The sequence below is a fragment of the Streptomyces sp. BV286 genome (assembly GCF_019090165.1).
Lineage (GTDB): Bacteria > Actinomycetota > Actinomycetes > Streptomycetales > Streptomycetaceae > Streptomyces.
The window spans coordinates 57,011-113,923 of record NZ_JAHRIB010000212.1; the positions used below are offsets into that span (position 1 = coordinate 57,011).

Annotated in this window: 52 protein-coding genes and 1 tRNA gene (2 of these 53 only partly in view); 28 read left to right on the forward strand and 25 right to left on the reverse strand. The window is 70.7% G+C overall.

What is annotated here, in order from left to right; translation table 11 throughout:
* The 4 genes in view from KUF83_RS40830 to KUF83_RS40845 are tightly spaced (each overlapping or abutting the next) and all read right to left on the reverse strand, a layout consistent with a single transcriptional unit that may run on beyond the window.
* Nucleotides 1-418, reverse strand: partial view of a nitronate monooxygenase family protein gene (locus tag KUF83_RS40830; RefSeq protein ID WP_217460182.1) — the beginning only. Its footprint begins 638 nt before the window's first position; the window shows 418 of its 1,056 coding nt (coding positions 1-418); it begins with the start codon at nt 416-418; its stop codon lies off the left edge, out of view.
* The gene (locus tag KUF83_RS40835) at nt 418-1,176 is read right to left on the reverse strand and encodes a CoA-transferase subunit beta (protein ID WP_217460183.1); all 759 of its coding nucleotides are present in this window, start codon (nt 1,174-1,176) and stop codon (nt 418-420) included. Before KUF83_RS40835 ends, KUF83_RS40830 begins: the two co-directional genes overlap by 1 nt.
* Nucleotides 1,173-2,036 carry a CoA transferase subunit A gene (locus tag KUF83_RS40840; RefSeq protein ID WP_217460184.1) on the reverse strand — a complete coding sequence of 288 codons (864 nt, stop codon included), beginning with the start codon at nt 2,034-2,036 and terminating at the stop codon, nt 1,173-1,175. Before KUF83_RS40840 ends, KUF83_RS40835 begins: the two co-directional genes overlap by 4 nt.
* Complete coding sequence (locus KUF83_RS40845) at nt 2,037-2,780, reverse strand: enoyl-CoA hydratase family protein (protein WP_217460185.1); 744 nt, start codon at nt 2,778-2,780, stop codon at nt 2,037-2,039.
* 87 nt (nt 2,781-2,867) lie between these two features.
* Between KUF83_RS40845 and KUF83_RS40850 the strand changes: the two genes are divergently transcribed.
* Nucleotides 2,868-3,602, forward strand: a complete 735-nt coding sequence (locus tag KUF83_RS40850) for an SDR family oxidoreductase (RefSeq protein WP_217460186.1) — start codon at nt 2,868-2,870, stop codon at nt 3,600-3,602.
* A gap of 1 nt (nt 3,603) precedes the next feature.
* The gene (locus KUF83_RS40855; RefSeq protein WP_217460187.1) at nt 3,604-4,551 is read left to right on the forward strand and encodes an SDR family oxidoreductase; all 948 of its coding nucleotides are present in this window, start codon (nt 3,604-3,606) and stop codon (nt 4,549-4,551) included.
* Between the two features lie 213 nt (nt 4,552-4,764).
* On the opposite strand, the gene KUF83_RS40860 is transcribed toward KUF83_RS40855, so the two are convergent.
* Entirely contained in the window at nt 4,765-5,661 is an 897-nt protein-coding gene (locus KUF83_RS40860; protein ID WP_217460188.1) for a hypothetical protein, read from the reverse strand.
* 175 nt (nt 5,662-5,836) lie between these two features.
* Between KUF83_RS40860 and KUF83_RS40865 the strand changes: the two genes are divergently transcribed.
* Nucleotides 5,837-6,652, forward strand: coding sequence for a trypsin-like serine protease (locus tag KUF83_RS40865; RefSeq protein ID WP_254645118.1), 816 nt, complete (start codon nt 5,837-5,839; stop codon nt 6,650-6,652).
* A gap of 183 nt (nt 6,653-6,835) precedes the next feature.
* Here KUF83_RS40865 and KUF83_RS40870 read toward each other — a convergent pair whose 3' ends face one another.
* Entirely contained in the window at nt 6,836-8,593 is a 1,758-nt protein-coding gene (locus tag KUF83_RS40870) for a beta-galactosidase family protein (RefSeq protein WP_217460190.1), read from the reverse strand.
* Between the two features lie 161 nt (nt 8,594-8,754).
* On the opposite strand from KUF83_RS40870, the gene KUF83_RS40875 reads away from it, so the two are divergent.
* The 6 genes from KUF83_RS40875 to KUF83_RS40900 all read left to right on the forward strand — a co-directional run bounded on the left by KUF83_RS40875 (nt 8,755) and on the right by KUF83_RS40900 (nt 16,511).
* Entirely contained in the window at nt 8,755-9,645 is an 891-nt protein-coding gene (locus tag KUF83_RS40875; RefSeq protein WP_217460191.1) for an AraC family transcriptional regulator, read from the forward strand.
* A 25-nt stretch (nt 9,646-9,670) separates the two neighbouring features.
* Nucleotides 9,671-10,009, forward strand: a complete 339-nt coding sequence (locus tag KUF83_RS40880) for a chorismate mutase (RefSeq protein WP_217460192.1) — start codon at nt 9,671-9,673, stop codon at nt 10,007-10,009.
* A gap of 172 nt (nt 10,010-10,181) precedes the next feature.
* A complete protein-coding gene (locus KUF83_RS40885; protein WP_217460193.1) occupies nt 10,182-10,700 on the forward strand; it encodes a two-component system response regulator in 519 nt (172 codons plus the stop codon).
* A 107-nt stretch (nt 10,701-10,807) separates the two neighbouring features.
* Nucleotides 10,808-13,309: an aminopeptidase N gene (gene pepN, locus KUF83_RS40890; RefSeq protein WP_217460194.1), complete on the forward strand. Its 2,502-nt coding sequence runs from the start codon at nt 10,808-10,810 to the stop codon at nt 13,307-13,309.
* A gap of 410 nt (nt 13,310-13,719) precedes the next feature.
* A complete protein-coding gene (locus KUF83_RS40895) occupies nt 13,720-15,093 on the forward strand; it encodes an aminotransferase class V-fold PLP-dependent enzyme (protein WP_217460195.1) in 1,374 nt (457 codons plus the stop codon).
* Nucleotides 15,090-16,511 (forward strand): lysine N(6)-hydroxylase/L-ornithine N(5)-oxygenase family protein, encoded by a 1,422-nt coding sequence (locus KUF83_RS40900; protein ID WP_217460196.1) that lies wholly within the window; start codon nt 15,090-15,092, stop codon nt 16,509-16,511. The genes KUF83_RS40895 and KUF83_RS40900 overlap by 4 nt, the downstream gene beginning before the upstream one ends.
* A 72-nt stretch (nt 16,512-16,583) precedes the next feature.
* Here KUF83_RS40900 and KUF83_RS40905 read toward each other — a convergent pair whose 3' ends face one another.
* Nucleotides 16,584-18,392, reverse strand: a complete 1,809-nt coding sequence (locus KUF83_RS40905; RefSeq protein WP_217460197.1) for a bifunctional UDP-sugar hydrolase/5'-nucleotidase — start codon at nt 18,390-18,392, stop codon at nt 16,584-16,586.
* Between the two features lie 137 nt (nt 18,393-18,529).
* On the opposite strand from KUF83_RS40905, the gene KUF83_RS40910 reads away from it, so the two are divergent.
* Nucleotides 18,530-19,246: an SIMPL domain-containing protein gene (locus KUF83_RS40910; RefSeq protein WP_217460198.1), complete on the forward strand. Its 717-nt coding sequence runs from the start codon at nt 18,530-18,532 to the stop codon at nt 19,244-19,246.
* Between the two features lie 36 nt (nt 19,247-19,282).
* Here the strand turns inward: KUF83_RS40910 and KUF83_RS40915 are convergent, their stop codons facing one another.
* Nucleotides 19,283-20,062, reverse strand: a complete 780-nt coding sequence (locus KUF83_RS40915) for a helix-turn-helix domain-containing protein (RefSeq protein WP_217460199.1) — start codon at nt 20,060-20,062, stop codon at nt 19,283-19,285.
* 106 nt (nt 20,063-20,168) lie between these two features.
* A tRNA-Leu gene (locus KUF83_RS40920) sits at nt 20,169-20,241 on the reverse strand.
* A 101-nt stretch (nt 20,242-20,342) separates the two neighbouring features.
* On the opposite strand from KUF83_RS40920, the gene KUF83_RS40925 reads away from it, so the two are divergent.
* Nucleotides 20,343-20,999 (forward strand): ANTAR domain-containing response regulator, encoded by a 657-nt coding sequence (locus tag KUF83_RS40925; RefSeq protein ID WP_217460200.1) that lies wholly within the window; start codon nt 20,343-20,345, stop codon nt 20,997-20,999.
* Between the two features lie 98 nt (nt 21,000-21,097).
* Here the strand turns inward: KUF83_RS40925 and KUF83_RS40930 are convergent, their stop codons facing one another.
* The 9 genes from KUF83_RS40930 to KUF83_RS40970 form a co-directional block, all read right to left on the reverse strand.
* The gene (locus tag KUF83_RS40930) at nt 21,098-21,814 is read right to left on the reverse strand and encodes an ABC transporter ATP-binding protein (RefSeq protein WP_217460201.1); all 717 of its coding nucleotides are present in this window, start codon (nt 21,812-21,814) and stop codon (nt 21,098-21,100) included.
* Nucleotides 21,811-22,710, reverse strand: coding sequence for an ABC transporter ATP-binding protein (locus KUF83_RS40935; protein ID WP_217460202.1), 900 nt, complete (start codon nt 22,708-22,710; stop codon nt 21,811-21,813). Before KUF83_RS40935 ends, KUF83_RS40930 begins: the two co-directional genes overlap by 4 nt.
* A 5-nt stretch (nt 22,711-22,715) precedes the next feature.
* The gene (locus tag KUF83_RS40940; RefSeq protein ID WP_217460203.1) at nt 22,716-24,542 is read right to left on the reverse strand and encodes a branched-chain amino acid ABC transporter permease; all 1,827 of its coding nucleotides are present in this window, start codon (nt 24,540-24,542) and stop codon (nt 22,716-22,718) included.
* A 5-nt stretch (nt 24,543-24,547) separates the two neighbouring features.
* Nucleotides 24,548-25,480 carry a branched-chain amino acid ABC transporter permease gene (locus KUF83_RS40945; protein WP_217460204.1) on the reverse strand — a complete coding sequence of 311 codons (933 nt, stop codon included), beginning with the start codon at nt 25,478-25,480 and terminating at the stop codon, nt 24,548-24,550.
* 109 nt (nt 25,481-25,589) lie between these two features.
* A complete protein-coding gene (locus KUF83_RS40950) occupies nt 25,590-26,822 on the reverse strand; it encodes a branched-chain amino acid ABC transporter substrate-binding protein (RefSeq protein WP_217460205.1) in 1,233 nt (410 codons plus the stop codon).
* A 301-nt stretch (nt 26,823-27,123) separates the two neighbouring features.
* Nucleotides 27,124-27,735 carry a Tat pathway signal sequence domain protein gene (locus tag KUF83_RS40955; protein WP_217460345.1) on the reverse strand — a complete coding sequence of 204 codons (612 nt, stop codon included), beginning with the start codon at nt 27,733-27,735 and terminating at the stop codon, nt 27,124-27,126.
* Entirely contained in the window at nt 27,732-28,166 is a 435-nt protein-coding gene (locus tag KUF83_RS40960; protein WP_254645119.1) for a hypothetical protein, read from the reverse strand. The genes KUF83_RS40955 and KUF83_RS40960 overlap by 4 nt, the downstream gene beginning before the upstream one ends.
* 79 nt (nt 28,167-28,245) lie before the next feature.
* The gene (locus tag KUF83_RS40965; protein WP_217460206.1) at nt 28,246-28,734 is read right to left on the reverse strand and encodes a PaaI family thioesterase; all 489 of its coding nucleotides are present in this window, start codon (nt 28,732-28,734) and stop codon (nt 28,246-28,248) included.
* 45 nt (nt 28,735-28,779) lie between these two features.
* Entirely contained in the window at nt 28,780-31,059 is a 2,280-nt protein-coding gene (locus KUF83_RS40970) for an FdhF/YdeP family oxidoreductase (protein ID WP_217460347.1), read from the reverse strand.
* 191 nt (nt 31,060-31,250) lie between these two features.
* On the opposite strand from KUF83_RS40970, the gene polA reads away from it, so the two are divergent.
* Nucleotides 31,251-33,977: a DNA polymerase I gene (gene polA / locus KUF83_RS40975; protein ID WP_217460207.1), complete on the forward strand. Its 2,727-nt coding sequence runs from the start codon at nt 31,251-31,253 to the stop codon at nt 33,975-33,977.
* 215 nt (nt 33,978-34,192) lie between these two features.
* Nucleotides 34,193-35,290, forward strand: a complete 1,098-nt coding sequence (locus KUF83_RS40980; RefSeq protein WP_217460208.1) for a serine hydrolase — start codon at nt 34,193-34,195, stop codon at nt 35,288-35,290.
* Here the strand turns inward: KUF83_RS40980 and KUF83_RS40985 are convergent.
* Nucleotides 35,211-36,065 carry a DUF4184 family protein gene (locus KUF83_RS40985; RefSeq protein ID WP_217460209.1) on the reverse strand — a complete coding sequence of 285 codons (855 nt, stop codon included), beginning with the start codon at nt 36,063-36,065 and terminating at the stop codon, nt 35,211-35,213. The genes KUF83_RS40980 and KUF83_RS40985 overlap by 80 nt on opposite strands.
* A gap of 303 nt (nt 36,066-36,368) precedes the next feature.
* Here KUF83_RS40985 and KUF83_RS40990 point away from each other — a divergent pair, with 303 nt between their 5' ends.
* The 3 genes from KUF83_RS40990 (at nt 36,369) to KUF83_RS41000 (ending at nt 39,380) form a co-directional block, all read left to right on the forward strand.
* Nucleotides 36,369-38,087, forward strand: a complete 1,719-nt coding sequence (locus tag KUF83_RS40990) for a lytic transglycosylase domain-containing protein (protein ID WP_217460210.1) — start codon at nt 36,369-36,371, stop codon at nt 38,085-38,087.
* Nucleotides 38,088-38,231: 144 nt separating this feature from the next.
* Nucleotides 38,232-38,366: an SPW_0924 family protein gene (locus KUF83_RS40995; RefSeq protein ID WP_217460211.1), complete on the forward strand. Its 135-nt coding sequence runs from the start codon at nt 38,232-38,234 to the stop codon at nt 38,364-38,366.
* 21 nt (nt 38,367-38,387) lie between these two features.
* Nucleotides 38,388-39,380 (forward strand): DUF3068 domain-containing protein, encoded by a 993-nt coding sequence (locus KUF83_RS41000; RefSeq protein WP_217460212.1) that lies wholly within the window; start codon nt 38,388-38,390, stop codon nt 39,378-39,380.
* Here KUF83_RS41000 and hrpB read toward each other — a convergent pair.
* Nucleotides 39,370-41,943, reverse strand: coding sequence for an ATP-dependent helicase HrpB (gene hrpB, locus KUF83_RS41005; RefSeq protein ID WP_217460213.1), 2,574 nt, complete (start codon nt 41,941-41,943; stop codon nt 39,370-39,372). The two genes, KUF83_RS41000 and hrpB, sit on opposite strands and share 11 nt — an antisense overlap.
* Nucleotides 41,944-41,986: 43 nt before the next feature.
* Entirely contained in the window at nt 41,987-42,835 is an 849-nt protein-coding gene (locus KUF83_RS42755) for a class I SAM-dependent methyltransferase (protein ID WP_217460348.1), read from the reverse strand.
* A gap of 402 nt (nt 42,836-43,237) precedes the next feature.
* Here KUF83_RS42755 and rpsA point away from each other — a divergent pair, with 402 nt between their 5' ends.
* The 4 genes from rpsA (at nt 43,238) to KUF83_RS41030 (ending at nt 47,243) form a co-directional block, all read left to right on the forward strand.
* Nucleotides 43,238-44,752, forward strand: a complete 1,515-nt coding sequence (gene rpsA / locus KUF83_RS41015) for a 30S ribosomal protein S1 (protein ID WP_217460214.1) — start codon at nt 43,238-43,240, stop codon at nt 44,750-44,752.
* Between the two features lie 417 nt (nt 44,753-45,169).
* Nucleotides 45,170-46,108 (forward strand): PAC2 family protein, encoded by a 939-nt coding sequence (locus KUF83_RS41020; protein ID WP_217460215.1) that lies wholly within the window; start codon nt 45,170-45,172, stop codon nt 46,106-46,108.
* 99 nt (nt 46,109-46,207) lie between these two features.
* Complete coding sequence (gene coaE / locus KUF83_RS41025) at nt 46,208-46,813, forward strand: dephospho-CoA kinase (RefSeq protein ID WP_217460216.1); 606 nt, start codon at nt 46,208-46,210, stop codon at nt 46,811-46,813.
* Between the two features lie 49 nt (nt 46,814-46,862).
* A complete protein-coding gene (locus tag KUF83_RS41030) occupies nt 46,863-47,243 on the forward strand; it encodes a tetratricopeptide repeat protein (RefSeq protein ID WP_217460217.1) in 381 nt (126 codons plus the stop codon).
* Nucleotides 47,244-47,313: 70 nt separating this feature from the next.
* Here KUF83_RS41030 and KUF83_RS41035 read toward each other — a convergent pair whose 3' ends face one another.
* Nucleotides 47,314-47,577 (reverse strand): DUF6343 family protein, encoded by a 264-nt coding sequence (locus tag KUF83_RS41035; RefSeq protein WP_217460218.1) that lies wholly within the window; start codon nt 47,575-47,577, stop codon nt 47,314-47,316.
* 79 nt (nt 47,578-47,656) lie between these two features.
* Between KUF83_RS41035 and KUF83_RS41040 the strand changes: the two genes are divergently transcribed.
* From KUF83_RS41040 to KUF83_RS41050, 3 genes are all read left to right on the forward strand, one after another.
* Nucleotides 47,657-48,643, forward strand: coding sequence for an acyltransferase domain-containing protein (locus tag KUF83_RS41040; protein WP_254645146.1), 987 nt, complete (start codon nt 47,657-47,659; stop codon nt 48,641-48,643).
* 103 nt (nt 48,644-48,746) lie between these two features.
* Nucleotides 48,747-49,430, forward strand: a complete 684-nt coding sequence (locus tag KUF83_RS41045) for a bifunctional 2-polyprenyl-6-hydroxyphenol methylase/3-demethylubiquinol 3-O-methyltransferase UbiG (protein ID WP_217460220.1) — start codon at nt 48,747-48,749, stop codon at nt 49,428-49,430.
* 72 nt (nt 49,431-49,502) lie between these two features.
* Nucleotides 49,503-49,958 (forward strand): DoxX family protein, encoded by a 456-nt coding sequence (locus KUF83_RS41050; RefSeq protein WP_217460221.1) that lies wholly within the window; start codon nt 49,503-49,505, stop codon nt 49,956-49,958.
* A 153-nt stretch (nt 49,959-50,111) separates the two neighbouring features.
* On the opposite strand, the gene KUF83_RS41055 is transcribed toward KUF83_RS41050, so the two are convergent.
* On the reverse strand, nt 50,112-50,666 hold the full coding sequence (locus KUF83_RS41055) for an RNA-binding S4 domain-containing protein (RefSeq protein WP_254645120.1): 555 nt from the start codon (nt 50,664-50,666) through the stop codon (nt 50,112-50,114).
* Between the two features lie 86 nt (nt 50,667-50,752).
* On the opposite strand from KUF83_RS41055, the gene KUF83_RS41060 reads away from it, so the two are divergent.
* Together KUF83_RS41060 and pip are read left to right on the forward strand one after the other, a co-directional pair.
* Complete coding sequence (locus KUF83_RS41060) at nt 50,753-51,469, forward strand: uracil-DNA glycosylase (protein ID WP_217460222.1); 717 nt, start codon at nt 50,753-50,755, stop codon at nt 51,467-51,469.
* 34 nt (nt 51,470-51,503) lie between these two features.
* On the forward strand, nt 51,504-52,490 hold the full coding sequence (gene pip, locus KUF83_RS41065; protein WP_217460223.1) for a prolyl aminopeptidase: 987 nt from the start codon (nt 51,504-51,506) through the stop codon (nt 52,488-52,490).
* A gap of 4 nt (nt 52,491-52,494) precedes the next feature.
* Here pip and KUF83_RS41070 read toward each other — a convergent pair whose 3' ends face one another.
* The gene (locus KUF83_RS41070; protein ID WP_217460224.1) at nt 52,495-52,902 is read right to left on the reverse strand and encodes a (2Fe-2S) ferredoxin domain-containing protein; all 408 of its coding nucleotides are present in this window, start codon (nt 52,900-52,902) and stop codon (nt 52,495-52,497) included.
* Nucleotides 52,899-53,696: a GntR family transcriptional regulator gene (locus KUF83_RS41075; RefSeq protein WP_217460225.1), complete on the reverse strand. Its 798-nt coding sequence runs from the start codon at nt 53,694-53,696 to the stop codon at nt 52,899-52,901. The genes KUF83_RS41070 and KUF83_RS41075 overlap by 4 nt, the downstream gene beginning before the upstream one ends.
* Before the next feature lie 287 nt (nt 53,697-53,983).
* On the opposite strand from KUF83_RS41075, the gene KUF83_RS41080 reads away from it, so the two are divergent.
* From KUF83_RS41080 to KUF83_RS41090, 3 genes are all read left to right on the forward strand, one after another.
* Nucleotides 53,984-55,468, forward strand: coding sequence for an NCS1 family nucleobase:cation symporter-1 (locus KUF83_RS41080; RefSeq protein WP_217460226.1), 1,485 nt, complete (start codon nt 53,984-53,986; stop codon nt 55,466-55,468).
* A 2-nt stretch (nt 55,469-55,470) separates the two neighbouring features.
* Nucleotides 55,471-56,187, forward strand: coding sequence for an aspartate/glutamate racemase family protein (locus tag KUF83_RS41085; protein ID WP_217460227.1), 717 nt, complete (start codon nt 55,471-55,473; stop codon nt 56,185-56,187).
* A gap of 488 nt (nt 56,188-56,675) precedes the next feature.
* Nucleotides 56,676-56,913, forward strand: partial view of a glycoside hydrolase family 6 protein gene (locus tag KUF83_RS41090; RefSeq protein ID WP_254645148.1) — the start only. The gene runs 707 nt beyond the window's last position; only the first 238 of its 945 coding nucleotides appear in the window; the start codon lies at nt 56,676-56,678; its stop codon lies off the right edge, out of view.

The following is a 56,913-nucleotide window of genomic DNA, read 5'->3' on the forward strand; positions in this document are numbered from 1 at the left end:
CACCGCCCTGCACGATCACCGCGTCCGCGCCCCACGCCGCGACCTTCTCGGCATGACGGCGGGCCCCGATGGACGGGACGACGACAACGCCCGCGTCCTTGAGCTCGGCGATCAGCTCACGGGAGGGCGCCAGCGCGAACGAGGCGACCTTCACGCCCTCCTCCACGATGATCCGCACGCGGTCGCCGGCGTCCCCCGCGTCCGCGCGCAGGTTCACCCCGAACGGCGCGTCCGTACGGGACCTGACCTCGCGGATCGCCGCCCGCAGCCGGTCGGGTGTCATCGTCGCGGAGGCGAGGATGCCCAGCGCACCCGCGTTCGCCGTGGCGGAGACCAGACGCGGGCCCGCCACCCAGCCCATCCCGGTCTGCACGATCGGATACCGCACGCCGACGAGCCTGGTCAGTGCGGTCTCCATCAGCCCCTGACCTCACGGTCGCGCAGACCCCGCGGATCGATGACCTCGCGGATCGACGCCAGCTCCGCCGCGGACGGATCCCGGGTGTACGGCACCTCGTCCGCGACGGCCAACTCGAAGCCCGTCGCCGCGAAAACCTCCTCGACCGTCACCCCCGGATGCAGCGAGGCCAGTCGCATCGAGTGGTCCGGGGTCGTGAAGTCGAACACCCCCAGATTCGACACCACCCGCGGAATGCGGTGGAAACGGGTCGCCGTCGGGCCGGCCGCCGCCGCGCTGTCGTACCCCACCCCGCCGATCATGTCGACCTTCTCGACGAAGACCCGCTTCGAGTGCTTGGGCACCCAGTAACTGACCGGGTTGTTCAGCGTGTTGACCGGTGCGCCCCGCACTCCGAGCAACTGCCGGGTGGGCCGCTCCCAGTCGCCCACGCACGAGATGTTCTGGTTGCCGAAGCGGTCGATCTGGCTCGCGCCCATCATCACGTGCCGCCGCCCGCCGGTCACCAGGGCCAGATGCTGCCGGTAGGGCAACCAGCCCTCCGGGGTGCCGTCGGGGCCGACCAGCATCGCCTCGCCGTCGGTCAGCAGCAGGTCCGGCGAGAAGGTGTGCCGGGCGAGGCGGGCCCCGACCGACGGGATCAGGCCCATCGGGCTGGCCAGCACCTCGCCGTTGTCCCGCCAGGCCTCCGCGCAGGCGATCACGCAGTACTCGGCCCGGGTGACACCGCTCAGGGCCGTGCTCGTCGACACACTCATCGCTGCTCCTCGTGCCAGGCCTCCACGGCCGTCCGGTAGGCCTGCTCGTCGCCCGAGAGGAACCTCGCGGCGAACTCGGGCCAGGGCATGGACGCGTAGAGCCGCTGGAAGGCCTCGTCCCGGTCGTGGTCGGGCGCGCACGACGTGAAGTGGGCGCCGCTCGGCGCCTCCACCACGCCGGTCACGCTCAGCCGCTTGATCAGCAGGGTCTGCGGGGGCGCCGCCTTCGTCAGCTCCGCCGTGTCGACGATCCGCTCACAGGACACGTACGCCGTCGCGGCCGCCTCGCAGAACAGGTCGTCGAAGTACGGGTCGGGTCCCAGATACTGGCCGTTGCCCGCGCGGTCCGCGCGGTTCACATGGACCAGCGCAGCGTCCAGACGCAGGGCCGGCATCGCGACGAACGTCTCAGGCAGGCCCGTCGACTCGTCCTCGTACGGTGAAGTGACCGTGCGCAGCCCCGGATTGACCCGCATCACGTCCGAGCCGATACCGGCCCGCACCGGCAGGAACGGGAGCCGGTTGGCGGCCGCCCGCAGCCCCCACATGAACATCGCCTCGTCGATCTCCATCAGCTCCAGGGAGCCGCTCTCACGGGCCGCCCGGAAGTGCGGTTCGAGCGGGATCGAGTCGAGCGTCGCGAACGGGGCGACCAGTTTCCGTATCCGCCCGGCGGCCGCGAGCATGCCGACGTCCGGGCCGCCGTACGAGACGACCGTGAGATCGGTGACCGTGGAGCGGAGCAGCGCGCGCACGAGCGCCATCGGCTTGCGGCGGGAGCCCCAGCCCCCGATGCCGAGGGTCATCCCGCTCTCCAGCCGGGAGACGGCCTCGTCGGCGGTCATCGTCTTGTCACCCATCTACCCGCCCGCCTTTCCGAACGTGTCCCGGACCCTGTCGCCCACGCCGCCGAGGCCCGCCTCGAACGTGAACCCCTGCTCGAAGCGGTAGCTGCGCCGCACGTCGACAGGATCGATGCCGTTGATGGCCGCCTTGGCGAGCCGGATCAGCTGCCCGTCCTTGCCCGCGATCTCCCGGGCCAGCTCCAGCGCGGCCGAGCGCAGCCCCTCACGCGGCACGACCCGCCACACCGACCCGTGGCCGTGCAGCTCCGCCGCGGTCGCCGTGCGCGACGTGTAGTACAGCGCCCGCATCAGGTGCTGGGGCACCAGGCGGGCCAGGTGCGTGGCCGCACCCAGCGCGCCCCGGTCCAGCTCGGGCAGACCGAAGGTGGCCTCCTCGCTCGCCACGATCGCGTCGGCGTTGCCCACCAGGCCGATGCCGCCGCCCAGACAGAAACCGTGCACCTCCGCCACCACCGGCACCTCGCACTCGTACACCGCGGCGAAGGCCTCGGCGCAGCCGCGGTTGGCGCCCAGCAGGGCGCTGTCGCCCCCGGCCTGTATCTCCTTGATGTCCACGCCCGCGTTGAACCCCCGCCCCTCGGCGGCCAGCACCACACAGCGGATCCCGGGGTCGCGGCCCGCCGCGCGCACGGTGTCGGCCAGCTCGAACCAGCCGTGCACCGGCAGCGCGTTCACCGGCGGGAAGTCGACCGTGACGAGCGAAATCCCTTTTTCCGGGGACGAGGTGGAGACACCCATGGACGCATCAGCTACCTTTCCACCAAACGTTTGTTAGGTGCGGTCAGCTCTGAAAGTAACAGCGAACACCGGCGAGCGGGAGGCCCTGTGGACAAGCGGCTCGTTGTGGTCACCGGCGGGACCAGAGGAGTCGGCGCCGGGATTGCCCGGGCCTTCGCCGACGCGGGTGACGAGGTCCTGGTCTGTGCGCGCAGACCACCTCAAGTACCCCTGGAAGGCATCGGGTTCGCCCCTCTCGACCTGCGCGACCCGCCGGCCGTACGAGCCTTCTTCGAGCGGCTGCCCCGACTCGACGTCCTGGTCAACAACGCGGGAGGCGCCCCCTACCGGCTGCTCACGGAGACGGAGGCCGAGCGGCACGCACGCGTGATCGACCTCAACCTCACCGCCCCCCTGACGGCCTCCCTCGCGGCGTACGACCGGCTGAAGCACGCCCGGGGCTCCATCGTGATGATCGGCAGTGTCAGCGGGACCCGGCCCTCGCCCGGCACGGCGGCCTACGGGGCGGCCAAGGCCGGACTGGAGAACCTGGCGCGCTCGATGGCCGTCGAGTGGGCACCGGACGTGCGCGTCAACACGCTCGTCGTGGGGATGGTCCGCACCGGGCTGTCCCACCTCCACTACGGGGGCGAGGACGGCATCGAGGCCGTCTCCCGCACCGTCCCGCTGGGGCGGCTCGCCGCGCCCTCGGACATCGGCGGAGCGGCCGTCTTCCTCGCGTCGGACGCCGCCGCGTACATCACCGGCGCCGGCCTCCTCGTCCACGGGGGCGGCGAGCGGCCCGCCTTCCTGGACGCGGCGACCGTCAACAAGGAGAAGTGACATGACCTCAGGCACGTATCCGGACGCGGGCGCCGGCGGCCGCACGGGCATCTGCGACGGCCGGGTGGTGATCGTCACGGGCGCCGGGCGCGGGCTCGGACGGGCCCACGCGCTCGCCTTCGCGGCGGAGGGCGCACGGGTCGTCGTCAACGACCTGGGGGTCGGGCTCGACGGTTCCCCCGGGGCCGACAGCCCGGCCCGGCAGGTCGTCGAGGAGATCTCGGCGGCGGGCGGAGAGGCCGTCGCGCACGCCGGGGACATCGCGACGACCGAGGGCGCCGCATCCCTCGTCCACACGGCCGTGGACGCCTTCGGGCGACTCGACACACTCGTGAACAACGCCGGGTTCCTGCGCGACCGGATGCTGGTGAACCTCGACGAGGACGACTGGGACGCCGTCATGCGGGTCCACCTGAAGGGCCACTTCCTGCCGCTCAAGCACGCCGCCGCGCACTGGCGGGCGCAGGCGAAGGCGGGGCGGATGCCGCAGGCCCGGGTCGTCAACACCAGCTCCGGAGCGGGCCTGTCGGGATCCGTCGGACAGGGCAACTACAGCGCGGCCAAGGCCGGCATCGTCGGACTCACCCTCGTCGCCGCCGCCGAGATGGGGCGCTACGGAGTGCAGGTCAACGCCATCGCGCCCGCCGCGCGGACCCGGATGACCGAGGCGGCCTTCGCGCAGGCCATGGCGGCACCGGACAGCGGCTTCGACGCGATGGCACCCGGGAACGTGTCACCGCTCGTCGTCTGGCTGGGCTCCGCCGCGAGCGCCGGGGTCACCGGCCGGGTCTTCGAGACCGAGGGCGGCCGCATCACCGTCATGGACGGCTGGCGGCCCGGCCCGAGCGCCGACAAGGGGGCGCGGTGGACTCCCTCCGAGGCCGGGGACACGACACTGAAACTCCTCGCGGAGGCACAGGCGCCGCACCCGGTGCACGGGGCGCAGTGACCGGGGGCGGTCCGCGGAGAACGGGAGGAGGAGGAAGGCCGCGCACCGCCGCCGGGTCCTTCCGGGCGGAGGGCGGAGAGCGGAGGGCGGAGAGCGGCGGCGCGCGGCTGCCGCCGGTTGCTCCCGGGCGGAGGGCGCCGGTGGTCCGCCGAAGGGCGCGGGAACGCACGCCACCGGCCGCCGTGCATCCGCGACCCGCCCACGGCCCGCCGTCTACGTGTCGCACTCCAGCACGGTGCGACACAGCCCGCACCGCGCCCGCACCCGGCCGCGTACCGGCACCCGGATCCGCTGGTGGCAGGTCGGGCACGGGAACGAGACCCGCAGCGGACCCCCGCCGTCCGGCGTGAAGACGTACCCGGTGTCCACGGCCGGACGCGGCACGGGACGGTCCTGGGCGTGGCGGCGGTCCTGCGCGTAGCGTCGCCGCCCCGCCCAGCCCGCCGCGGTCAGCGGAGGCTGCCGCTCGTCGTGACGGGCCCGGGCCATGCCCTTCGTGTACGCGGTGTACGCCTGCGCACTGGTGAACCACGTCGAAGGGTCCTCCCCGAACACCAGCGACCGCTTCGCCAGCACGTACCCGAACTCCTCCGGCGTCAGATAGCCGAGCTTCTGCGAGGACGCCGCGTCCTCCCGGTACGCGTCGAGCAGCAGCCAGCCCGCGCCGAGATACGTCGTCGCCGTGTCCGTGAGGATCTCGTTGTCCCGTGTGCCGGGGAAGGACAGGCCGAGGCGGTGCAGCCAGACGTGCATCACCTCGTGCGCCAGCGCGGCGCCGATGTCCCGGCGGTGGGTGCGGAAGCGGTCGTTGAGCTCGATGAAGTACTCCGGGCCCGCGGTGAGCTCGACGCTCGCCGCGTGACCCATCTCCCGGAAGCTGATGATCATCCGGGCGTCCGGCAGCCGGAAGTGGCGCACCAGCTCCCGGGACACCCGTTGCGCGCCCAGATACAGGTCGTCCGTGTCGCAGAACGCCACGTCGGCGGGGGCCACGCTGGTGGCGAACATGTGCACGCTGTCGTACGAGAGCCGCTTGTAGAGCGCGGTGACAGCCGCCCGCACCGTCTCCAGGTGTGGATAGCCGTGCTCGACCGGACCGCCGTTCGCCACGCCCGTACCCCCAGGGAGGCCCCGAACCTCATTCCACTCTAAGGGGACGCGAGCGGATTCTCGCGGGTTGGGTTCCCCGACAGGGGAGTGACATCCGCCCTTGCCACCCATGCCGCATGATCTTCATACTTCTATGCACTCACTGTGCGCTCAACCCCCCGCGAAAGGGAACAAGTTGACCAATAGGACGCTCGGTCTTCTCAGGAGACCGGCTTACAGGCGGGCCGCGGCCATCGGTGCCGTCACTCTCGCGGCCGCCAGCCTCCAGCCCCTGGCCGCGCACGCCGCTCCCGCGCAGGACGACAGGCCCGGGACGAGGATCGTCGGGGGCACGCCCGCCGCACAGAACGAGTTCCCGTTCATGGTCAGCCTGTCCATGGGCTGCGGCGGGTCGCTCTACAAGAAGGACGTCGTCCTGACCGCCGCGCACTGCGTGGGCGGTTCGGGCAACACCACCGGCATCACCGCGACCGCCGGGAAGACCGACCTCGACGCCGCGGGCGGGATCAAGGTCAAGTCCACCAAGGTCATCCAGGCCCCTGGCTACGACGGCAACGGCAAGGACTGGGCGCTCATCAAGCTCGCCCGGCCCATCGACCTGCCGACGCTGAAGATCGCCACGAACACCCGCTACAACAAGGGCACGTTCACCATCGCCGGGTGGGGCGACACCGCGGAGGGCGCGAACGCCGGCTCCTCGAAGCTGCTCAAGGCCAAGGTGCCCTTCGTCGCCGACCGCCAGTGCAAGCGGCACTACGGCGGCAGGCTGATCGCCGGGCAGGAGATCTGCGCCGGCGTTCCGCGGGGCGGGGTCGACACCTGCCAGGGCGACTCCGGCGGACCCATGTTCCGCAAGGACGACGCCGGGAAGTGGCTCCAGGTCGGGATCGTCAGCTGGGGCGACGGATGCGCGCGCCCGATGGTGCCCGGTGTCTACACCGAGGTCTCCACGTTCGCGAGCGCGATAGCCCGAGCCGCGGCGACGCTCTAGCCGTCCGGCCCGGTGGGCGGGTGTTCGCGGCGCCAGTGCCGTGGGCGCCCGCCTTCTTGTGCCCCGGGGCGGGCGGCCTTCGCGCGGTTTCCCGCGCCCCCGATCGTGTCCGCGGGTCCGTCGCGCCGTGGCTGGGCGCGCAGTTCCCCGCGCCCCTGACGGGCGACGGCCAACCGCCGTCCTTCAGGCCTCGCCCCCGACGCCGGACAGCGTCGGAGGCGCCGCCGAGCCCTCCAACTCCAGTACCCAGACGTCGTTCGGGCCCTCCCGCAACAGCGGCCCGGGGACGTACAACGACGACTGCGGGCCGACGGACCAGTAGCGGCCCAGGGCGAAGCCGTTCACCCACACGAACCCCCGGGTCCAGCCCGGCAGTCGGAGACGGGCGTCGCCGGCGCCGCGCACCGACACCGTGCCGCGGTACAGACCGGGGGCGCCCACCCCGGGCAACACCCCGAACGGCACCCCCTCCACACCCGCGTCGAACGCGTCAAGACGCAGCGCACGCGCCCGCACGCCGTGCAGATACTGCCGTTCGTGCAGCACACCCCCCGTGAGCCCCTTCGGCTCCCCGGTCCGCGGCCCGTAGTTGACCCGCCCCAGCGACTCCACCCACAGCTCCACGCGAGCGGGCCCCGCGACCGCCTCCTCAAGCTCCGGCTCGTCCTCGGTGACCACCCCGGCCGGCACCCCGTCGACGTACACGACCGCCAGATCCCGCAGCCCGCGCACGGCCAGCGGATACGGCCGCCGCGGCCCCGGCACGTCCACCGTGTAGCGCACGAGCCCCCGGTCGACGTCCAGTTCCTCGAACGTGGGCGGCATGGGCGTGAGCGTCTCGGGCCCGCCCAGCGCGTCGAGCACCGCGGGCAGGGACGCCCAGCCCGTCAGGTCCACGGCGGCGGGCGAGCCCAACGAGGCGGGCTCGGGAGGCAGCGCCGGCAGCGGCCCCTGCGCGTGCGCGGCCAGCAGCGACCGGAACCGCCAGAACTTCTCGGTGGGGCGACCGTGTTCGTCGATCGGCGCGTCGTAGTCGTACGACGTCACATCCGGCTGGAGGACCTCGTCGTGCAGCGCGCCGCCCCGGTTGGCGCCCGCCCAGCCGCCGAAGCTCGTGCCGCCGTGCGCCATGTACAGGTTGACCGAAGCCCCGCACTCCAGGATCTCCCGCAGCGCCTCCGCCGCGTCCGACGGGTCACGCACCGCGTGCTCGCCGCCCCAGTGGTCGAACCAGCCGCACCAGAACTCCATGCACATCAACGGCCCCGACGGCCGGTGCCGGCGCAGCACCTCGAAGGCCCGGCGGGCGTGCGAACCGAAGTTCACCGTCGCCGGCACACCCTCCAGGCAACCGCCGGTGAGCATGTGGTCCTCAGCGCCGTCCGAGGTGAACAGCGGCACGCTCACGCCCCCGGCGCGCAACATCTCGGCGAGACGCCGCAGATACACCCGATCCGAACCGTAACTGCCGTACTCGTTCTCGACCTGCACCATCACCACCGGACCACCACGGTCGAACTGCCGCGGCACGATCTGCGGCAACAGACGGGAGAACCAGCGCTCCACCGGCCCCAAGAACCCGTCGTCGCGGGTACGCACCCGGACACCGGGCCGGCCGGTCAGCCAGTGCGGCAGCCCGCCGTTCTCCCACTCGGCACAGATGTACGGACCCGGCCGCACGATCGCCCACAGCCCGGCCTCCTGCGCCGCGTCCAAGAACCGGCCCACGGCCCCCACGTCCCGCGGCACGCCCGGACGCGGCTCGTGCAGATTCCACGGAACGTACGTCTCCACGCAGTTGAGCCCCATCGCCCGCAACATCGCCAGCCGGTGCCCCCACTGCCCCTCGTGCACCCGGAAGTAGTGCAACGCCCCCGACAGCACCCGCACCGGCCGACCGTCCACCAGAAAATCGGTGTCCCCCACCACGAACTCGCTCATGCCGCCACCCTCACCCCTGGCGGGCGACCCGGTCCATGGACAAAGATCGGCACCGGTTGGACGCAACTGACCGGACGCGGGACCCACCGGCGCGCCCGGCGGACACCGCTCGCCCCGGCGGGAGGAAAGCGGAGGAAGGCGGAGGAAGGCGGAGGAAGCCGATGTACCACACCTGGATGCGGTTCTTCACCCCCGGCCCCGCCCACCACAGACTCGGCCTCGTCTGCCTCGGCGTCGGCCTCCAGCACGGGGCACTGCCCACGGTCGGACCCCGCACCCTCGACCACCACGTCGCCGTCGTCGTCAGCACCGGCCGCGGCTGGCTCCGCACCCCCGACGGACACCGCACGACGGTCACCGCCCCGGCCCTGCTCTGGCTCACCCCCGGCGTACCCCACCACTACGCACCCGACCCCGACACCGGCTGGGACGAGGCCTTCGTCGACTTCACAGGCCCCACCACCGCCACCTACACCGAACTCGGCTACATCGAACCGGACCGACCCGTCGTACCCCTCTCCGACCCCGGCCCGGCCCGCGCCACCATCGGCCGCATCGCCCGCGCCGCCCGCCGCGGCAACCCCCTCCTGGAGGTCGAGACCAGCGCCGCCGTCCACGAACTCCTCGTCACCCTGCGCCGCACCCGCGCCGACACCACCCCCGACGGCGAACAGGTCCTCCAGGCCCTCGCCCGCGACGCCTGCCGGCCCCTCACCGTCGCCGACCACGCCGCCCGGCACGGCATGACCCCCGCCGAACTGCGCACCGCCGTCCGCCGCGGCGCCGGCTGCAGCCCCAAGGACTACCTCCTCGGCATCCGCCTCGGCCGCGCCAAGGAACTCCTCGCCGCCACCGGGCTCCCCGTCGCCGCCATCGCCCGCCGCGTCGGCTACGACGACCCGGCGTACTTCTCCCGCCTGTTCACCCGCCGCGTCGGCATGGCACCCGTGCGCTTCCGGGAACAACAGGGCCGTACCGTCCCCGGCGGCTGGAGCCACCAGGTCCCCGACCCCGACGATCCGCCGACGATCGAGCGGCCGCACACCACCTGAGGCACGCCACGTAGGGTTGGCCCCCATGACCACCAGCAACACCGGCAACACGGGCGACACCGCCCCGGCCGTCCGCGCCGAACTCGCCCGACTGCGCGAGAGCATCGACAACATCGACGCCGCCGTCGTCCACATGCTCGCCGAGCGCTTCAAATGCACCCAACAGGTCGGCCACCTCAAAGCCGCCCACCAACTGCCGCCCGCAGACCCGTCCCGCGAGGCCCAGCAGATCGCCCGGCTGCGCCGACTGGCCGAAAACGCCAACCTCGACCCGGCGTTCGCGGAGAAACTCCTCAACTTCATCATCGCCGAGGTCATCCGCCATCACGAACGCATCGCGGACGACGCCAACACCCGGGAATGAGCACACACCACCCCCCGTACGCCCCGCATCTCAGGCCGTAGTGCGCCCCGCCCCCTCGGCGCGCGCACCGAAATGAGGCATCCTGCGCTGAGCACTCCTTGTCAGTCCACGAGTACTCCCAGTCAGTCGGTTCGGACATAAGCTGATGGTCCTAGCGAGGGGACGTCGCTCCATGCCGCCGGATGCCAAGATCCTCATAGTCGACGACCATGAGGAAACGCTCTACGCACTGGAAAGCGCCCTGGCCCCGCTCGGCTACCAGCTGACACGGGCGACCAGCGGCGACGGCGCGCTCAAGGAAGTCCTGCGCGGCCAAATCGGCCTGCTCCTCCTCGACGTCCGCATGCCCGGCGTCAGCGGCCTCGACGTCGTCCGCTACATGCGGGGCGTGGAACAGACCCAGCTCATCCCGATCATCCTCGTCACCGGCTTCGGACAGGACGCCGAACTCACCTCCGCGGCCTTCCGGCTCGGCGTCGCCGACCTCGTCATGAAACCCGTCGACCCCTGGACCCTGCGCACCAAAGTCCGCTACCTGTACGACTCCCACCAGCGCTACCGCTCCCTGGAACGAGAAGTCCGCGACCTGCGCGCCCTCGTGAAAGGCCAGGAACCCGCCACCCCCTACGACCCCCGCATCACCGCCCAACGGCCCACCCCCCGCCAACAGGAACAGGGCCGCACCGCCTAGACACCACGGACAGGCGCGCGACCGCACCACGACGGGCGCGCGGCACCACCGGACGTGACGCCGACAGACCGGGCCGCCCCTGTGCCGGACCCCACCCATCAGGCAGCATGGCACCCATGTCCGTACTGACGCGCGACGAAGCGCAGACCCGTGCCAAGCTCCTCGACGTCCACCGCTACCGGATCGAACTCGACCTGACGCGCGGCGACGAGACCTTCGACTCCCGCACCGCCATCACCTTCACGGCCCGCGCGGACGGGGACACCTTCGTCGAGCTCAAGCCCGCCGAACTGCGTTCCGCCACCCTCGACGGACACCACCTCGACCTGGACACCCTGGACGAGAACCGGCTGCCGCTCAAGAACCTCACCGCCGGCGAACACGAACTGCGCATCGACACCGTCATGCGCTACTCCCGCACCGGCGAAGGCATGCACCGCTTCACCGACCCCACCGACGGCGAGACATACCTCTACACCCAGCTGTTCATGGACGACGTCCAGCGCGTCTTCGCCGCCTTCGACCAGCCCGACCTGAAGTCCGTCTTCGAACTCTCCGTGACGGCCCCCGACAAATGGACCGTCCTCGCCAACAGCATCACCACCCGCACCCCCGACGGAACGTGGCAGGCCGCACCCACCCCGCCGATCTCCACCTACCTCGTCGCGGTCGCCGCCGGACCCTGGCACTCCGTACGCACCGAACACCGCGGCCTGCCCTTCGGCATCCACTGCCGCCGCTCCATGGCCCCCCACCTCGACACCGACGCCGACGAGATCCTCGACATCACCCGCGCCTGCTTCGACCGCTACCACGAGAAGTTCGAGGAGCCCTACCCCTTCGACTCCTACGACCAGGCGTTCGTACCCGAGTTCAACGCCGGCGCCATGGAGAACCCCGGACTCGTCACCTTCCGCGACGAATTCGTCTACCGCTCCGCCGTCACCGACACCGAACGCCAGACCCGCGCCATGGTCATCGCCCACGAGATGGCCCACATGTGGTTCGGCGACCTCGTCACCCTGCGCTGGTGGGACGACATCTGGCTGAACGAGTCCTTCGCCGAGTACATGGGCTACCAGACCCTCACCGAAGCGACCCGCTTCACCGACACCTGGACCGACTTCGGCATCGTCCGCAAGGCCTGGGGCTACGACGCCGACCAGCGGCCCTCCACCCACCCCGTCGCACCCGACCCCGACGCCGTCCCCGACACCGCCTCCGCACTCCTCAACTTCGACGGCATCTCCTACGCCAAGGGCGCCTCCGCACTGCGCCAACTCGTCGCCTGGCTCGGCGAGAAGGACTTCCTCACCGGCATCAACACCCACTTCGCCCGCCACCGGTTCGGCAACGCCACCCTCGCCGACTTCATCGAATCCCTCGCCGCCGCCACCGAACGCGACGTCCACGCCTGGGCCGCCTCCTGGCTCCGCACCACCGGAGTCGACACCCTCACCGCGTCCGTCACCGCCGAACCGGGGGAGTGGACCCTCACCGTCGACCGCGAAGGCAGCCGCCCCCACCGCGTCAACGTCGGCGTCTACGACCGGGACCTCAACGACGACCGCGCGCTCGTCCTGCGCGAGCGGTACGAGACGGACATCCCGCAGACCCCGTCCGCCGACTCCCGCCCCGGCACCCGCCCCGCCCTCGTCGTCCCCAACGACCTCGACCTCAGCTACGCGAAGATCCGCCTCGACGACGTGTCCGAGGAGACCGCCCTGCGCGGCATCTCCGGCGTCCCCGACGCCCTCACCCGCGCCGTCCTGTGGAACACCCTGCGCGACATGGTCCGCGACGGCGACCTCGACCCCGCCTCCTACCTGGAGACCGCCCGCGCCCACCTCCCCGAGGAGACCGACCTCGCCGTCGTCCAGGGCGTCCTCACCTTCGCCACCACCCAGGTCGCCGACCGGTTCCTCCCGGCCCACGACCGGCCCACCGCCCTCGCCACCCTCGCCTCCCTGTGCCGCGACCTGATCCGCCGCACCGAGGACGGCGACCACCCCGGACTCCGCCTCATCGCCGTACGCCACCTCATCGACGTCGCCGCCCAGCCCGACACCATCAGCGCCTGGATCTCCGAAGGCACCGTCCCCGGCGGACCCGAGCTCGATCCCGAACTGCGCTGGCGCATCCTCGGCCGGCTCTCCGTCCTCGGCGCCATCGACGACGCCGTCATCGAGGCCGAACTCGTCCAGGACCCGAGCGCCTCCGGCCAGGAAGGCGCCGCCCGCTGCCGCGCCGCCCTCCCCGACCCGCAGGCCAAGCGCGCCGCCTGGGAGGCCATGTTCACCACGGACGACCTCTCCAACTACCTCTTCACCGCCACCGCACGAGGCTTCTGGCAGCCCGAACAGGCAGACCTCGTACGAGAGTTCGTCCCACGGTACTTCGAGGACGCCGTCGCCCTCGCCGCCCGCCGCGGCCCCGCCATCGCCGAGGCCGCGGGCCGCTGGGCGTTCCCGGCGTACGCCGTCACCCCCGAGACACTCCGCCTGGGCGAACAGTGCCTCAAGAAGGCCGACCCGACCCCCGCCCTCCGCCGCAAACTGACCGACCAACTGGACGACCTGGCAAGGGCCCTACGCGTACGAGAGTCATAACCCACACCACCCGCGCCCCTCCACACGGAGGGGCGCGGCCGAAGCCCCGCCAGGGGCGCGGGGAACGGCGCGAGCCACCAAAACGAACCCGCACCCGCCCACAGTCACAAGCCCCGCAGGGCGAACGCGGCAAAGCCCCCCGCACGGCTCGACCGGCCGAGGCCTCCGCCCCGCCAGGGGCGCGGGGAACGGCGCGAGCAACCAAAAGGAACCCGCACCCGCCCCACAGCCACAAGCCCCGCACCCGCCCCACAGTCACAAGCCCCGCAGCCACACCACTGGCACAAGCCCCGCAGGGCCGTACCCACTTTCGGGTGCCGATCGTTGAACTCCCCGGGCACGTCGGCCCAAACGCGACAAGCTGAAAGCTTCCCGCAGGAAGCCCCCGCCGCGCGCCCCGGAGGACGACCATGAGCCCGCTCGCATCAGGCCCCCAAGGCCCGGACACCCTGCGACCGTTGCTCACCACCGTGCTCGACGCGCTACGGACCGGCGCAGCCGCCCGCGGCGGCCCACTCCCCGCCGGCGGCCCCGCCGAAGTCGCCGCACGCCTGCGCGAAGCCGTCGGCGACGTCCTGCCCGACCACGGCGACGAGAACGCCCTGCACACCCTCGTCCACGCCTTCACCGCCGGCGCCGCAGACCCCGCGCACCCCCTCTGCACAGCCCACCTGCACTGCCCGCCCCTCGCCGTCGCCACCGCCGCCGACCTCGCCGCCAGCGCCCTCAACCCCTCCCTCGACTCCTGGGACCAGGCCCCGGCCGCCTCGGAACTGGAAGCCCTCGTCACCAGAGCCCTCGCCGCCGAGGTCTACCCACCGACCACCCGCACCACCACCAACCCCGACGCCCTCGTCACCACAGGCGGCACCGAAGCCAACCAGCTCGCCCTCCTCCTGGCCCGCGAAACCCACGGCCACGTACAACTCGTGCAGGCCGCCAACGCCCACCACTCACTGCACCGCGCCACCTGGCTCCTCGGCCTCCCCGAACCCGTCACCGTGCCCGCCCCCGCAGGCACCATGGACCCCGTCGCACTCCACCAAGCCCTCACCGCACTCCCCGGCCCCGTCGTCGTCGCCGCCACCGCCGGCACCACCGACGCCGGCCTCATCGACCCACTCCCCGAGATCGCCGCACTCTGCGAAACCCACGGAGCCCGCCTCCACATCGACGCCGCCTACGGCGGAGGCCTCCTCCTCAGCGACCGCCACCGCCCCAAACTCCACGGCCTCGACCGCGCCCACACCGTCACCCTCGACCTCCACAAACTCGGCTGGCAGCCCGTCGCCGCAGGCCTCCTCGCCGTACGCGACCCCCACGACCTCACCGCGCTCAACAACCAGGCCGACTACCTCAACGCCGACGACGACACCGAAGCCGGCCTGCCCGACCTCCTCGGACGCTCCCTGCGCACCACCCGACGACCCGACATCCTCAAGATCGCCGTCACCCTCAAGACCCTTGGCCGCCAGGGACTGGGCGCACTCGTCGACCAGGTCTGCGCCCGCGCCGCCGAACTCGCCGAACTCATCCACCGGCACCCCCACCTCGAGCTCTACGACCGGCCCACCATCAGCACCGTCCTCTTCCGGCCCACCCACGCCACCGACGACACCGTCGCCGCCGTACGCCGCACCCTCCTCACCGAAGGCCACGCCGTCCTCGGCCGCGCCCGACCGGACGACCGCCTCTGGCTCAAAGCCACCCTGCTCAACCCGCACACCGGACCCGGCGACCTGGCCGCGCTCCTGGAACTCGTGGAAGGACACACCGCACGATGAGGCCGACGCCACCCCCCACGCCCCCCACCCGCCACGAACCCGAAGCCCCCCGCGACCTCGTCGGCATCGGCATCGGCCCCAACAACCTCTCCCTCGCCGCCCTCGCCCACCCCCTCACCGAACTCGACACCGCCTTCTACGAACAGCGCCCCACCTTCGACTGGCACCCCGGCCTCCTCCTCGAAGGCACCACCCTCCAAGTCCCCTTCCTCGCCGACCTGGTGACCCTCGCCGACCCCGCCAGCCCCTGGACCTTCCTCAACTACCTCAAAACCCGCGAACGACTCTTCCCGTTCTACTTCGCCGAACGCTTCCACATCCACCGCAGCGAATACGCCGCATACTGCCGCTGGGTCAGCGACAGCCTCCCCGGACTCCACTTCGGCCACCAGGTCGACGCCGTCCGCTGGAACCCCGAACGCGACGTCTTCGAAGTCGACTTCACCCAACTCGACACCGACGGCGAAGCAGAAGCCCTCGGACGCACCTACACGAAGAACATCGCCCTCGGCATCGGCACCGCCCCCCACATCCCCGAACCACTCCGCCCACTCGTCGAAGCACCCGGCGTCCCCGTCATCCACGCCGCCGACTACCTCCACCACCGCGACCGGTTCCTCACCGCCGACCACATCACCGTCATCGGATCAGGACAGTCCGGCGCCGAAGTCTTCCTCGACCTCCTCAAAAACCGCCCCACCGGCCGGGAAAAGATCCACTGGCTCGCCCGCACCGAGGCCTTCGCACCCATGGAGTACTCAAAACTCGGCCTCGAACACTTCACACCCGACTACACGCGCTACTTCCACGACCTGCCCGAACCCGTACGCGACCGACTCGTCCCCGCTCAGTGGCAACTCCACAAAGGCATCGACGCCGACACCATCGCCGCCATCCACGACGAGCTCTACCGCCGCACCCTCGACGGCGGCTGGCCCGAAACCGTCCTCACCCCCGGCGTCCTCGTCCGCACCGCGGGCCGCATCGCCACCACCAAGATCGAACTACACCTCGAACACGTCCAACAGGCCAGCCGCTCCCGCATCACCACCGACGCCGTCATCCTCGCCACCGGCTACCGCGAACGCCCCCTCGGCGGACTCCTCGCCGGCCTCGACCCCTACATGCGCCGCGACGCCTCCGACCGCCCCAGAATCGACGACCGCCACCGCCTCGTCCTCGACCCCTCCGTCACCGGATCCATCTACATCCAGAACGGCGAACGACACACCCACGGCGTCGGCGCCCCCGACCTCGGCCTCACCGCCTGGCGCAGCGCCGGCATCCTCAACTCCCTGACGGACAAAGACCCCTACCCCCTGCCGAACCGAACCGCCTTCACGACCTTCGGACTCACCCCACAGCCCCAGATCCCACCCGCCCGGCAGTCCAGGATGCTCACACCCCTCACGGACTGAGGGCCCGCCCCGCCCTCCCCGCCGCCCCGAGGCGGAGAGAAGAGCCGGACAGGCCCCCTCCGAACACACGCCCTAGAAAACGGGCGTCCCCTCCCGCGTCAGCTTCCAGTCCACCGAAGCGAACTCCTTCGGGTCCAGCGAACCCTTCGCCGTCACCCACTCCGCGATCCGCGTACGGATCTCCGTCGACTCCGCCCACAGCTCCTTCGCCGACGCCACGTGCGGGAACGCCCCACCACCGTTCGCCCGGTAGTTGTTCACCGCGAACACGAACTGCTGCGCGTCGTCCAGCGCCGCACCGTTGTAGGAAAGATTCCTGATCCGCGACCCGGCCGCCCGCGCGATGTCGATGTCGTACGTCAGACCCGACACGTAGTCGTAGTTGTAGTCCGGCCGGTTGCCCGCGTTCGTCAGCTTCTCCACGTCCACCGGCGCACCAACCGCCGTCTGCACGAAGTACTGCGCCGAGAACTCCAGATACGCCCGCAACTGCGCACCCGTCATCAACTTCGCCACCAGCGTGTTGTCGTACACGTACAGACTCGACAGATCCCGGATCGTCACGTCCCCCGCCGGAATCTCCGACGTACGCGAGAACGGCGACGCCTGCGACAACACCGGCAGCGACGCATACTCCGTACCCACCAGCGCCGCCCTGACCACGTCCTCCTGCACCTTCGTGATCAGGTCGATGATCGGCGCGTCCTTGTACCGCGCCTCCACCGTCGTCAGCGTCTCTGTCGCCGTACCGACCACCTGGTTGACGTACGCCACGACCACGTCGTGCTCGTCCTTCAGAAGCTTCGTGATCCTCGGGTCGTCCGCCACCGAGTTCGAGTTGCGGACCGACGCCGCCACCGACTCGACCACCCACCGGCCCTTCTCGAAGACCAGCTCGAAATCGAACAGCGACAACCGCTCCGCATACGCCAGCGGCTCCGACAGAACAACCGTCTTCCCGGTCTTCGCGTTCGTCACCTTCAGCTCGGGAATCTCCACATGCGCATGCCCCACCAGGATCGCGTCGATCCCGGGCACCTGCTGCGCCACCAGCGCCGCCGAGTTCTCGACATACGGCAACTGGTCACCGTACGACGACGTACCGGACGACCCACTGTGCGCCGACACGACAACCACGTCCGCGCCCATCGACCGCAGCTTCGGCACCCACTTCGCCGCCTGCTCCTCCAACCCGGGAAACACCAGCTTGCCCTGGACATACGCCTTGTCCCAGATCGCGATACCGGGGTTGGTGAGACCGAGAACCGCGACCTTGACCGGCGGAGCACCCTTCACCTGGAACTTCTTGATGAAATACGGAGGGAAGGCCGGCTTCAGCGTCTTCGCGTCCAGCGCGTTCGCACCGAGCAGCGGGAAACGGCACTGCTCCTCGAACTTCCGCAGCGTCTCGATGCCGTAATTGAACTCGTGGTTGCCCAACGCCACCGCGTCGTACCCGATGGCGTTCATCGCCTGCGCCATCGGATGCACCGGCCCACCCTTGGCCGTGATCGGGTCGACCTTCGCGTAGTAGTACGTCAGCGGCGTGCCCTGGATCGTGTCACCCGCATCCAGCAACAGCGTGTTGCAACGGCCCTTCTCCTTGCGCACCGCGTTCACCAGCGTCGAGATCCGCGCCAGCCCCTGCGCGTTGCCCGCCGCGTCCTTGTACTCCGCGTCCTTGAAGTAGTCCCAGTTGAAGACATGCCCGTGCAGATCGGTCGTGCCCATCACCGTCAGCGAGTACCGCTTCGGCTTCGGCTTCCTGCCACCCGCCGCCACCGCCGCCTCCGCACTCGGCGCCACGACCGCCCCGGTCAGGGCGACACCGGCCCCGGTCACAGCGGACTTCTTCAGGAACTTCCGACGGTTCAACGGCATGGTGGGCACTCCTCGGGAACGGTGAACAACGCGCGTAGATTCTGACCCGCTCACCACGCACCGCAACACCCCCCACAGGTTTCGATCTGGTGACCGGCAGGAGCCGGAAACGGGCCGCCGGTGACAGAGTGGGACGTATGACCTCAGCCCACGAGGAACCCCGCCCCACCACCCCCCACGGCACACCCGAAGCCCCCCGCATCGCCGTCCGCGGCGAAGCCCACCTCGAAGTCGACCCCGAGATCGCCCGCATCGGCATCACCATCAGCGCCCGCGGCACCGACCGCCGAAACGCACTGAACGACCTCACCCGCCGCAACACCACCGTCCTCGACCTGGTCAAAACCTACGGAAACGCCGTCGAAAAACTCGAGACCGGCGCCTTCTCCATCACCCCGGAACTCACCCGACACGGCCGCGGCGAACGCATCCGCGCCTACCACGGCCGCGTCCACATCACCGCCGAACTCACCGACTTCACCGCCCTCGGCGAACTCACCACCCGCCTCGCCGACCTCGACCTCACCCGCGTCGACGGCCCCTGGTGGGCCCTGCGCCCCGACTCACCCGCCCACCGCCGCGCCAGGCAACAAGCAGTACGCGAAGCCGTCCAACGAGCCCGCGAATACGCCGAAGCACTCGGCACGACCCTCACCGCACTCCTCGAACTCGCCGACATCGGAACCGAGGACGCGCGCCCCTACGCCATGGAGGCCCAGTCCCGCTCCATGCGCACCATGGCCTTCGACGCCGCCGACCCCGACCAGACCCCCGCCCTCGACCTCGAACCCGAACGCCAACACGTCCACGCACAGGTCAACGCCCGCTTCACCATGTCACCGCCCACCCTGTGAACGCCCCGGACGACAGGCCCACGTAGGGGCGTGGGGTCAGTACTTGGCGCCGACGTGGACGTCCATGAGGGCTACGGAGGCTTTGCGGGCGACGGAGATGTTGTACGGGTTGCCGTGCCGGGTGCAGTGCGTCCACTCGACGCCCAGCCTGTCGAGTGTGTCCGTGTAGAGCTGCCGGATGTCGTCGGAGACGTTGGTGAAGAAGTACCGAGGGTATTCGTAGCGCTTACGCTCACCGGCGACGAGGCGGGTCGTCCAATTGGTGATGCGGCAGCCGTCGGAGTGGACGAGGCCGCGGATGAACTCCCATGGGTGGGCGTCGACAAGCTCCTGTTGCCAGGGTTCGAGGGCGATGGTGCGCTCGTGCTTCTTGCCGGGACCGTGCTGCGGAAACATGCACGTCCAGTGCTTGGTGTACGACTTCACCTCGACGCAACCTGCCTTGTGGCGCTGCCGGACGCTGGGGAGCGGCAGCACCCTACGCATAGCGTCTTCGGCGGCTGAGATCAGCCCGGTCTGCAGGGCGTTGCAGAAGATGGACAGGTGGTGCTGCTTGGGCTTCGAGATGATGTGGCCGTCGCCGAGGTAAAGGCCCAGGAGATAGGCGTACGCAACTTTGTCGTACTCGCGGCCCGTGCAGTGAGGGCAGTCCGTCGGCTGCTCGTACGTTTCACCACGTACACGGCGATCTTCGCTGCGCCACCAGCCAATGGTCCCGCGCGGGATGTTGAAGCGCTCGGCGACTGCGCGATTGGGGACGCCCTGGCGCATGAGTGCGACGGCCTGGGCACGAATCGAAGGGCTGTGCTGGTCCATGTGAAAACTCTGCGCGACTGATCGCTACAGAGCGCAGCGAAAAGCGGATGTTCACGAGAACGGGAACATCCGCTTCTTGATGGTGACCTTGGAAAACAAGGAAAAGTGCCCCGAGTCGGATTCGAACCGACGCTGTATGGGTTTTGAATCCATGGCCTCTACCGCTGGGCTACCGGGGCCCCCTTCGAAACGAAGGTCGACGGTCTCCCGCCGTGTGACCACCATACCGCAGCTAGGTACGCTCTTGGGAGCAGTACTTGCCCCATGACGAGGAGCCCCCGTGACCGCCCCCGAGTCGCCCCAGCCCGTGGACGCGCCCGACGACGACAAGTCGCACGTGCCTCCGCTGACGACCCGTGTCGTCATCGCCGAGGACGAGGCGCTGATCCGTCTCGACCTCAAGGAGATGCTGGAGGAAGAGGGGTACTCGGTCGTGGGCGAGGCCGGTGACGGTGAGGAAGCCGTCGAGCTCGCCAGGCAGCACCGTCCGGATCTCGTGATCCTCGACGTGAAGATGCCGAAGCTCGACGGCATCTCCGCCGCGGAGAAGATCGCCGAGGAGTCCATCGCTCCGGTGCTGATGCTGACGGCGTTCTCGCAGCGTGATCTCGTCGAGCGGGCGCGTGACGCCGGCGCGATGGCGTATCTGGTGAAGCCGTTCAGCAAGAGTGACGTGGTTCCGGCGATCGAGATGGCTGTCTCGCGGTTCACGGAGCTGAAGACGCTGGAGAAGGAGATCGAGGATCTCACCCAGCGTCTGGAGACGCGGAAGCTGGTGGACCGTGCGAAGTCGGTTCTTCAGACGGAGTACGGCCTGACGGAGCCGGCGGCGTTCCGTTGGATCCAGAAGACGTCGATGGATCGGCGTATGTCGATGCAGCAGGTGGCGGAGGCGGTCATTCTGGATGCGGACGAGAAGAAGGCCGCGAAGGACTGAGGTCCGTCCGAGCGGTTGTTGGTACGGCTGAGGCCCGCACCCCGGAAGATCGGGTGCGGGCCTCAGCCGTGTGCGGGGTCTGTGCCGTGGTGTGCGGCTCAGTCCTCGCCGAGGTACGCCTTGCGTACCGATTCGTCGTGCAGGAGGTCCTGGCCGGTGCCGGAGAGGACGACGTTGCCGACTTCCATGACGTGTCCGTGGTCGGCGAGGGAGAGCGCCGCCTGGGCGTTCTGCTCGACGAGGAGGATCGTCGTGCCGGAGGCCTTGAGTTCGGCGATGGTGGCCATGATCTTCTGCATCATGATCGGTGAGAGGCCCATGGAGGGTTCGTCGAGCATGAGCAGTTTGGGCTGTGACATGAGGGCGCGGCCCATGGCGAGCATTTGCTGTTCGCCGCCGGAGAGGGTTCCCGCGGCCTGCTTGCGGCGTTCCCCGAGGATGGGGAAGAGCTCGTAGGCGCGCTGGATGTCCTTCTCGATGCCTGGTTTGTCGCTGCGGAGGAAGGCGCCGAGTCGGAGGTTGTCCTCGATGGTCATGCGGGGGAAGATGTGCCGCCCCTCGGGGGAGTGGGCGAGCCCCAGGGCGACGATCTGGTGGGCGGGGGTCTTCTTGAGTGATTTGCCCTGGAACTTGATCTGGCCGCCGACGGGCTTGAGGAGGCCGGAGAGGGTGCGCAGGGTGGTGGTCTTGCCGGCGCCGTTGGTGCCGATGAGGGTGACCACTTCGCCGGCTTCGACCTTGAAGGAGATGCCCTTGACGGCTTCGATCTTGCCGTAGGCGACTCGGAGGTCCTCGACTTCGAGCAGTGCGGTCATCGGTCGGTCTCCTTGCGGGGCGCGGCGTCGGCCTGTGCTTCGGCCGCTTCGACCTCCGCGACCTCGGCTTGGCCGGGTGCGTCTTCGTAGGGTTCGCCGAGGTAGGCGGCGACCACTCGTTCGTCGCCCTGGACGGTGGCGCTGTCGCCTTCGACGAGCTTTTCGCCCTGGACGAGGACGGCGACGCGGTCGCAGAGGTTGAAGATGAACCGCATGTCGTGCTCGATGACGAGTACGGCGATGCCCATGTCGCGGATGGCGAAGACGAGTTCTTCGGTGGCGCGTGTCTCTTGCGGGTTCATGCCGGCGGTGGGCTCGTCGAGGAGGAGGAGTCCGGGTTCGCTGGCGAGTGCTCGTGCGATTTCGAGCTTGCGCTGTTCGCCGTAGGGGAGGTTCCTGGAGAGGTGGTCGCGCTTGTGGGCGAGGCCGATGAAGTCCAGGAGTTCCATGGCGCGCTCTTCGGAGGCCTTTTCGGCCTTCTTGAAGCCGGGGCCGCGCAGGAGCGCGGACCATAGGCCTTCTTTGGTGCGGGTGTGGCGGCCGACGAGCACGTTTTCCAGGACCGTCATGTTGGCGAAGAGACGGATGTTCTGGAAGGTGCGGGCGATGCCGGCGGCGGTGACCTTGAAGGACTGGGACGGCAGGACGGTGCCCTTGTACCGGACTTCTCCCTCGGTGGGGATGTAGAGGCCGGTGAGGCAGTTGAAGAAGGTCGTCTTGCCGGCGCCGTTGGGGCCGATGAGTCCGACGATCTCGCCGCTGTTGACGGTGAGGTCGACGTTGCGTACGGCGGTGAGGCCGCCGAAGCGCATGGTGACGCCGCGTGCGTCGAGGACGGTTTCGCCGGGGGCGTTCGCGCCCGGGGTGGCCTGTGTGGTGGTGGTGTTGGTAGTCATCGTGGTCAGGCCCCTGCCTTGCTGAGGACTGTGGGGGCTTCCGCCTCTTCGTGGAATTCGAGCTGGCGGCGCCGGTTCGGGATGAGGCCTTCCGGACGGAAGCGCATCAGCAGGACGAGCGCGAGACCGAAGGCGAAGAGTTGGTAGTCGCCGAGGAACTGGAGCTTGGCCGGGATCAGGTAGAGCAGTGCGGCTCCGACGAGGGGGCCGCTGATGGTGCCCATGCCGCCGAGGACGACCGCTGCGAGCAGGAAGGCCGAGTTGGGCGGGACGACGTGGGCGAACTGGTACTGCTCGGGGGTCACGGTGTAGGTGACGTGTGCCTGGACGGTTCCGGCGAGGCCGGCGAGGGCCGCTCCGAGTGCGAAGGCGATGAGTTTGACGCGGAAGCCGTTGATGCCCATGGCGAGGGCGGCTGTCTCGTCTTCGCGGATGGCGACCCAGGCGCGGCCGATGCGGGAGTCGCTGCTGCGTCGGAAGACGATGACGACGACGAAGGTGATGAGGAGCATCAGCAGGAAGTAGTTGGCGAATCGCGCGATGGTCATTCCGGCGATGGTGTGTTCCTGGCCGAAGTCGAATCCGAGGATGTTGAGGTTCGGGATGGAGGAGATGCCGTTGGAGCCGTTGGTGATGTCGGGTCCGGAGGTGCCGTCCATGTTGAGGACGCCGATCCGGAAGATCTCGCCGAAGCCCAGGGTGACGATGGCGAGGTAGTCGCCGCGCAGTCGCAGGGTCGGGGCGCCGATGAGGACGCCGAAGACCATGGCTACGGCTGCGCCGAGGAGGGCTGAGGCCCAGAACGGCAGGTGGATGTCGAAGGGTGAGGAGGGGGAGCCGGAGACCATGGCCGCTGTGTAGGCGCCGACGCCGAGGAAGGCGACGTAGCCGAGGTCGAGGAGTCCGGCGAGGCCGACGACGATGTTGAGGCCGAGGGCGACGGTGGCGAAGATCAGGATGTAGACGCCGATGGTCGCGTACTGGTCGTCGGACTGGGTGAAGGGGAAGGCGGCTGCTGCTGCGAACGCGCCGATCATCGTCACGTTGCGGTGCTTGGCGGTGAGCGCGGAGATCCGGCCGACGAGTCCGGCCTTGGCGGCGGCGGCGAAGCAGAAGCCGGCGGTGATGAGGAAGCCGACGAAGAGTTCGTCGTACTCGGTGCCGATGCCGTAGGTGAAGACGATCAGGCCGAGGGTGAGTGCCGCGCCGATGATGAGGATCTCGGCGTACGCCGGCAGTTTGCGGGCCGGGGTTGCGGTGCCGGAGGCGAAGGCAGTCTTGATGATGGTGAGTTGGTGCCGTGCCTTGTGGCGGAACTGCTCCCAGGCGGTGTCTTCGGGGTCGAAGGGGTCGGGCGCCGGTCGTTCGAACGGCAGGGAGAGTGCGCCGAGGAGGGCGACGAGGGTGGCGACGGCCGCGACCCAGCCGCCGGGTTCGAGGTTGGCGAGGCCGCCGAGCTGGGTGCTGATCGCGATGATCGTGTACCAGGCGGTGGCGAAGGCGGAGAGCGCGGCGAGTTTGATGGCGCTGTCGGCGCCTGCCGGTGCCAGCCAGCGCAGGCCCTTGATGCCGTAGGAGGCGAGGCCGAGCAGGGTGGTGAGGGCGCCGCCGATGAGGACGAGGACCTGGAGGCCGCCGGGGTAGCCGTAGTAGGTGAGGTCGCCGGGGAAGGCGTCGGTCCAGGTCCAGGCGAGGAAGGCGGAGATGACGGTGAGGATGCCGCCGCCGGTGGCGAGGGCGCGTCCGAGGTGCGGCGGGATGCCGATGAGTCCAGAGGTGGCGCCGGAGGGGTCCTTGGCGAGCGTCTGGGGGGTGGTGGTGTGTGTGGTCATCGGTGTCACGCCCTGTCCGCGACGCGCTCGCCGAGCAGGCCTTGTGGCCTGAAGAGGAGCACGAGGATGAGGAGTACGAAGGCCCAGACGTTGGCCCAGGACTGGCCGCCGAGCTGTTCCATGCCGGGGACGTCGGCGATGTAGGCGGTGGCCATGGTTTCGGCGAGGCCGAGGACGAGGCCGCCGATCATGGCGCCGTAGATGTTGCCGATGCCGCCGAGGACGGCTGCGGTGAAGGCCTTGAGGCCGAGGATGAAGCCCATACGGAAGTTGATCTCGCCGTATTTGAGGCCGTAGGCGAGGCCTCCGACGGCGGCGAACGCGGCACCGAGGGCGAAGGCGACCACGATGATGCGGTCGGTGTTGATGCCCATGAGTTTGGCGGTGTCCGGGTCCTGCGCGGTGGCCTGCATGCCGCGGCCGGTGCGGGTCTTCATGACGAAGTAGGCGAGGATCGCCATGCTGATGGGTGCGGCGAGCAGCAGAAAGACGTCACCTGTCTGGATGGTGACGCTGCCGATTTCGAAGGGGCCTCCGTCGATCTCCGGGAAGGTGATCGGGGAGTCGGCTTCGGGGTACCAGGCCCACACCGCCTGCTGGAGGGCGAGGGAGAGGCCGATGGCGGTGATGAGCGGGGCGAGTCGCGGTGCGGTGCGCAGGGGGCGGTAGGCGAATCGTTCCGCGCCCACGGCGACGGTGACCGAGACGAAGACCGCGCCGACGAGCATCAGTGGCAGGGCGACCCACATGGTGGTGCCGTCGGGCAGGATGTACAGGTAGACCGTGAGAGCGCCGAAGGCCCCGGTCATGAAGATCTCGCCGTGGGCGAAGTTGATGAGCTGGACGATGCCATAGACCATCGTGTAGCCGATGGCGACCAGCCCGTACATGGATCCCAGTAGCAGGCCGTTGACCAGCTGCTGCGGCAGTTCGTTCACCGCATGTCCTCCGAGACGTTCGGATAGTCGAGGGGTGTGACCGGATGTGAGTCCGCGCGGGGCGCCTGTGATGCGGCGCCCCGCGCGGCTCGGTGGTGCGGGGTGTGGGTCAGTCGGAGTAGGTGCCGGACTTCACCGGCTTCCAGGCGCCGCCCTCGACCGAGTAGACGGTGAGCTGCTTGTTGGTCGTGTCACCGAACTCGTCGAAGGAGACCTTGCCGGTCACGCCGTCGAAGGAGACATTCTGCATGGCTTCGGTGATCTTGGCGCGGGCGTCGTCCGGGAGCTTGCCGTCGTTGTCCTCGACGACCTTCTTCACGGCCTCGATGATCGCCCAGCCGGAGTCGTAGGAGTAACCGCCGTACGCCGCGAAGTCCTCCTTGTAGCCCGCTGCCTTGTAGTTGGTCACGAACTCCTTGGCGGAGGGGAGGTCCTCGACGGGTGCGCCGACCGAGGTGGCGAGGTCACCGGCGCTGTTCTTGCCGGCCAGCTCGATGAAGGTGGGGTCGAAGATGCCGTCGCCGCCGACGACGGGAACCTTGGAACCGGCAGCCTTGATCTGCTTGCTCAGCGGGCCGGCCTGCGGGTACTCGCCGCCGTAGTAGACGACGTCGGCGCCGGAGCTCTTCACCTGGGTGGCGACGGCGGAGAAGTCCTTGGAGTCGGGGTCGATGTGCTGGGTTCCGACGACCTTGCCGCCGAGCTTCTTGAACTCGTCGGTGAAGGTGGCGGCCAGACCGGCGCCGTAGGTCTTCTTGTCGTCGATGACGAAGACGCTCTTCTTCTTGGCGTCGTTGTAGACGTACTGCGCGGCGAACGGGCCCTGGATGGCGTCCGTGGTCGCGGTGCGGAAGTACGACTTGTACGTGCGGACCTTCTTGGTCTGCCAGTCCGTGCCCTGGGTCAGGGTCGGTCCCGTGTTGGCGGGGGAGACCTGGACGAGCTTGGCGTCGTCGAAGACCTTCTGCATGGACTCGGCCACGGAGGAGTTCAGCGGGCCGACGACACCGAGGACGTCCTTGTTGGCGACGAACTTGGTGGCGTTCTGCTGGCCCGCGGAGGGCTGCGCCTGGTCGTCGAGGGACTCGACCTTGAAGGTGATGCCTTCGACGGTCTTTTCCTTGTTGGCGGTCTTGGCGGCGAGGTCCACGGAGTTCTTGATACCGAGGCCCAGCGCGGAGAGGTCGCCGGTCAGCGGGGCGTCGACGCCGATGACGACAGTGGTGCCGCCGTCGCCGGAGTCCGAGCCGCCGCCGTCGTCGTCGCGCGAGCCACAGGCGGTGAGGGTGAGTGCTCCCGCCGCCAGTGCGGCGGTGATGGCGATGAGCGAACGTTGACGCACGATCAGCAGTCCTTTCCCTGGCGCGGCCGTTCCTCGTGGAACGGGCCGAGTCGAGCGCTGGGCCGAAAATTGTTCGAATCCGGTGGCGCGGTGACTGGCCGTGACTCTAAGCGGGTGAAGGGAACGTGGAGGAGAGTCTGACCCAGGCTGTGACGCTCTTGTTATGACACGAGGTAATGCAGAGCGGTACTCAGTGGGTGGATGGGCGGAATTCCGGCCGATTCGTCCTGTCCACATAGTGAGAACCTGCAGGACGGGCGGCGGTGATTTCAGTAGCGTTCCAGCATTTTGCTAGTGACAGTCACTCGTTGCTGCAGGCTACTTGAAGGGCCTCCGAGAGGTCGTGCGCGTAGCGCTCGCCCAGAATGAAGCTGTGGTCTTCTATTGCGCGCGTATTACGCAGAGTCACGTCCAGGAAAGGCAGTCCGGCATTCCTCGGCGTATGTGCGCATTCCGTGACATGCAGAGTGAAAACGATCTTGTGGCCGAAGCCCGTTCTGGCCCGGAACGGCGGCTTCGGCACCGACGTCAGGGCGAGACCGGCGTAGGGCTGGGAAATGCGCACGACGGTGATCGGCGGCCCGGACAGCGCGGTGACCTTCATCCCGAAACTGAAGCTGCCGCGCGGCGCGTTCGCGGGCGTCCCCTCCTTGCCCAGGTAGGTGACGTCGACGGCCTGGGACGGGTACGGGGCCGGGCCGGTCGGCGGTTCCTGCGGCCGGGTCGCGTAGAGGTAGCCGCCGCCCGCGACGAGCACGGCCGCCGTCGCGGAGGCGAGCGCGGCGCGGCGGTGCCGGGCGTAGAGCGCCACCAGGCGGCCGTGCGGCTGTCCGAGGTCCTGCGGCGGGGGTGGCTCGGCGGCGTCCCACGCACGCGTGCCCTCGCCCGGTTCGACCGGCCCCACACCGCTCAACTCCATGGCCCTTCGCCCGGACCGCCGTCGCGGTACCAGGCCTCGCAGCCGGTGCGCGTCTCGCGGTCGATCAGCCGCTCCGCGGCCTTCCGGCCCTCGCGGGCCTTCGTGATCCTGGCGGCGTCCACGACGTCCCGCAGGATGTCGTACTGGCCGTTGGACAGGCCCATGGACTGGTAGTCGCCGTAGGTGCCGTCGTCCAGGACCTCCCGCGACCAGTGGGCGACGATGCGTGCGCACAGGTCCTCGGGCGGGGTCGCCGCGGGCGAGGGCGCCGCCCCTGAGCCGGGGGGCGTGCTCTGCCGCGCGGCGCTCGCGCCGTTCGGTGTGTGCGGTTCGCCGCATCCGGTGACCAGGGCGGCGGCGAGGAGCACCGGCCCCGCACCCCGCCCGAGCGCCCGCCTCGGCCCGCAGGCCCCGCCTGTTCCCATCCTCTGACGCTAGGCCGCCGGGTGCCCGGGATCAACGCCGTTGCGTACAAAGGCTGTCGGACGGCGGCCGGCCGGTGGTTCAGCCCGTCGCGCCGACTCGCTCCGCGTCGCTCGGGTTCACGCCGCGCAGCATGCACGTCAGCCGCGCGCTGCACACCCGCTTCCCGTCCTCGTCGCTGATCACGATCTCGTACGTGGCTGTGGAGCGGCCGCGGTGCAGCGGGGTGGCCACTCCGGTCACCAGGCCGGAGCGGGCGCCGCGGTGGTGGGTGCAGTTCAGGTCGACGCCGACGGCGATCTTGGAGCTGCCGCCGTGCAGCATGGCGCCGACCGAGCCGAGCGTCTCGGCGAGCACGGCGGAGGCGCCGCCGTGCAGGAGCCCGTACGGCTGGGTGTTGCCCTCGACCGGCATGGTGCCCACGACGCGGTCCGCGGAGGCCTCGACGATCTGGACGCCCATGCGTGCCCCGAGGTGTCCGGCGGAGAACATGGCGACCAGGTCCACGCCGAGCGCCGAGTACTCGTCGATGACCTCTTGTGGGAACGTGACGTGCTGCTGCTCGCCCATGGGGTCCGGCTCCTTCGTCGTCGATCCTGGCGTCTAAGCGAACGCTCAGTTGGTGGCTGATTGTTCCAGACGGACGACGACGGACTTGCTGGCGGGCGTGTTGCTGGTGTCGGCGGTGGCATCCAGCGGCACCAGGACGTTCGTCTCCGGGTAGTACGCGGCCGCGCAGCCGCGGGCTGTCGGGTAGTGCACGATCCGGAAGCCGGGGGCGCGGCGCTCCACGCCGTCCTTCCACTCGCTGACCAGATCGGTGTACGAGCCGTCGGCGAGGCCCAGCTCGCGGGCGTCGTCGGGGTTCACCAGGACGACCCGGCGGCCGTTCTTGATGCCGCGGTAGCGGTCGTCGAGACCGTAGATGGTGGTGTTGTACTGGTCGTGCGAGCGCAGGGTCTGCAGGAGCAGGCGACCCTCGGGGAGCTTCGGGTACTCGACGGGTGCGGCCGTGAAGTTGGCCTTTCCGGTGGCCGTGGGGAAGCGGCGCTCGTCGCGCGGGGCGTGCGGGAGGGCGAAGCCGTTCGGGTCGGCCACGCGCGCGTTGAAGTCGGTGAAGCCGGGGACGACGCGCGCGATGCGGTCGCGGACGGTCGCGTAGTCCTTCTCGAACTCCTCCCAGGGGGTGCGGGACTCGTTTCCGAGGACGCGGCGGGCGAGGCGGCACACGATGGCCGGTTCGGACAGCAGCTGCTCGCTCGCGGGCTCCAGACGGCCGCGTGAGGCGTGCACCATGCCCATGGAGTCCTCGACGGTCACGAACTGCTCGCCGCCGCCCTGGAGATCGCGCTCCGTGCGGCCGAGGGTCGGCAGGATCAGGGCGCGCGCGCCCGTCACGGCATGCGAGCGGTTGAGCTTCGTCGACACGTGCACGGTGAGGCGGGCGCGCCGCATGGCCGCCTCGGTGACCTCGGTGTCGGGGGAGGCCGACACGAAGTTGCCGCCCATCGCGAAGAAGACCTTGGCCTGGTCGTCACGCATCGCGCGGATCGCCCGCACGACGTCGTAGCCGTGGCCGCGCGGCGGGGCGAAGCCGAACTCCTTCTCCAAGGCGTCCAGGAAGGCGGGTGCGGGGCGCTCGAAGATGCCCATCGTGCGGTCGCCCTGCACGTTCGAGTGACCGCGCACCGGGCACACGCCCGCGCCCGGCCGGCCGATGTTGCCGCGCAGCAGGAGGAAGTTGACGACCTCGCGGATGGTCGGCACGGAGTGCTTGTGCTGGGTGAGGCCCATCGCCCAGCAGACGATGGTGCGCTTCGAGGCGAGGACCATGCCGAGCGCCTCGTCGATCTGCGCGCGTGTGAGGCCGGTCGCGGTGAGCGTCTCGTCCCAGTCGGCGGCGCGGGCGGCCTCGGCGAACTCCTCGTAGCCGTGGGTGTGTTCGCCGACGAAGGCCTCGTCGACGGCCCCCTCCGTCTCCAGGATCAGCTTGTTCAGGAGGCGGAAGAGGGCCTGGTCGCCGCCGATGCGGATCTGCAGGAACAGGTCGGTGAGCGCGGCGCCCTTGAACATGCCCTGCGGGGTCTGCGGGTTCTTGAACCGCTCCATGCCCGCCTCGGGCAGCGGGTTCACCGTGATGATCCTCGCCCCGTTGGTCTTCGCCTTCTCCAGGGCGGAGAGCATGCGCGGGTGGTTGGTGCCCGGGTTCTGCCCGGCCACGATGATCAGGTCGGCCTGGTACAGGTCGTCCAGGAGGACGCTGCCCTTGCCGATGCCGATGGTCTCGTTCAGAGCGGACCCGGACGACTCGTGGCACATGTTGGAGCAGTCGGGGAGGTTGTTCGTGCCGAACTCGCGGGCGAACAGCTGGTAGAGGAACGCCGCCTCGTTGCTCGTACGGCCCGAGGTGTAGAACAGCGCCTCGTCGGGGGAGCCGAGGGCGGTGAGCTCCTCCGCGATGATGTCGAAGGCGCGCTCCCACGGCACGGCCTCGTAGTGGTCGGCGCCCTCGGCCAGATACACGGGGTGCGTGAGACGGCCCTGCTGGCCCAGCCAGTAGCCGCTGCGGGTCGCGAGGTCGGAGACCGGGTGGGCGGCGAAGAAGTCGGGGGTCACGCGGCGCAGGGTGGCCTCCTCCGCGACCGCCTTCGCGCCGTTCTCGCAGAACTCCGCCGTGTGCCGGTGCTCCGGCTCGGGCCAGGCGCAGCCCGGGCAGTCGAAGCCGTCCTTCTGATTGACCCGCAGCAGCGTCAGCGCCGTGCGCTTCACACCCATCTGCTGCTGGGCGATGCGCAGGGTGTGCCCGATGGCGGGCAGCCCGGCCGCGGCGTGCTTCGGCCCGGCGACCTGCGGCGCGTCCTGAACCGGATCACTCTGGGGCGGCTTGCCGGCCATCTCGGCCTCCTCTTCGAGCACACGTGTGAGGTACGTCTCCGATCCTCCCACGTGGGGGTGACACCGATCGCGGCCCGTCCCGGAGAGCGATCGTGCGCGCGCCCCGCCCAGGGACGAACCGTGACGCGGGCACGTGGCCGCGGGCGGCGGGGCGGGGCCGACTGTCAGTGGGGCGTGGCAGGATCGGGGGCGTGGCAGATTCAGCATCGAAGAAGACCGAGAAGACCTCCGGCGGCGGACGGCCGCGACTGATGCTCATGGACGGGCACTCGCTGGCGTACCGAGCGTTCTTCGCGCTGCCCGCGGAGAACTTCACGACGGCGACGGGCCAGCCGACGAACGCGATCTACGGCTTCGCGTCGATGCTCGCCAACACGCTGCGCGACGAGGCGCCCACGCACTTCGCGGTGGCGTTCGACGTGTCCCGCAAGACATGGCGTTCCGAGGAGTTCGCCGAGTACAAGGCCAACAGGTCGAAGACGCCGGACGAGTTCAAGGGCCAGGTCGAGCTGATCGGCGAGGTCCTCGACACGATGCACGTCGACCGGTTCGCCGTCGACGGCTTCGAGGCGGACGACATCATCGCCACGCTCGCCACGCAGGCCGAGGCCGAGGGCTTCGACGTGCTGATCGTCACCGGCGACCGTGACTCCTTCCAGCTGGTCTCCGAGCACACGACCGTGCTCTATCCGACCAAGGGGGTCTCCGAGCTGACGCGGTTCACCCCGGAGAAGGTCTTCGAGAAGTACGGCCTCACCCCCGCCCAGTACCCCGACTTCGCGGCCCTGCGCGGCGACCCGTCCGACAACCTGCCGGGCATTCCCGGCGTCGGCGAGAAGACCGCCGCGAAGTGGATCAACCAGTTCGGGTCGTTCGCGGAGCTGGTCGAGCGTGCCGACGAGGTCAAGGGCAAGGCCGGGCAGAACCTCCGCGACCACCTGGAGTCCGTCAAGCTCAACCGCCGCCTGACGGCGATGGTCTGTGACGTCGAGCTGCCGAAGACGGTCGCCGACCTGGAGCGCGCCCCGTACGACCGCACGGCGCTCGCGATGGTCCTGGACACGCTGGAGATCCGTAACCCGTCGCTGCGCGAGCGGCTGCTGGCCGTCGACCCCGGGGCGGAGGAGGCCGACGCCGGCCCGCCGGCCGCCCCGGGCGTGGCCGTGGACGGCACGGTCATCGGCGCGGGCGAGCTGCAGCCCTGGCTCGCCGAGCACGGCACGGCGGTCCTCGGTGTCGCCACGGTCGACACCTGGGCGCTCGGTACGGGATCGGTCGCCGAGGTCGCCCTCGCCGCGGCCGGCGGCGCCGCCGCGTGGTTCGACCCGGCGCAGCTCGACGAGACCGACGAGAACGCGTTCGCGCGGTGGCTCGCCGACCCCGCCAGTCCCAAGGTGCTGCACAACGCCAAGGGCGTCATGCGGGTGTTCGCCGAGCACGGCTGGAGCGTCGAGGGCATCTCCATGGACACCGCCCTGGCCGCCTATCTCGTCAAGCCGGGCCGCCGCTCCTTCGACCTGGACGCACTGTCGCTGGAGTACCTCGGCCGGGAGCTGGCGCCCGCCGCGGCGGCCGACGGACAGCTCGCCTTCGGCGCGGACGACGCGGCCGAGGCCGACGCGCTCATGGTCCAGGCCCGGGCCGTCCTCGACCTGGGCGAGGCCTTCGCGGAGCGGCTCAAGGAGGTCGGCGCGGCCGACCTCCTCCAGGACATGGAGCTGCCCACCTCGACACTGCTCGCCCGCCTGGAGCGGCACGGCATCGCGGCGGACAGGGCCCACCTGGAAGCGATGGAGCAGTTGTTCGCGGGCGCCGTGCAGCAGGCCGTGAAGGAGGCGCACGCGGCGGCCGGGCACGAGTTCAACCTCGGCTCGCCCAAGCAGCTCCAGGAAGTCCTCTTCGGCGAGCTGGGCCTGCCCAAGACGAAGAAGACGAAGACCGGGTACACGACGGACGCCGACGCGCTCGCCTGGCTGGCCACCCAGACCGACAACGAACTGCCCGTCGTCATGCTCCGTCACCGTGAGCAGGCGAAGCTGCGGGTGACCGTCGAGGGCCTGATCAAGACGATCGCCGCGGACGGCCGCATCCACACCACCTTCCACCAGACGGTGGCCGCGACGGGCCGCCTCTCCTCGCAGGACCCGAACCTGCAGAACATCCCGGTCCGCACCGAGGAGGGCCGCGCGATCCGCCGCGGCTTCGTGGTCGGTGAGGGCTTCGAGTCCCTCATGACCGCCGACTACAGCCAGATCGAGCTGCGCGTGATGGCCCACCTCTCCGAGGACGAGGGTCTCCTGGAGGCGTTCAGTTCCGGCGAGGACCTGCACACCACCGTCGCCTCCCAGGTGTTCTCCGTCGAGGGGACGGCCGTCGACGCGGAGATGCGCCGCAAGATCAAGGCCATGTCGTACGGGCTGGCCTACGGCCTGTCGGCCTTTGGTCTGTCCCAGCAGCTGAACATCGACGCGGGCGAGGCGCGGGTCCTGATGGACACCTACTTCGAGCGTTTCGGAGGAGTTCGGGACTATCTCCGCCGCGCGGTCGACGAGGCGCGGGCGACCGGCTACACGGCGACGCTCTTCGGGCGCCGCCGCTACCTCCCCGACCTCAACAGCGACAACCGTCAGCGCCGCGAGGCGGCCGAGCGCATGGCTCTCAACGCGCCGATCCAGGGCACGGCGGCGGACATCGTCAAGATCGCCATGCTGAACGTGGACCGCGCCCTGCGCGAAGCGGACCTCAAGTCCCGCATGCTCCTCCAGGTCCATGACGAAATCGTCCTGGAGATCGCGCCGGGCGAGCGGGCGAAGGCCGAGGAACTGGTCCGCCGGGAGATGGCCGGAGCGGTGCGGCTCCGGGCGCCCCTGGACGTCTCGGTCGGCTCCGGCGCGGATTGGGAGTCGGCGGCGCACTAGCTCCGCCGCAGGAGAGGGACCTCGGCTGCGGCCGGGCAGTTCCCCGCGCCCTTCCACGGGGGCGCGGGGAACTGTGCGATCGGCCCCCACGACCCGCACCCGGCACTACCCGCAAGCCTCCGCCCGCCCCCTTTCCCCCACCCCCGGGAGAGGCCCGTCACCCGCGTGGACGCCGACGGGGAGCCCCCGGCGATGCCCGCCGCAAGGATGCGGGCATGCGTCCTCACATACGGAACACGCGGCGCACGCGGTACGTACCGTCCGTACGACACTGCCGCACCGCGCTCGTCGCAGCCCTTGCCTCGGTGCTCATCGCACCGGTCCCCGCCGTCTCGGCCGCTGCCGCCAGTCCCAGAATCCCCACCGGAGCAGCGACCAGACGCCTCCCGGCGGACACCCCCGGCGAGTACCGGCAGACCGGCACCCCCGGCCATCGCGCCCACTCCGACGACCCCACCGACTCCGTCACCTGCCACGCCCCTCACGCGCCCGGCCTCGCCGCCCGCCTGTCGCACGACATCCGGGCAGCGCTGTCGTCCCGGGACGGCACGGTCTCCGTGGCCGTGCACGACGACCTGGGCCTGACCTGCGAACTGGCGAGCCGACGGCAGTACGACTCCGCGAGCGTCGCCAAGGTACTGATCATGGAAGGGCTGCTGAGGCGGGCCGAGGAACGGGGCCGCAAGCTCACCGGCTGGGAGACGACGAACGTCCGCCCCATGATCGTCAGCTCCGACAACGACGCCGCCTGGCGGCTGTGGACCGCCCTGGGGCACACCTACCTGAACGGCTTCCTCGCCCGCGTCCGTACCCGCGCCACCGTCCTCGGACCCGGCGGCTACTGGGGCCTCACCCGCACCACGGCCGACGACCAGATGCGCCTGCTGGACGTCCTGACCAACACCCGCTCCTTCCTCCGCACCCGCGCGTACGGCCTCAAACTGCTCTCCGAGGTCCGCTCCGACCAGCGCTGGGGAGTTCCCGCCGGAATGCCGCCCGGGCTGAAGGCCCACGTCAAGAACGGCTGGCTGCCCCGCTCCACCCACGGCTGGCGCGTCCACAGCGTCGGCGCGTTCACCGGCGAGGGCCGCGCGTACCGGATCGTCGTCCTGTCCCACGACAACCCCACGAAGGCGTACGGCGTCCGCACCATCGAGCGCATAGCGCAGGCCGTGCACAGAGGGCTGGGCCAGGGCCGCGTCCTCGGCCGCGACCTCACCCCGCCGGCGGCGATCAGCGAGGAACCGGACGGCTCCGCTCCGTACGATCCGCTGCCGGGCTGGGACGCACCGGAGCCGGACGCCACACCCTGACCGCCACGCCGTACACCGCCAGACCGACGGCCAGCCCGGCCCCTGCCCCGAAGCACAGGGTGGGGATCAGCTCCCACGGCTTCGCACGCGAACCCCAGTAGTCCCACCACCGCATCGCCCGCTGCGCGGCCGCCGCCACCGCGCAGCCGCCGATCAGCGCCGCCGCCAGCCAGCGGTCGCGCACCGACAGCACGGGCACGCCCACCGGCTCCGCGTCGTGCTGCCGCCGCACGGCCACCACGACGAACGCGGCGATCACCACGGCGGCGACCGCCGAACCGCCGTACTGCAGGTACCAGTACAGGGGCGAGCCCGCGATCTCCCGCCCCAGCACGGGAAACACCCGCATGCCCCACCGGTCGAGGTGCGTGAACGCGTCCCACACGACATGGGTCAGCGCGCCGGACACCGCGGACACGTACCACCACAGGGCGAGCGACGCGCGTGGGCGGGCGCGCGGCGCACCGCAGCGCAGGAGGGCCCCGATACGCCCCTGCCTGCCCCGCGGCAGCAGAGCCACCAGCGGCTCGCGCAGCACCAGCCAGGCACCCACGAGCGCCCAGGCGACCAGGACGTCGACCGTGAACACCCCGGTGAACGAGTGCGTGAAGTCGCCGAACTCCATCGCCTCCGGCAGCACACTCGCCACGTAATAGGTCATGTCGGGCGCCAGTGAACCGGCGACGAGTACGGCCGGGACCAGTCGGCCGCGTCCGGACCCGTCGGCACGCACGGCAGGCAGGACCGCCGCGACGTGGCTGAGAGTGAACGGCAACTGGGCTCCCCGAGAACGACGTTGACCGGAATCCGACGGTTCTGACGGTCCTGGCCGTCCCTTGATCGGTGACGCCCAGTATTGCGTGAACGGTTCCCGGCGGACGCGCATGGTCCGGTGTCGCCGGGGCAGGACGAACGGGATGTGGCCAACCGGTGAAAATCGGGCACGAACAGGTGTCTGCGCGGCGGAAGTTGTCGTAGGGTCACCTGGGTTGCCGTACTGGGGAGTGCGGCCCGCAACAGCGGACAGCAGGAGAACGCGCGGAACACGGGCGATCGTCCATCGGGAGGGGTTCACGCAATGGCGGCGCAATTCGGCAGGCGGGTCGTCAAGGGGGCCGCGACCACGGCCGTGGCCGCGGTCGCGGTGGCGGCCCTGTCCGCGTCCCAGGCCCCGGGCGTGACGGACACGTCGCAGGGCAGACAGAACACCGGCTCCTCGCCCGATGTGCTCGCCGACGACAGCGCGACCGGCAACTCGCCCTATTACACGGACCTCCCGCCGCTCAACAGCCCGACGGCGACCCCCAGCGCGGGCACCGGCACGCCCGCCGCCACGGGTGACGCCGAGGCGGGCATACCCGCGACCGTCCTCGACGCCTACAAGAAGGCCGAGGCGGCGCTGGGCGACTCCAAGCCGGGGTGCAACCTCCCCTGGCAGCTTCTCGCGGCCATCGGCAAGGTCGAGTCCGGACAGGCCCGCGGCGGCAAGGTCGACGCGAACGGCACCACGATCAGCCCGATCCTCGGCCCGCAGCTCGACGGCAACGGCTTCGCGCTCATCAGGGACACCGACAACGGCGCGTACGACGGCGACAGCAGCTACGACAGTGCCGTCGGGCCCATGCAGTTCATCCCGTCCACCTGGGCGTGGGCGGCCCGCGACGGCAACGACGACGGCAAGAAGGACCCCAACAACGTCTACGACGCGGCCCTCGCCGCCGGCCACTACCTGTGCCGGTTCGGCTGGGACCTGTCCGACCGCGCCGATCTCAGGCGCGCGATCCTCAGCTACAACAACTCGACGGAGTACCTGAACACGGTCCTGTCGTGGCTGGAGTACTACCGCAAGGGCACCCACGAGGTTCCGGACGGCACGGGCACGCTGCCCTCCGGCCGCAGCGACGGCAACACCGGCAACAGCGGCAACACGGGGAACACCGGCGGCGGGGGCGGCACCACCCCGACGCCGACCCCTCCGGGCACGAAGCCGCCCACCAGCCAGGAACCGGGCTCGGGCGGCTCCACGAGCCCGAGCCCGAAGCCGCCCAGCACGCCGAACACGCCTCCCGGCACGCCGTCGACGCCGCCGAGCACCCCCACACCCACCGACACGGTGGACCACCTGGAGAACGCGGGTACGGGCAAGCTCACCGCGACCGCGGGCGACGCCTTCGCCGAGAGGGCCGCCGCCCGGACCGAGACCAAGGCCGGCAAGGCCGTCGCGAAGGTCCGCGTCCGGTTCACGATCGTCGGCGACACCGACGCGGTCTTCACCGGCGGTGAGAGCGTCGCGACCGCCGTCACCGACGGCTCCGGCGTGGCGACCGCGCCCGTCCTCCAGGCCGGCGAGAAGACCGGCGGATTCACGGTCCGCGCCACCGTCGTCGGCCGCTCCGTCGCAGGCCTCGACTACGCGGCGACGGTCACCGCCCGCCAGGCCGACGGCCTCGCCCGCACCACCGACACCGCGCTGACCTGCGTCCCGGGCGGAGAGTTCGCGGACCAGGTCGAGGTGAAGGCCACCTACAAGGGGGCCGCCGCGGACGGTGTCGCCGCGACCGCCTCGCTCATCAAGGCGGCAGGCGACGCGACCGAGAACGACAAGGGCCCGTACTTCAAGGACGCGGCCGGCAAGACGCTACGCACCCTCGCCGGCCTCGAGACGGGCGAGAACGGCCTGCTGAAGCTGCCGAAGCTGTTCGCGGACGACACGGCCGGCACGTACCTGCTGCGGATCACCACGACCGGCGGCGCGACGCTGACCGTCGAACTGAAGGTGGCGGCGGCCGCCTCCTAGACCCGTGGGCCGACGGTGCCCCCTCGCCCCGACGGGCGAGGGGGCACCGTCGTCTGTGTGTGCAACGTGTTCTCATCTCGCCCGCCCGTTGCTACGGTGCCCGACCTGACGACGTATCAGTTCCGTCCGTGCCGGGAGGCCCGCATGCGTGCCCTGATCGCCGCCGCGACCGGTCTCGCCCTCGCGTTCGCGCTGGTCCTCACGATCACCGCCATGGGATCGCCGTCGGGCGAGACGTCACCCGAGCCGATGCTCACCACCGTCCCCAGCCACCCGTAACGCACAGGGAGGGCCGCCGAGATGCGCCGCAAGGCCAGCCTGATCCTGCTCGCCCTCGCCGTGTTCTTCACGGCCCTGTCCCCGCTGCTGCGCTGGTACGCCTTCCCGCGCCTGGCCAAGATCCCCGCCAACCAGTACCAGGACATGGTCCTGGAAGCGAAGGACGCGACCCTCCTCGACTACGGCAGCATGACGGCCAAGAAGGTCGACAAGGTCACCATCGTGCAGACCCTCAAGGGCAACGTCGAAGCCTCCGAGAAGATCGAGAGGACCGCGGGCCGCGACGTCGTCGTCTGGGACGGCCTCTCCTACGTCCAGGGTCCCGACGGCGAGATGGTCTCCAAGTTCCCCGAGCGGTACATCTTCGACGCCCACACCCAGGAACCCGTCCACGCCACCGGCGAGATGGTCGACGGCGACCCCGTCAAACGCGAGGGCATCGAGTTCAAGTGGCCCTTCCTGACGGAGAAGAGGGACTACGAGTACTTCGACGCGCAGGCCCGGATCACCGCACCCATCCACTACAAGGGCACCCAGGACTTCCGGGGCGTCGACGTCTACTACTTCGAGCAGACCATCCCCTGGACCAAGGTGCCCTTCCCGAAGACCATGCCCGTCGAAGGCATCACCCCGGAGTCGGTCGCCAAGACGGGCACGACCCGCTGGTACACCACGGTCCGCAAGTTCTGGGTCGAACCCGTCACCGGCGCACCCGTGTACGGGGAGGAGATCCACAAGGAGGAGCTGCGCGGCGGCAGCCTCCTCGGCGACCGCGACAAGGTGACGGCCTTCGCCGGGCACGTGAAGATGCGCGAGGACTACATCCGCTCCACGGTCGACCTCGTCAAGTCCCAGCGACTCCTCGTCCTGCTGATGACCTCGTACCTGCCCTGGGGCTTCCTGGCTCTGGGCATCGGACTGCTGTCCCTCTCCCTGTACCTGGAGGCCCGCGGCCGCCGCCCCGGCGACCCCTCGCCCACCGGGCCCCGGGAGCAGGAGCCCGTCAGCGCCTGAGACGCGCGTTCGTGTGCCGCGTCGGCGGTGCGGTCGCCGGGTCCTCGGGCCAGGGGTGCTTCGGGTACCGCCCGCGCAGCTCCGCCCGCACACCCCGGTAGCCGTCCTTCCAGAAGGACGCGAGGTCCGAGGTGACGGCGGCCGGGCGCCCCGCGGGCGACAGCAGATGGACCACCACCGGGACCCCGGCGACGGCCGGCGACTCCTGCGCCCCGAACATCTCCTGCAGTTTCACCGCGAGCACCGGCCGCTCGGGATCCGCGTAGTCGATCCGGATCCTGGACCCGCTCGGCACCTCGAAGCGCTCCGGCGCCAGCTCGTCGAACCGGGCCGCCTCCCCGGACGCCCACGGCAGCAGCCGGCCCAGGGCCTGCCCGGCGTCGATCCGTCCCAGATCGGCCCGCCGCCTCGCCCGGCTCAACTCCGGCTCCAGCCACTCGTCCACGCGCGCGTGGAGCGCGCCGTCCGACACCTCGGGCCAGGGAGCACCGACCTGGCGGTGCACGAACCCGAGCCGCTGCCGCAGCACCTCGGCGTCCCGGGACCACCGCAGCAGCCCGAAACCCTCCTCGGCCAGCCCCTGGAGAAGAGCCTCCCGTACGAGACCCGGGTCGGCGGCACGCAGCGGCCGCACGGTCAGCTCCACCGCCCCGAGCCGCTCGACGCGCCGGGCCACCACCTCCCCGTCGGCCCAGCGCACCTCGTCGCCCTCGGCGTACAGGGGCCCGGCCGCCTCCCGGGCAACCTCCTCGTCGACCACGGCCCCGAGCCGCACGCGCGCGTGCCCCGCGCCCAGCGGCCGGTCGGCGACCGCGACGGCGATCCAGCCGGCCTCCCGCAGCCCACTGCCGTCACCGACCTCACCCCGGGTCCCGGACACCATCAGGAACGATCCCCCTTGCCGGCGAGCGAGCCGCTCGGGGAAGGCGAGCGCGGCGACGAGCCCGGCGACCTGGTCGTCGGTGAGGGCCCCGTCAGGGGTGCGGGGGACCGTGCGCCCGGCCGCACCGGACCCGCCGTCGAGCGGCGTTTCTGAAGCGGTCCGCCCGCCGGGCCGGGCCGCGGGCGCCACCGCCCGCAGCCGCCGCACCTCCGTACGCCACCGCCCGGCGTACGCGTCACCCCCACGCCGTGCGGCCCGCAGAGCGGAGGCGAGGTCGTCCCCGTACTCCCGCGGCGGTTCCTCACTCAGGAGGGCGACCACCTCCGCGGCGCGCTCCGGACCCACGGAGGCCGCCGCGTCCAGCAGCGCACGCCCCAGCCGGGGATGCAGCCCGAGCCGCGCCATCCGTACGCCCCGGCCGGTCGGACGCCCGCCGTCGCCCACGGCGCCGACGGCCTCCAGAACACCCCGGGCGGCCGCCATGGCCCCTCCCGGCGGCGGATCCAGCAACGCCAGCCCCGAGGCGTCGGGATCGCCCCAGCAGGCCGCCTGCAGGGCGAACGCCGTCAGGTCGGCCACCTTGATCTCCGGCGCCGGGAACCGCGGCAGCCGCCCGTCCTCCGCCTCCGCCCAGCAGCGGTACACGGCACCCGGCGCCTCGCGTCCCGCCCGTCCGGCCCGCTGCCGCCCGGCCGCCTGCGAGGCCCGTACGGTCGTCAGCGCGCTCAGGCCCCGCGCGTGGTCCACCCGCGGCTCGCGGGCCAGCCCGGAGTCCACGACCACCCGCACACCCGGAACCGTCAGCGACGACTCGGCCACCGACGTCGCGAGGACCACCCGGCGTCCCGCGGCGCCGGACAGCACCGCGTCCTGCACGGCCGTCGGCGCCCGCCCGTGCACCTGCAGCACCTCGACGTCGCCGAGCCCGCCGAGCTGCCCCGCCACCCGCGCGATCTCCCCGACCCCGGGAAGGAAGCACAGGACGTCCCCGGCACGCTCGGACAGCGCCCGCCGCACCACCGACGCCACATGTGTCAGCAACACCGGATCCACCCGCATCCCATGGGGCGGACGCACAGGGCGCACGGGCGGCGCCCACACCACCTCGACCGGATGGGAGACACCCGCCGCCTCGACCACCGGCACGTCGCCGAACAGCCGCGCCCACCCCTGCGCGTCGGTCGTCGCCGAAGCGGCCACCAGCCGCAGCTCGGGACGCAGGGCGGCCCGCACGTCCAGCAGGAACGCCGCCGCCGTGTCCGCGTCCAGATGCCGCTCGTGGCACTCGTCGAGCACGACCGCGTCGACGCCCGTCAGCTCCTGGTCCCGTTGCAGCCGTTGCAGCAGCACCCCGGTCGTGACGACCTCCACGCGCGTGCGTGGCCCGGTCACCCGCTCCCCGCGCACGGTGTACCCGACGCTCTCCCCGGCCTTCTCGCCGAGCAGCCACGCCATCCGCCGCGCGGCCGCCCGCACCGCGATCCGCCGCGGCTCGGCCACGACGACACGGCGCGGGGGCCCCTCGCCGACCAGCCCGGCCAGCACCAGCGGCACGAGGGTCGTCTTGCCCGTGCCGGGCGGCGCGACGAGCACCGCGGCGCCGTGCCCCTCCAGGGCGTCGCTCAGGCCGGGCAGCGCCCCGCGTACGGGCAGAAGGTCCAGGGCGTCATGACGGATCACCCGCTCAGTCTCTCCCCCAGCCTCCGGCCGGGGGCGCTCCCCTCTAGTTTCGCTCGCACACGAAGATCGCCGTGCCCGGGATCAGGTTTCCCCGCAGGGGGGACCAGCCGCCCCACTCCTGGGTGTTCCAGGCCGGCCACTCCGGCTCGACCAGGTCGACCAGCCGGAAACCGCCCGCCACGACGTCCCGGACGCGGTCGCCGACCGTCCTGTGGTGCTCGACGTACACGGCGTTCCCCTCCTCGTCCTGCTCCACGTACGGAGTGCGGTCGAAGTAGGAGGAGGCCACGCTCAGACCCTCGGGTCCCGGTTCGTCGGGGAAGGCCCAGCGGACCGGGTGGGTGACGGAGAAGACGAACCGGCCGCCCGGGCGCAGCACCCGGCGCACCTCCCGGAGGACCCTCACGGGCTCGGCGACGAACGGCAGCGCTCCGTACGCGGAGCACGCCAGGTCGAAGGAGCCGTCCGCGAAGGGCAGCGCCGTGGCGTCCGCCTCCACGAGCCGGACGGTGTCGGCGCCGATCCGCAGGGCGTGCTGGAGCTGGCGGTGGGAAAGGTCCAGGGCGACCGGGCGGGCCCCCTGGGCGGCCAGCCAGCGCGAGCACTGGGCGGCGCCCGCGCCGATCTCCAGGACGTCCTTCCCCTTCAGTTCCTCCATCGGGCCGAGCAGCTCGGCCTCGATCTCGTCGAGGCCCTCGGGACACCACACGAATCGGTCGTCGCCGAGAAACGTGCCGTGCTCGACCTGGTAGTCGTCCGCGTTCCGGTCCCACCAGCCACGATTGGCCCGGGAGCTCTCGGAGCCCCCCGCCTCCCGCCGGGTCGCCTCGGGCTCGGACTGTTCGGGCTCGGACTGCTCGGGCTCTTGGATGATCGGCTCCCTCGTATTAATCTGCGGACTCTTCGGTACGACCCGCTCCGGCGGGTGTCACGGAAGAGGGCCCCAAGATCCGTGTGGACGCGTGGCGTTGTCCGATGTGCGGCTGCCGTCGCGTGGGTTCTGTGCCGGGTATGCGGCGATCCGCCCCGGGTGTGCGCCTTCGCGCATTGACCCTGTCCGGCTGCCCCCGTATGCTACAAGTTGCGCTGCGGGCCTGCGCTCCTCAGACGTAGCAGGCTGCGCTCGCATCTGTATGTATGACCCCTCGGTTGTCGAGGCGCCACCGGCGGTGTTCTTCGTGGACATCATCCGGATCTGGCGCTTCCTTGGCTGTCCGGCCTTGTACAGAGCGAAACGGGCTCCCGGCGTAAGCAGTACCTACGACTCACTGTCCGTACCGGAGCCCTTTCCCACATGACGAGCAGCACCGAGACCACCTCTACCACTCCGCAGGTAGCGGTCAACGACATCGGTAACGAGGAAGCCTTCCTCGCCGCGATCGACGAGACGATCAAGTACTTCAACGACGGCGACATCGTCGACGGCGTCATCGTGAAGGTCGACCGGGACGAGGTCCTGCTCGACATCGGTTACAAGACCGAAGGTGTCATTCCGAGCCGCGAGCTCTCGATCAAGCACGACGTCGACCCGAACGAGGTCGTCAAGGTCGGCGACGAGATCGAAGCCCTTGTTCTCCAGAAGGAGGACAAGGAAGGCCGCCTGATCCTCTCGAAGAAGCGCGCCCAGTACGAGCGCGCCTGGGGCACCATCGAGAAGATCAAGGAAGAGGACGGCATCGTCACCGGCACCGTCATCGAGGTCGTCAAGGGTGGTCTCATCCTTGACATCGGCCTCCGTGGCTTCCTGCCGGCTTCCCTCGTTGAGATGCGCCGTGTCCGCGACCTCCAGCCCTACGTGGGCAAGGAGCTCGAGGCCAAGATCATCGAGCTGGACAAGAACCGCAACAACGTGGTCCTGTCCCGCCGTGCCTGGCTGGAGCAGACCCAGTCCGAGGTCCGCCAGACGTTCCTCACCACCCTGCAGAAGGGTCAGGTCCGTTCCGGCGTCGTCTCTTCGATCGTCAACTTCGGTGCCTTCGTGGACCTGGGTGGCGTCGACGGTCTGGTGCACGTCTCGGAGCTCTCCTGGAAGCACATCGACCACCCCTCCGAGGTTGTCGAGGTCGGCCAGGAAGTCACCGTCGAGGTCCTCGACGTCGACATGGACCGCGAGCGTGTCTCCCTGTCGCTGAAGGCGACGCAGGAAGACCCGTGGCAGCAGTTCGCCCGCACGCACCAGATCGGCCAGGTCGTGCCCGGCAAGGTCACGAAGCTGGTTCCGTTCGGTGCGTTCGTCCGCGTGGACGAGGGCATCGAGGGTCTGGTCCACATCTCCGAGCTGGCCGAGCGCCACGTGGAGATCCCGGAGCAGGTCGTCCAGGTCAACGACGAGATCTTCGTCAAGGTCATCGACATCGACCTCGAGCGTCGTCGCATCAGCCTCTCGCTGAAGCAGGCCAACGAGGCCTTCGGTGCCGACCCGGCCACGGTCGACTTCGACCCGACGCTGTACGGCATGGCCGCGTCGTACGACGACCAGGGCAACTACATCTACCCCGAGGGCTTCGACCCCGAGACCAACGACTGGCTCGAGGGCTTCGAGTCCCAGCGTGAGGTGTGGGAGACGCAGTACGCCGAGGCGCAGACCCGCTTCGAGCAGCACCAGGCTCAGGTCATCAAGTCCCGCGAGGCGGACGCCCAGGCCGAGGCCGAGGGTGTCACTACCCCGGGTGCGGCTCCGGCCGCCTCCAGCGGTGGCGGCGGTGGCGGCGGTTCGTACTCCTCGGAGTCGGACGACAACTCCGGCGCCCTGGCGTCGGACGAGGCCCTGGCTGCTCTCCGCGAGAAGCTCGCCGGCGGCCAGAGCTGAAAGCTCACCGCCAGCGGTAGCTAGCTGGTAACCGAGGGCCCGCACCCACTTGGGTGCGGGCCCTCGGTGCGTTGTCCCGCCCGCCGTCTCGCGGGCTCTCCCGTCCGCCTGCGTGCTGTCCGGTGGGCTCCGCCGTGCTGTCCGGTGGGCTCCGCGCCCGGGCGGTGAGCCGTCCCGCCACGAGGCGGTGACGGCCCTCCGCGCGTGCTCGCGCCGGGAGTTGCCCGCACACCGCCACGGCCCCGATCCGGCCCTGATGCGACCCGGCCCACGCGCTCGCGGCCGTCGTCGCACGCACGTGGGTGCTCGTCGTGGGCATGAGAAGCCCGTAAGAGGGGACAGCGAAGCGACGTGAACCGGGAATGCTCATGTCCTGGCCCGCGTTGTTGAGTACGAACACGAGGAGGAGCGGTCACAGTGCTTGATCCGCAGGGTTTGTACGCGTGGGAGCCGAAGGGCCTGGCAGTCGTCGACATGGCGCTCGCCCAGGAGTCGGCCGGTCTTGTCATGCTCTACCACTTCGACGGATACATCGACGCGGGCGAGACCGGCGACCAGATCGTCGACAGGCTGCTCGACTCGCTGCCCCACCAGGTCGTGGCCCGCTTCGACCACGACCGGCTCGTGGACTACCGCGCCCGCCGCCCGCTGCTGACGTTCAAGCGCGACCGCTGGGCCGAGTACGAGGAGCCGACGCTTGAGGTGCGGCTCGTCCAGGACGCCACGGGCGCGCCCTTCCTGCTGCTCTCCGGACCCGAACCGGACGTGGAGTGGGAGCGCTTCGCGGCGGCCGTCCAGCAGATCGTGGAGCGCCTCGGCGTACGTCTGTCGGTGAACTTCCACGGCATCCCCATGGGCGTCCCGCACACCCGCCCCGTGGGCCTCACCCCGCACGGCAACCGCACGGACCTCGTCCCCGGCCACCGCAGCCCCTTCGACGAGGCACAGGTTCCGGGCAGCGCCGAGGCACTGGTCGAGTACCGCCTCATGGAGGCCGGGCACGACATCCTGGGGGTCGCCGCGCACGTGCCGCACTACATCGCCCGCTCCCCGTACCCGGACGCCGCGCTGACCGTCATGGAGGCGATCACCGCCGCGACCGGTCTGGTCCTGCCGGGGATCGCGCACGGACTGCGCACCGAGGCACACCGCACACAGACCGAGATCGACCGGCAGATCCAGGAGGGCGACGAGGAGCTCGTCGCACTCGTCCAGGGCCTGGAGCACCAGTACGACGCCGCGGCGGGCTCCGAGACGCGGGGCAACATGCTCGCGGAGCCGGTGGACATCCCGTCGGCGGACGAGATCGGCCTCGAGTTCGAGCGGTTCCTCGCCGAGCGGGAGGGCGACGCCTAGGCACCCGCCCCGTGAGAGGCACGGTCCTCGGCGACAGGCGTGCCGGGCCCGCGCGGCCCCGCCGGGGCGTCGTCGGCGGCGGGCCCTAAGCTTCTCGGCATGCTGAAGGTGGGCCTGACCGGCGGGATCGGCGCCGGCAAGAGCGAGGTGTCGCGGCTGCTCGTGGAGCACGGCGCCGTGCTGATCGACGCGGACAGGATCGCGCGGGAGGTCGTCGCACCGGGGACACCCGGGCTGGCGGCGGTCACCGACGCCTTCGGCGAGGACGTGCTCGCCGCGGACGGCAGCCTCGACCGGCCGAAACTCGGCTCGATCGTCTTCGCGGACGCGGAGAAGCTCGCCGTGCTGAACTCGATCGTGCACCCGCTGGTGGGCGCCCGTTCCCGCGAGCTGGAAGAAGCGGCCTCCGCGGACGCCGTGGTCGTGCACGACGTGCCCCTGCTCACGGAGAACGGCCTCGCCCGGCTGTACGACCTCGTGATCGTGGTCGACGCGAGCACCGAAACCCAGCTCGACCGTCTCGTCCGGCTGCGCGGCATGACCGAGGAGGACGCGCGCGCCCGGATGGCGGCCCAGGCCACCCGCGAGCAGCGCCGGGAGATCGCGGACGTCGTCGTCGACAACGACGTGCCACTCGATGCGCTGCGGCGGCGGGTACGCGACGTGTGGACGGACCTCGTGCGGCGGGCGGCGGCCTCGGAATAGCGGGCGCCTTCGAGGCGTTGATTCCCTGCAGTGAGGGAAGGACTCTGCCGTGCCCGAGACCAGCGGATTCGCCGGACGTACTCCGGAGACGCATGTCATCGACTTCCGTGCCGCCGAGCAGTTGCTCGCCGCGCGGGACCCCAGGGGCGCGGTCAAGCTGCTCGACGGAGTCATCGCCGCGTACCCCGAGAACACGGCGGCACGGCTGCTGCGGGCACGCGCCTTCTTCGCTGCGGCGCAACTGCGGCCCGCCGAGCTGGAGTTCACCATCGTGCTGGAGCGCGAACCGGACAACGCGTTCGCGCACTTCGCACTCGCCCGCACCTACGAGCGCTCCGGCCGGCCCGAGCAGGCCAGACGCCACTTCCGGCTCGCGGCGGCTCTGGACCCACAGCCGGAGTACCTGACCGCGGCACGGTTCGACTCCTGAGCGCCGCCCGCTCCTGAACACGCCCGGCCTGCCCCGGCGCCAGGTCGGCGGCCCGGACCGACGACCCGCCCTACACGCGGTGCTCCGGCGGCGAGTACGGCGGGATGTCGCGGCCGGGCTGGTAGTGCGGTCCCTGGCGGAGATGCCTGAGGATCATCGTCAGGTCGACGGTGGCGACCAGCCACAGCACGCCACAGGCGACCGCCCAGCCGGGACGCCCGACCAGGGCGAACGCGGCCGTCCCGATGATCGCCCACACCAGACCCCACACACTGAGCCACAGGCGGGCGCGCAGCGCACTGCGCGCGGTCGTCGGTTCACTGCCTGTACGCATGGGGACCACTGCTCCTACGGAAAAACGTACTCTTCGTGGTGCACGTTCACCCAAGGACGGACGAACGGGAGCGGCTGTGCTGCTGGTGGAGGAGCTGCGGGCGGACGAGAAGCTCGCCCGGTGGCTGAGGGACCTGGAGAACGAGGGCGAACCGCGTACGGAGGCGGTCCTGCCGGACGCGGTCGAGCTGCCGGACCTGCTGCTCGATCTGTCCGTGCCGCACGAGCACGTCAACGAACTCGTGCACCTGCGCGCCCGGCTGGCGGCGGACCCGGAGGCGATGGCGCTGCTCACAAGGTGCGTCGACCGGGTCGTCCGTGACATGGGTGAGGTCGGCAAGGGGTGGGAACCGCCGGTGTTCCCGGCGTCCACCGGGGCGCTCGGCCGCACCTTCCACGTGTTCGTCTTCATCGCCGCGCTGCCGTACGTGCGCGCCCACCACCGGCAGCGGGACATCCCGGCGGACGTTTCGCGGCGCACCCTCGCCGACCTGGGCCGGCACCTGGCCGTGCACGCCAGGCGGACCGGCACGATCGGGCTGCAGGTGCCGTGGTGGATCGCTCTGCACTTCCACGGAGAGCTGTACCAACTCGGGCGGCTGCAGTTCCAGCGCGCTCGGCTGGGCGGGCACACCGGGCGGGCGGCCGCGGTCGCGGGGCTCGGCACGGGCCCCGGCGAGCTCTGTCTGAGCCTGCACATCGCCGACTTCCGGGGTCCCCTGTCGCCGGAGGCCTGCGACCGGTCCCTGGACCTGGCCCGGGAGTTCTTCGCGCGCCACTACCCGGACGAGCACTACGAGGTGGCGGTCTGCCACTCCTGGCTGCTCGACCCGCAACTGAAGCGGTATCTGCCGGCCGACTCCAACATCGTGCGCTTCCAGGAGCGGTTCCGGGTCGCCCACGAGGAGACGAAGGCCGACGACAAGGCACCCGTCGGGTTCGTCTTCGGCGACCCCGAGCTGCCCGTGGAGGACCTTCCGCGGCGGACCGGGGTCGAGCGCGCGGTGGGCGACCACCTGCGGGCGGGCGGCCACTGGTACGGCGGGCAGGGCTGGTTCGCGTTGTAGCCGAAAGTTCCCGGCCGGATCGCCGTTCACCCGGACAGGTGGAAGGGGCCGGGGTGGGAACGGGGCGGCGGGCACGAGCCGTTGGGCTGGTATGACGATCGAGATGCGTGAGGGATACGAGGGGACGGGACCCGGCGCCATCACGCCGGACGGCTGCGCGGTGGAGCTGTACTCGCGACTGCCCGTGCAGGACGAGCCGGACATCATCGCCTCGGCCGTGCCGGCGGGAGCGCACATTCTCGAACTGGGCTGTGGCGTGGGGCGTATGACCCACCCGCTCCTGGAGCGGGGATTCACCGTGACGGCCGTGGACGAGTCCGCCGAGATGCTGGAGCGGGTGCGTGGGACGCGCACGATACGCGGCGCGATCGAGACGCTCGACCTGGGGGAGAGATTCGACGTGGTGATGCTCGCGTCGTTCCTCGTGCACAGCGGGGACACCGCGGTGCGGCGCGGCATGCTCGACGTGTGCCGGCGCCATGTCGCGGACGGCGGCTGTGTGTTGATCCAGCGAGAGGGCGAGAACTACCACACGGATCTGCCGCGCGAGCGGGTCGATCCGAGCGGGTTCACGCTCCGCATGCTGTCCGCGGAGCCCGTCGGGGACGGGGTCAATTCGGTGCGGGCGGAGTACGTGTTCCCTGACGCCGCGTGGACGCACACGTTCCTCGCCCGGCCGCTCACCAAGGAGCAGTTCGAGGAGGCGTTGGGCGAGGCGGGGCTGAAGGTCGACAGGTATCTGACGGAGGACCGGGTCTGGGTACGGGCGGTGCCGGTGGCGGCGTGAGGCGATGAGTTTCGGGCGGCGGGGCGGTCTATCTCCGTGACAGCAACGCGCCCCGCTTCACAGGAGATCCCCATGTCCGAGACCACCGTTCCCGTCGCCTCCGCCCCGGCCCGCACCGTCGTCGCCGAGTCCGCGACCGCCCGTGGCCGCCGTGCCCGCCTCGCACTGCGGGGGCTGCAGGTGCTGCTCGCGCTCTTCTACGTGATCGCGAGCGCGGTGCCCAAGCTCGTCGCGCACTCCTCGGCGGTCGAGTCGTTCGACGAGATCGGCTGGGGCAGCGCAGGGATGTACACCATCGGTCTCCTCGAACTGGCCGGCGGTATAGCGCTGGTGATCCCCGTACTGGCCTCCGTGGCAGCCGTCTCGCTGGGCGCGCTGATGGTGGGTGCGTTCATCACGCAGATCGCCGTGTTCGACGGGGAGTACGCGGCGACCCCGCTCATCCTGATCGTGCCGCTCGCGCTGATCGCCTGGGCACGACGGGGGCAGGCCGCGGAGCTGCTGAGGCTGGTCCGGCGTCGGTCCTGAGCACGGAAGCCCGGACGGCGTCCGGCAGGGCCTTCCAGCCCTGCCGGACGCCGCGTCGCGTCTCGCGTTGTCTTCTCCGAAGCCCGGCACTCGGAAGGCCGCCCTCGGCACGGGTCCAGGCTGGGTGACCGCCATGCGGCTCCGCCGCCGGTGTCAGGGTGCCTTCGGGCTGTCGTCGGGCGAGCCGATGCCACGGAGGCGTTCCAGCTCGCGGCGGTCGCGCTTGGTGGGGCGGCCCGTGCCCCGGTCCCGGATGCCTGCGGGGGCGACGGCCTCGCGGGGCGGGGGCGGGGGGCTGTTGTCGACATAGCACTCGACGGCGACCGGAGCCCCGACCCGCTTGCGGATCACGCGCTTCACGATGACGATCCGCTCCCGGTCCGCCTGCCGCAGGCGGACCTCGTCGCCGACGCGGACGGCGTACGCGGGCTTGACCCGCTCGCCGTTCACCCGGACGTGGCCGCCGCGGCAGGCGGTGGCGCCCGCGGAACGGGTCTTCACGAGGCGGACGGACCAGATCCAGCTGTCGACCCGCACGGTCTCACCGCTCGTGGGCGCGGCCGCCTTCGCGACGGCCACGGCATCCGCATCGGCCACGGCATCCGTCACGGCATCGGTCGCGGCGTCGGTCACGGCATCGGCGGAGCCGCCCGCGCCCGGCCCGTCGTCCTCGTGCCGCGCCGCGTTCCCCTGAGTCCCTGAAGCCATGGTCCGACCATAGCCCTCGGCGGGCGCCCGGTCGGAGTCGTTTTCCCTCGCTTCGCTCCGCCCTCGCCCAGGCATACCGTGGTGGCATGGATCAGGACCGCAGCCTGGCCGGGCTGGACGAACGAATCGCCGGATGCCGGGCCTGCCCGCGGCTGGTCGACTGGCGGGAGGAGGTCGCCCGCACCAAGCGGGCCGCCTTCGCCGGCTGGACGTACTGGGGCCGCCCGGTGCCGGGTTTCGGACCGCCGGACGCCTCGCTGCTGGTGGTGGGGCTCGCTCCCGCGGCGCACGGCGGCAATCGGACCGGGCGGATGTTCACGGGAGACCGGTCCGGGGACGTGCTGTACGCGGCGCTGCACGAGGTGGGTCTCGCGTCGCAGCCCACGTCCGAGAGCGCCGACGACGGGCTGGCCCTGTACGGCGTCCGTGTCACCTCGCCCGTGCACTGCGCGCCGCCCGCCAACAAGCCGACGCCTGAGGAGCGGAACACCTGCCGCCCCTGGCTGGTGAGCGAGCTGCGACTGCTGAGGCCCACGCTCCGCGCGGTCGTCGTGCTCGGCGGTTTCGGCTGGCAGGCCGCGCTGCCCGCGTTCTCCGAGGCGGGGTGGCAGGTGCCCCGGCCCCGGCCGGCCTTCGCCCACGGGGCGCGGGTCGAGCTGGAGGGCCCGGACCGGCCGCTGGAGCTCTTCGGATGCTTCCACGTCAGCCAGCGCAACACCTTCACCGGCCGGCTGACCCCCCGGATGCTGCGGGACGTGCTGCGTACGGCGGCTCGGACGGCGGGGCTGCCGACCGTTCAGTAGGCGGGCCGTTCAGCAGGCGGGCTAGGGTCGCGCGATGAGCCCGTATCCGGAGAACGAACCGTACGACCACGGCATGCTCGACGTCGGTGACGGCAACCATGTGTACTGGGAGGTGTGCGGCAACCCTCGGGGAAAGCCCGCGGTGGTGCTGCACGGTGGGCCCGGATCCGGCTGCGGCCCCTATTTCCGGCGCTACTTCGACCCGGCCGCGTATCGCATCGTCCTGCTCGACCAGCGCGGCTGCGGACGCTCGACGCCGCACGCGAGCGCGTACGAGACGGACATGAGCGTCAACACGACGGCGCGACTCATCGGTGATCTGGAGCTGCTGCGGCGGGAGTTGGGCATCGGGCGATGGCTCGTGTGGGGTGTCTCATGGGGCTCCGTGCTCGGGTTGCGGTACGCGCAGACACATCCCGAGGCCGTGTCGGAGCTGGTGCTCACGGGCGTGGCCACCGCGTCCACTGCCGAAGTGGACCTCCTCACGAGGGGACTTGGGCAGATCTTCCCCGAGGCCTTCGAACGGTTCCTCGCCGAGCTGCCGAAGGACGAGCGTGACGAGAACCTGGCGGCCGCGTACAACCGGCTGATCGAGTCCCCGGACCCGGAGGTGCGAGCCCGGGCCGCGCGCGCCTGGACCGACTGGGAGACGGCCATCGTTCCCGCGCCGCCGCGGTCGGTGGAGCGGTACGAGGATGCGGTGTTCCGCCTGGCCTTCGCCCGCACCGTCACCCACTACTTCGGCAACGACCACTTCCTCGCGGACGGCGACGGACAGGGGAAGGGGGAGGGCGGAGCCCAGGCCGTCGTCCTGCGCGATGCCCCGCTCCTCAGAGGCATTCCCGGCACTCTCGTCCAGGGGAGCCTCGATTTCGGGAACCTCCTCGGCACGGTGTGGCGGCTCCATCACGCCTGGCCCGGCAGCGAGTTGATCGTCGTCGACGACGTCGGACACAACGCGGGCGCGGCCGGCGTGGTCGACGCCCTGGTCGCGGCCACCGACAGGTACGCGGCCCGTTGAACCCCTAGCGGCGCGCCCGGTCCCGTTCGCCCGCCGACTGCACGAACTGCAGTTCCAGGGTCGACGGGGGAGCGGTGATGCCGGGCCCGCCGGCCTCCGCCCAGCGGAGTATCTCGTCGGTGCAGTCGTCGCCCATCGACCAGCCGATCCACACGGCCCGGCCACCCCGCCTGCGGCCCTCACCCGACGGCTGTACGACGATGATGTTGGCCTGGTCGCAGGGGCCGAGGCAGTCCGTCGTACGGACCGCGAGGCGGCCGCCGGAGGCCTCGGCGGCGGCACGCAACCGGTCCAGCTGCCAGTCGTGGTCGTAGCCGGGGTACTTGCGCGCGTCGCCGCAGCAGCAGCCGCGGCAGACGACGAGCGTGCAGGGCCGGTTCCTCGCGGCACCGATCGCCGTACGGACAGTCACACTTCTCCTTCGGAATCGGAATCGGTACCGGAGCCGTTGCCGCCCGGGACCGCGATGTCTGTGCCTGTGCCTGTGCCCTTGTCCGTACCGGTGCCTGCGTCCGGGCCCGTGTGTTCGCCCGGTCCCATGTCCGCGTCGCCGGCGGAGTCCGTGTCGCCGAAGAGGTGGCGGACGGTCGAGCGGTAGTTGGCCTGGACGTGGGCCAGGGCGTGTGAGCGGGCCCGCTCACGGTCGCCCGAGGCGATGGCCTCGTACAACTCGCGGTGTTCGGCGAGGAGTTGGGGCCACTCCTCGTTCTGGCGGGTGAGCCAGCGCAGCCGGCCGTCGACCGGTTCCATCACGGAGATCAGCAGGCTGTTCCCGGCCATCGCCAGGATCCGGTCGTGGAAGCGGGTGTTGACGTCCGTGATCGCCTCCGCGTCGTCGGCGTCGGTCGCGTCCGCCGCACGGTCGAGGAGTTCCTCCAGCTCGGCCAGGTCGGCGCGGGTGGCGCGCTGGGCGGCCAGACCGGTGGCGTACACCTCCAGTGCCTCGCGGAGTTCGAAGAGTTCGGCGACGTCCGCGGGGGTCAGCCGGCGCACGACCGTGCGACGCGGGGTCTCGAAGAGGACGAACCCCTCGGCGACCAGGGCGCGGATCGCCTCACGGACCGGCACGCGGGAGACCCCGAACCGCTCGGCCAGTTCACGCTCGACCAACCGGTCGCCGGGCAGCAGCCGCCCGGCGATGATCTCCTGCCGCAGCGAGCTGAGCACCCGCTCGCGTACCGCCCCCAGCGGCTCCACCGTCGTCATGCGTCCATCCTCGCCGACACCGGGACTGTTTTACCGAGCTGTAACCGTACGGACATGGCCAGAAGTCACCGATGGCGGGACCATGACCTCAGTTTGGTATACCAAAACTGCTCGACCTGCTTCCCGCACCCCTGTCCCCCGGCATGCGCCGCACTGCCCGCCATCCACCGCTCCGCCCGTCATTCACCGCCGCGCCCACCCGTCGCCCCCCGGGCCGTCCCCGTCCCGTCCAGCGTTCCGCCCTCGCCCCTCGGTCCTCCCGTCGTTCTCCCGCTCATGGAGGCTTTGTGTCCCTCGCCGATCCCGCCGCTGCCACCGGCGCGCCAGCGTTCGTCCCCGATCCCCGGCTCACCAACGAGGACCTCGCGCCCGCGGGCAAGCGCAACTGGAAGGTCTTCGACCTCTTCGCCATGTGGATGTCCGACGTCCACAACCTCGGCAACTACACGTTCGCGGCCGGCCTCCTGGTGCTCGGCATGAACGTCTGGCAGATCTTCACCTCCCTGCTCGTCGGCTTCGTGCTCATCTACGTCGGCATGAACTGGATGGGCAGGATCGGACAGCGCCACGGCGTGCCCTTCCCGGTCATCAGCCGCATCAGCTTCGGTGTCTGGGGCGCCAACATCCCGGCCCTGATCAGGGCCGTCATCGCCATCATGTGGTACGGCATCCAGACCTACCTGGCCTCCGTCGCCGTCAACATCATGCTGCTCGCGGCCTGGCCCGGCCTCGAGTCCTGGACCCACAACTCCTTCCTCGGCCTCGACGCTCTCGGCTGGCTGTCGTTCGTCTCGCTGTGGCTCGTCCAGGCACTGATCATCAGTCAGGGAATGGAGTCCGTACGGAAGTTCCAGGACTTTTGCGGGCCGGCGATCTGGTTGGTGATGATCGTCCTCGCCGTCTGGATCCTCGCGAAGGCCGGCTGGACCATCTCGCTCACCTCGACCCCGAACCCGGTCTCTGTGGGGGAGCAGTGGCGGCAGTGGTTCGGCGCGATCGGGCTGATCCTCGCCACGTACGGCACGCTGATGCTCAACTTCTGCGACTTCTCGCGCTTCGCGCCCAGCTACAGGACGGTCAAGCGCGGCAACTTCTGGGGACTGCCGATCAACTCGACGGCCTTCGTCATCGTGTCGGTCATCGTCACGGCAGGCTCCATCGAGGTGTTCGGCAAGGCCATCACCGACCCCGCCCACCTCGTCGCCGAGATCGGCAACAAGTGGGTTCTGATCCTGGGCGCGCTGACCTTCGCCATCGCCACCATGGGCGTCAACATCGTCGCCAACTTCGTCTCGCCCGCCTACGACCTGGCCAACGTCTGGCCGCAGAAGATCACCTTCAGGATCGGCGGCATGATCAGCACGGTGGCCGCGCTGGTCGTGACCCCGTGGAACCTCTTCTCCAACCCCACGGTCGTCAACTACTTCCTGGGCGGCCTCGGCGCCTTCCTGGGCCCGCTGTTCGGCGTGATCATGCTCGACTACTTCTGGGTCAAGCACGGCCGCATCGACGTCGACGAACTGTTCAACGCCCAGCCTGGCTCCCGCTACTACTACCGCAGGGGCGTCAACCCCAAGGCCCTGTGGGCGTTTCTGCCCGCGGCCGGTGTCTCGGCGGTGCTCGCCCTTGTGACGACCTTCAGCGAGGTCGCCCCGTACTCCTGGTTCATCGGGACGGCGCTGGCCGCCGGACTGTACGCGCTGCTGTGCCGCTCCGAGCGCGCCGCCACGGCCCCCGCCGCGGAGCCGGCCCCGACTCCCTTGGAGGGCTGAGCGTGCGGATCGTCGTCACCAACTGCAACACGACGCAGGGGATGACCGAGGAGATCGTGCGAGGTGCCCGGGCCGCGGCAGGCCCGGGCACCACCGTGCTCGGACTCACCCCCAGGTGGGGGCCCGAGTCCGCGGAGGGCTGGCTCGACAGCTATCTGTCGGCAGCCGCCGTCCTCGACACCCTGCGGACGTACCAAGGGCCCTACGACGCCGTCGTCATGGCCGGATTCGGGGAGCACGGGCGCGAGGGCGTACGGGAACTCGTGGACGTACCCGTCGTCGACATCACCGAGGCGGCGGCCCATCTCGCGTGCCTGCTCGGGCGGCGGTACGGGGTCGTCACCACGTTGGAGCGCTCGGCCGGGCAGATCGAGGACAGCCTGTACACGGCAGGCGTCGCCCAGAACTGTGCGGTCGTCGTGGGCACGGGGCTGGGTGTTCTCGACCTGGGTGATGCCGGGCGCACGGAAGCGGCCTTCGTCGCCGCGGCCGAACGCGCCCGGGACGCCGGCGCCGAGGTCCTTGTGCTCGGATGCGCCGGGATGACCGGATTGCAGCGGGCCGTGGGGGAGAAGCTGGGGCTGCCGGTCGTCGACGGGGTCGGCGCGGCGGTGAAGCTCGCCGAGTCGCTCGTATCGCTCGGGCTCACGACGAGCCGCGCGGGCGGTTACGCGAAGCCGCTGCCGAAGCGGCGGACCTGGGCGCCGCCGTCGGAGTGATTCCGGGTGCCGCGGATGCGGCGGGCGGGGCGGCGGATCGCGGGTGAAGCAGACTCCGGGAAGGGCGCCGGCGTGCGAGCCGGCGGCCTACGGACGAGTCGCCGCCGTTGCCGTCGGCGGTGGGAACGGAGTCGGTCGTGGCCGCATCTGTCGGTGCCCGTGTCCGGGTGTTCGCCGTCACGCTCGTCGCCATGGGGGCGGCCGCTTCGGGGGTGCTGTGGGGCGGTGGGGCTCCGGGAGCGGACGCCTCCGCGAGTGTGCGTGGCTGGGGTGTCGACCTGGGCGTCGGCTCCGGCGTCGTCGCCCGCGTCGCCGCCCAGGCCGGGCCGCCCTTCTGGCCGGCCGCGAGACCGGCGGTCGAACCGGGCGCCCGCTCGGACGGCGGGCCCGGTGCCGGTGCCGGTCCGGCCGGTCGCGGAGAGTCCCGAGCGGCCGCCACCGGGAGCCGGACCGGGAAGGGAGAGGGGCGCAGGGCCGGGACCGACGCCCTGAACGGAACCGGGGGCGAAGCCCCGAGCACGGTCCGGAGCAGCGCCGACAGCGGCTCGGAGAAGGGGTCCCAGGAGGTCTTCTTCTGGGTCGATCCCGAGTCACCCGCCGCCGGGCAGGCCGCCGAATGGCGTCGTACGGGACGAGAGGCCGACGCTCTGCTGATGGAGCGGATCGCCACCCGCCCCCAGGCCGAGTGGCTGAACGGGCCCGGGCCGCGCACGGTCGTGGAGACCC

What these genes read in the sequence shown, in the direction of transcription:
- KUF83_RS40835 (WP_217460183.1), bottom strand. Translation starts at nt 1,176, where the DNA reads ATGAGTGTGTCGACGAGCACGGCCCTGAGCGGTGTCACCCGGGCCGAG.
- KUF83_RS40840 (WP_217460184.1), bottom strand. Translation starts at nt 2,036, where the DNA reads ATGGGTGACAAGACGATGACCGCCGACGAGGCCGTCTCCCGGCTGGAG.
- KUF83_RS40845 (WP_217460185.1), bottom strand. Translation starts at nt 2,780, where the DNA reads ATGGGTGTCTCCACCTCGTCCCCGGAAAAAGGGATTTCGCTCGTCACG.
- KUF83_RS40855 (WP_217460187.1), top strand. Translation starts at nt 3,604, where the DNA reads ATGACCTCAGGCACGTATCCGGACGCGGGCGCCGGCGGCCGCACGGGC.
- KUF83_RS40870 (WP_217460190.1), bottom strand. Translation starts at nt 8,593, where the DNA reads ATGAGCGAGTTCGTGGTGGGGGACACCGATTTTCTGGTGGACGGTCGG.
- KUF83_RS40875 (WP_217460191.1), top strand. Translation starts at nt 8,755, where the DNA reads ATGTACCACACCTGGATGCGGTTCTTCACCCCCGGCCCCGCCCACCAC.
- KUF83_RS40880 (WP_217460192.1), top strand. Translation starts at nt 9,671, where the DNA reads ATGACCACCAGCAACACCGGCAACACGGGCGACACCGCCCCGGCCGTC.
- KUF83_RS40885 (WP_217460193.1), top strand. Translation starts at nt 10,182, where the DNA reads ATGCCGCCGGATGCCAAGATCCTCATAGTCGACGACCATGAGGAAACG.
- pepN (WP_217460194.1), top strand. Translation starts at nt 10,808, where the DNA reads ATGGCACCCATGTCCGTACTGACGCGCGACGAAGCGCAGACCCGTGCC.
- KUF83_RS40895 (WP_217460195.1), top strand. Translation starts at nt 13,720, where the DNA reads ATGAGCCCGCTCGCATCAGGCCCCCAAGGCCCGGACACCCTGCGACCG.
- KUF83_RS40900 (WP_217460196.1), top strand. Translation starts at nt 15,090, where the DNA reads ATGAGGCCGACGCCACCCCCCACGCCCCCCACCCGCCACGAACCCGAA.
- KUF83_RS40905 (WP_217460197.1), bottom strand. Translation starts at nt 18,392, where the DNA reads ATGCCGTTGAACCGTCGGAAGTTCCTGAAGAAGTCCGCTGTGACCGGG.
- KUF83_RS40910 (WP_217460198.1), top strand. Translation starts at nt 18,530, where the DNA reads ATGACCTCAGCCCACGAGGAACCCCGCCCCACCACCCCCCACGGCACA.
- KUF83_RS40915 (WP_217460199.1), bottom strand. Translation starts at nt 20,062, where the DNA reads ATGGACCAGCACAGCCCTTCGATTCGTGCCCAGGCCGTCGCACTCATG.
- KUF83_RS40930 (WP_217460201.1), bottom strand. Translation starts at nt 21,814, where the DNA reads ATGACCGCACTGCTCGAAGTCGAGGACCTCCGAGTCGCCTACGGCAAG.
- KUF83_RS40935 (WP_217460202.1), bottom strand. Translation starts at nt 22,710, where the DNA reads ATGACTACCAACACCACCACCACACAGGCCACCCCGGGCGCGAACGCC.
- KUF83_RS40940 (WP_217460203.1), bottom strand. Translation starts at nt 24,542, where the DNA reads ATGACCACACACACCACCACCCCCCAGACGCTCGCCAAGGACCCCTCC.
- KUF83_RS40960 (WP_254645119.1), bottom strand. Translation starts at nt 28,166, where the DNA reads ATGGGAACAGGCGGGGCCTGCGGGCCGAGGCGGGCGCTCGGGCGGGGT.
- KUF83_RS40965 (WP_217460206.1), bottom strand. Translation starts at nt 28,734, where the DNA reads ATGGGCGAGCAGCAGCACGTCACGTTCCCACAAGAGGTCATCGACGAG.
- KUF83_RS40970 (WP_217460347.1), bottom strand. Translation starts at nt 31,059, where the DNA reads ATGGCCGGCAAGCCGCCCCAGAGTGATCCGGTTCAGGACGCGCCGCAG.
- KUF83_RS40980 (WP_217460208.1), top strand. Translation starts at nt 34,193, where the DNA reads ATGCGTCCTCACATACGGAACACGCGGCGCACGCGGTACGTACCGTCC.
- KUF83_RS40990 (WP_217460210.1), top strand. Translation starts at nt 36,369, where the DNA reads ATGGCGGCGCAATTCGGCAGGCGGGTCGTCAAGGGGGCCGCGACCACG.
- KUF83_RS40995 (WP_217460211.1), top strand. Translation starts at nt 38,232, where the DNA reads ATGCGTGCCCTGATCGCCGCCGCGACCGGTCTCGCCCTCGCGTTCGCG.
- KUF83_RS41000 (WP_217460212.1), top strand. Translation starts at nt 38,388, where the DNA reads ATGCGCCGCAAGGCCAGCCTGATCCTGCTCGCCCTCGCCGTGTTCTTC.
- rpsA (WP_217460214.1), top strand. Translation starts at nt 43,238, where the DNA reads ATGACGAGCAGCACCGAGACCACCTCTACCACTCCGCAGGTAGCGGTC.
- coaE (WP_217460216.1), top strand. Translation starts at nt 46,208, where the DNA reads ATGCTGAAGGTGGGCCTGACCGGCGGGATCGGCGCCGGCAAGAGCGAG.
- KUF83_RS41035 (WP_217460218.1), bottom strand. Translation starts at nt 47,577, where the DNA reads ATGCGTACAGGCAGTGAACCGACGACCGCGCGCAGTGCGCTGCGCGCC.
- KUF83_RS41045 (WP_217460220.1), top strand. Translation starts at nt 48,747, where the DNA reads ATGCGTGAGGGATACGAGGGGACGGGACCCGGCGCCATCACGCCGGAC.
- KUF83_RS41050 (WP_217460221.1), top strand. Translation starts at nt 49,503, where the DNA reads ATGTCCGAGACCACCGTTCCCGTCGCCTCCGCCCCGGCCCGCACCGTC.
- KUF83_RS41055 (WP_254645120.1), bottom strand. Translation starts at nt 50,666, where the DNA reads ATGGCTTCAGGGACTCAGGGGAACGCGGCGCGGCACGAGGACGACGGG.
- KUF83_RS41060 (WP_217460222.1), top strand. Translation starts at nt 50,753, where the DNA reads ATGGATCAGGACCGCAGCCTGGCCGGGCTGGACGAACGAATCGCCGGA.
- pip (WP_217460223.1), top strand. Translation starts at nt 51,504, where the DNA reads ATGAGCCCGTATCCGGAGAACGAACCGTACGACCACGGCATGCTCGAC.
- KUF83_RS41075 (WP_217460225.1), bottom strand. Translation starts at nt 53,696, where the DNA reads ATGACGACGGTGGAGCCGCTGGGGGCGGTACGCGAGCGGGTGCTCAGC.